The sequence below is a fragment of the Larkinella fluvii genome (genome assembly GCF_051857545.1).
In the GTDB taxonomy this organism is placed as follows: domain Bacteria; phylum Bacteroidota; class Bacteroidia; order Cytophagales; family Spirosomataceae; genus Larkinella.
Map to the genome: position 1 here is coordinate 346,029 of NZ_JBPZHB010000009.1, position 57,671 is coordinate 403,699.

General features: G+C 51.7%; 44 protein-coding genes (2 of these 44 cut by a window edge). 23 read left to right on the forward strand and 21 right to left on the reverse strand.

Going from position 1 to position 57,671, the window contains the following annotated elements; genetic code table 11:
• Positions 1-194, forward strand: the final stretch of a protein-coding gene (locus tag ACS5NO_RS24695; protein WP_439417602.1) for a TonB-dependent receptor plug domain-containing protein. Its footprint begins 2,371 nt before the window's first position; the window shows 194 of its 2,565 coding nt (coding positions 2,372-2,565); the start codon falls outside the window, past its left edge; the stop codon is at positions 192-194.
• 114 nt (positions 195-308) lie between these two features.
• Here ACS5NO_RS24695 and ACS5NO_RS24700 read toward each other — a convergent pair whose 3' ends face one another.
• Entirely contained in the window at positions 309-992 is a 684-nt protein-coding gene (locus tag ACS5NO_RS24700) for a carbonic anhydrase (protein ID WP_439417603.1), read from the reverse strand.
• Entirely contained in the window at positions 958-2,574 is a 1,617-nt protein-coding gene (locus tag ACS5NO_RS24705; protein ID WP_439417604.1) for a SulP family inorganic anion transporter, read from the reverse strand. The genes ACS5NO_RS24700 and ACS5NO_RS24705 overlap by 35 nt, the downstream gene beginning before the upstream one ends.
• 159 nt (positions 2,575-2,733) lie before the next feature.
• Here ACS5NO_RS24705 and ACS5NO_RS24710 point away from each other — a divergent pair, with 159 nt between their 5' ends.
• Both ACS5NO_RS24710 and ACS5NO_RS24715 read left to right on the forward strand, forming a co-directional pair.
• On the forward strand, positions 2,734-3,978 hold the full coding sequence (locus ACS5NO_RS24710) for a THUMP-like domain-containing protein (protein ID WP_439417605.1): 1,245 nt from the start codon (positions 2,734-2,736) through the stop codon (positions 3,976-3,978).
• Positions 3,978-4,688 (forward strand): hypothetical protein, encoded by a 711-nt coding sequence (locus ACS5NO_RS24715; protein WP_439417606.1) that lies wholly within the window; start codon positions 3,978-3,980, stop codon positions 4,686-4,688. The genes ACS5NO_RS24710 and ACS5NO_RS24715 overlap by 1 nt, the downstream gene beginning before the upstream one ends.
• A gap of 205 nt (positions 4,689-4,893) precedes the next feature.
• On the opposite strand, the gene ACS5NO_RS24720 is transcribed toward ACS5NO_RS24715, so the two are convergent.
• The 9 genes from ACS5NO_RS24720 to rbfA all read right to left on the reverse strand — a co-directional run bounded on the left by ACS5NO_RS24720 (position 4,894) and on the right by rbfA (position 18,749).
• Complete coding sequence (locus tag ACS5NO_RS24720) at positions 4,894-7,392, reverse strand: bifunctional UDP-N-acetylmuramoyl-tripeptide:D-alanyl-D-alanine ligase/alanine racemase (protein ID WP_439417607.1); 2,499 nt, start codon at positions 7,390-7,392, stop codon at positions 4,894-4,896.
• Positions 7,393-7,498: 106 nt separating this feature from the next.
• Complete coding sequence (gene corA / locus ACS5NO_RS24725) at positions 7,499-8,578, reverse strand: magnesium/cobalt transporter CorA (RefSeq protein ID WP_439417608.1); 1,080 nt, start codon at positions 8,576-8,578, stop codon at positions 7,499-7,501.
• Positions 8,579-8,632: 54 nt separating this feature from the next.
• Positions 8,633-9,499 (reverse strand): universal stress protein, encoded by an 867-nt coding sequence (locus tag ACS5NO_RS24730; protein ID WP_439417609.1) that lies wholly within the window; start codon positions 9,497-9,499, stop codon positions 8,633-8,635.
• Between the two features lie 187 nt (positions 9,500-9,686).
• On the reverse strand, positions 9,687-12,659 hold the full coding sequence (gene polA, locus ACS5NO_RS24735; protein ID WP_439417610.1) for a DNA polymerase I: 2,973 nt from the start codon (positions 12,657-12,659) through the stop codon (positions 9,687-9,689).
• A gap of 116 nt (positions 12,660-12,775) precedes the next feature.
• Positions 12,776-13,270 (reverse strand): hypothetical protein, encoded by a 495-nt coding sequence (locus tag ACS5NO_RS24740; RefSeq protein WP_439417611.1) that lies wholly within the window; start codon positions 13,268-13,270, stop codon positions 12,776-12,778.
• 121 nt (positions 13,271-13,391) lie between these two features.
• Positions 13,392-14,468, reverse strand: a complete 1,077-nt coding sequence (locus tag ACS5NO_RS24745; protein WP_439417612.1) for a 3-keto-disaccharide hydrolase — start codon at positions 14,466-14,468, stop codon at positions 13,392-13,394.
• A gap of 35 nt (positions 14,469-14,503) precedes the next feature.
• Positions 14,504-17,059 (reverse strand): M1 family metallopeptidase, encoded by a 2,556-nt coding sequence (locus tag ACS5NO_RS24750; protein WP_439417613.1) that lies wholly within the window; start codon positions 17,057-17,059, stop codon positions 14,504-14,506.
• Between the two features lie 67 nt (positions 17,060-17,126).
• Entirely contained in the window at positions 17,127-18,356 is a 1,230-nt protein-coding gene (locus tag ACS5NO_RS24755; RefSeq protein ID WP_114405907.1) for an FtsX-like permease family protein, read from the reverse strand.
• A gap of 15 nt (positions 18,357-18,371) precedes the next feature.
• Positions 18,372-18,749 (reverse strand): 30S ribosome-binding factor RbfA, encoded by a 378-nt coding sequence (gene rbfA / locus ACS5NO_RS24760; RefSeq protein ID WP_114405908.1) that lies wholly within the window; start codon positions 18,747-18,749, stop codon positions 18,372-18,374.
• Between the two features lie 200 nt (positions 18,750-18,949).
• Between rbfA and ACS5NO_RS24765 the strand changes: the two genes are divergently transcribed.
• Entirely contained in the window at positions 18,950-20,377 is a 1,428-nt protein-coding gene (locus ACS5NO_RS24765) for a hypothetical protein (protein WP_439417614.1), read from the forward strand.
• Here the strand turns inward: ACS5NO_RS24765 and rpiB are convergent.
• Positions 20,367-20,801, reverse strand: coding sequence for a ribose 5-phosphate isomerase B (rpiB, locus tag ACS5NO_RS24770; RefSeq protein WP_439417615.1), 435 nt, complete (start codon positions 20,799-20,801; stop codon positions 20,367-20,369). The genes ACS5NO_RS24765 and rpiB overlap by 11 nt on opposite strands.
• A 349-nt stretch (positions 20,802-21,150) precedes the next feature.
• On the opposite strand from rpiB, the gene ACS5NO_RS24775 reads away from it, so the two are divergent.
• The gene (locus tag ACS5NO_RS24775; protein WP_114405912.1) at positions 21,151-21,948 is read left to right on the forward strand and encodes an LOG family protein; all 798 of its coding nucleotides are present in this window, start codon (positions 21,151-21,153) and stop codon (positions 21,946-21,948) included.
• 135 nt (positions 21,949-22,083) lie between these two features.
• Here the strand turns inward: ACS5NO_RS24775 and ACS5NO_RS24780 are convergent, their stop codons facing one another.
• Positions 22,084-23,079, reverse strand: a complete 996-nt coding sequence (locus ACS5NO_RS24780; RefSeq protein ID WP_439417616.1) for a ComEA family DNA-binding protein — start codon at positions 23,077-23,079, stop codon at positions 22,084-22,086.
• A gap of 195 nt (positions 23,080-23,274) precedes the next feature.
• Here ACS5NO_RS24780 and ACS5NO_RS24785 point away from each other — a divergent pair, with 195 nt between their 5' ends.
• Both ACS5NO_RS24785 and ACS5NO_RS24790 read left to right on the forward strand, forming a co-directional pair.
• Positions 23,275-24,156, forward strand: a complete 882-nt coding sequence (locus ACS5NO_RS24785; protein WP_439417617.1) for a DnaJ C-terminal domain-containing protein — start codon at positions 23,275-23,277, stop codon at positions 24,154-24,156.
• 11 nt (positions 24,157-24,167) lie between these two features.
• Entirely contained in the window at positions 24,168-24,467 is a 300-nt protein-coding gene (locus ACS5NO_RS24790; protein ID WP_439417618.1) for a chaperone modulator CbpM, read from the forward strand.
• A gap of 11 nt (positions 24,468-24,478) precedes the next feature.
• Here the strand turns inward: ACS5NO_RS24790 and ACS5NO_RS24795 are convergent, their stop codons facing one another.
• Complete coding sequence (locus ACS5NO_RS24795; protein ID WP_439417619.1) at positions 24,479-24,934, reverse strand: hypothetical protein; 456 nt, start codon at positions 24,932-24,934, stop codon at positions 24,479-24,481.
• Positions 24,931-26,283 carry a DUF3696 domain-containing protein gene (locus tag ACS5NO_RS24800; protein WP_439417620.1) on the reverse strand — a complete coding sequence of 451 codons (1,353 nt, stop codon included), beginning with the start codon at positions 26,281-26,283 and terminating at the stop codon, positions 24,931-24,933. The genes ACS5NO_RS24795 and ACS5NO_RS24800 overlap by 4 nt, the downstream gene beginning before the upstream one ends.
• Before the next feature lie 82 nt (positions 26,284-26,365).
• Between ACS5NO_RS24800 and ACS5NO_RS24805 the strand changes: the two genes are divergently transcribed.
• A complete protein-coding gene (locus ACS5NO_RS24805) occupies positions 26,366-27,865 on the forward strand; it encodes a glycine--tRNA ligase (protein ID WP_150875691.1) in 1,500 nt (499 codons plus the stop codon).
• A 76-nt stretch (positions 27,866-27,941) separates the two neighbouring features.
• A complete protein-coding gene (locus ACS5NO_RS24810) occupies positions 27,942-28,379 on the forward strand; it encodes an SRPBCC family protein (protein ID WP_439417621.1) in 438 nt (145 codons plus the stop codon).
• Positions 28,380-28,558: 179 nt separating this feature from the next.
• Here the strand turns inward: ACS5NO_RS24810 and ACS5NO_RS24815 are convergent, their stop codons facing one another.
• Positions 28,559-32,398, reverse strand: coding sequence for a cellulose binding domain-containing protein (locus ACS5NO_RS24815; RefSeq protein WP_439417622.1), 3,840 nt, complete (start codon positions 32,396-32,398; stop codon positions 28,559-28,561).
• 130 nt (positions 32,399-32,528) lie between these two features.
• Positions 32,529-33,938, reverse strand: a complete 1,410-nt coding sequence (locus ACS5NO_RS24820; protein WP_439417623.1) for a dicarboxylate/amino acid:cation symporter — start codon at positions 33,936-33,938, stop codon at positions 32,529-32,531.
• 199 nt (positions 33,939-34,137) lie between these two features.
• On the opposite strand from ACS5NO_RS24820, the gene ACS5NO_RS24825 reads away from it, so the two are divergent.
• The 3 genes from ACS5NO_RS24825 (at position 34,138) to ACS5NO_RS24835 (ending at position 37,170) form a co-directional block, all read left to right on the forward strand.
• On the forward strand, positions 34,138-34,557 hold the full coding sequence (locus ACS5NO_RS24825; protein WP_439417624.1) for an RDD family protein: 420 nt from the start codon (positions 34,138-34,140) through the stop codon (positions 34,555-34,557).
• Positions 34,558-34,803: 246 nt separating this feature from the next.
• Positions 34,804-35,718, forward strand: a complete 915-nt coding sequence (locus tag ACS5NO_RS24830) for an ABC transporter ATP-binding protein (RefSeq protein WP_439417625.1) — start codon at positions 34,804-34,806, stop codon at positions 35,716-35,718.
• 117 nt (positions 35,719-35,835) lie between these two features.
• A complete protein-coding gene (locus tag ACS5NO_RS24835; protein ID WP_439417626.1) occupies positions 35,836-37,170 on the forward strand; it encodes an ABC transporter permease in 1,335 nt (444 codons plus the stop codon).
• A 112-nt stretch (positions 37,171-37,282) separates the two neighbouring features.
• Here ACS5NO_RS24835 and ACS5NO_RS24840 read toward each other — a convergent pair whose 3' ends face one another.
• The 3 genes from ACS5NO_RS24840 to ACS5NO_RS24850 are packed head-to-tail and all read right to left on the reverse strand — an operon-like array spanning position 37,283 to position 39,898.
• Positions 37,283-38,056 carry a LytR/AlgR family response regulator transcription factor gene (locus tag ACS5NO_RS24840; protein WP_439417627.1) on the reverse strand — a complete coding sequence of 258 codons (774 nt, stop codon included), beginning with the start codon at positions 38,054-38,056 and terminating at the stop codon, positions 37,283-37,285.
• Positions 38,057-38,101: 45 nt separating this feature from the next.
• Positions 38,102-39,103 carry a sensor histidine kinase gene (locus ACS5NO_RS24845; RefSeq protein WP_439417628.1) on the reverse strand — a complete coding sequence of 334 codons (1,002 nt, stop codon included), beginning with the start codon at positions 39,101-39,103 and terminating at the stop codon, positions 38,102-38,104.
• Between the two features lie 27 nt (positions 39,104-39,130).
• Entirely contained in the window at positions 39,131-39,898 is a 768-nt protein-coding gene (locus ACS5NO_RS24850) for a GIN domain-containing protein (RefSeq protein WP_114405925.1), read from the reverse strand.
• Positions 39,899-40,170: 272 nt separating this feature from the next.
• Between ACS5NO_RS24850 and ACS5NO_RS24855 the strand changes: the two genes are divergently transcribed.
• Positions 40,171-40,653, forward strand: coding sequence for a DUF4494 domain-containing protein (locus ACS5NO_RS24855; protein ID WP_114405926.1), 483 nt, complete (start codon positions 40,171-40,173; stop codon positions 40,651-40,653).
• A 147-nt stretch (positions 40,654-40,800) separates the two neighbouring features.
• Here ACS5NO_RS24855 and ACS5NO_RS24860 read toward each other — a convergent pair whose 3' ends face one another.
• Positions 40,801-44,448 carry a CRTAC1 family protein gene (locus ACS5NO_RS24860; protein ID WP_439417629.1) on the reverse strand — a complete coding sequence of 1,216 codons (3,648 nt, stop codon included), beginning with the start codon at positions 44,446-44,448 and terminating at the stop codon, positions 40,801-40,803.
• Between the two features lie 385 nt (positions 44,449-44,833).
• Between ACS5NO_RS24860 and ACS5NO_RS24865 the strand changes: the two genes are divergently transcribed.
• The 10 genes from ACS5NO_RS24865 to ACS5NO_RS24910 all read left to right on the forward strand — a co-directional run.
• Positions 44,834-48,091 (forward strand): SusC/RagA family TonB-linked outer membrane protein, encoded by a 3,258-nt coding sequence (locus ACS5NO_RS24865; RefSeq protein WP_439417630.1) that lies wholly within the window; start codon positions 44,834-44,836, stop codon positions 48,089-48,091.
• 30 nt (positions 48,092-48,121) lie between these two features.
• A complete protein-coding gene (locus ACS5NO_RS24870) occupies positions 48,122-49,861 on the forward strand; it encodes a RagB/SusD family nutrient uptake outer membrane protein (RefSeq protein ID WP_439417631.1) in 1,740 nt (579 codons plus the stop codon).
• Positions 49,862-50,027: 166 nt separating this feature from the next.
• Entirely contained in the window at positions 50,028-50,495 is a 468-nt protein-coding gene (locus ACS5NO_RS24875; RefSeq protein WP_439417632.1) for a hypothetical protein, read from the forward strand.
• Positions 50,496-50,574: 79 nt separating this feature from the next.
• On the forward strand, positions 50,575-52,833 hold the full coding sequence (locus tag ACS5NO_RS24880; RefSeq protein ID WP_439417633.1) for a TonB-dependent receptor: 2,259 nt from the start codon (positions 50,575-50,577) through the stop codon (positions 52,831-52,833).
• Positions 52,834-52,836: 3 nt separating this feature from the next.
• Entirely contained in the window at positions 52,837-53,415 is a 579-nt protein-coding gene (locus tag ACS5NO_RS24885) for a helix-turn-helix domain-containing protein (protein WP_439417634.1), read from the forward strand.
• Between the two features lie 120 nt (positions 53,416-53,535).
• Positions 53,536-53,874, forward strand: a complete 339-nt coding sequence (locus ACS5NO_RS24890; protein ID WP_439417635.1) for a four-helix bundle copper-binding protein — start codon at positions 53,536-53,538, stop codon at positions 53,872-53,874.
• 28 nt (positions 53,875-53,902) lie between these two features.
• Positions 53,903-55,381: a hypothetical protein gene (locus tag ACS5NO_RS24895; protein ID WP_439417636.1), complete on the forward strand. Its 1,479-nt coding sequence runs from the start codon at positions 53,903-53,905 to the stop codon at positions 55,379-55,381.
• 36 nt (positions 55,382-55,417) lie between these two features.
• Positions 55,418-55,768, forward strand: coding sequence for a heavy-metal-associated domain-containing protein (locus ACS5NO_RS24900; RefSeq protein ID WP_439417637.1), 351 nt, complete (start codon positions 55,418-55,420; stop codon positions 55,766-55,768).
• Between the two features lie 123 nt (positions 55,769-55,891).
• Positions 55,892-57,139: a kynureninase gene (gene kynU / locus ACS5NO_RS24905; RefSeq protein ID WP_439417638.1), complete on the forward strand. Its 1,248-nt coding sequence runs from the start codon at positions 55,892-55,894 to the stop codon at positions 57,137-57,139.
• Between the two features lie 44 nt (positions 57,140-57,183).
• On the forward strand, positions 57,184-57,671 hold the start of the coding sequence (locus ACS5NO_RS24910; RefSeq protein WP_439417639.1) for a DoxX family protein. 811 nt of this gene lie beyond the right edge of the window; 488 of the gene's 1,299 nt are visible here — the first part of the coding sequence; its start codon is at positions 57,184-57,186; its stop codon lies off the right edge, out of view.

Genomic DNA, 57,671 nt, shown 5'->3' on the forward strand with positions numbered 1-57,671 from the left:
CACTGGCAACCGGCCGGGTTCCCGCCATCCATACCGTCGACGCCCAGCTTCGTTACGATTTAACAAAACCCGGCTTGTCGTTGAAAATTGGTGGTACCAATCTGCTAAACCGCCCCTATACCACCTTCGCAGCCGGACCCAGCGTTGGCGGATTGTATTATGCGACGGTGGTGGTGAGGGTATTGGAGAAATAAAAAAAGGAATGTAAAATGCCAAATGATGAACGCCAAATGTAAAAGTAAGGAGCACCAGCCCACTTTTGCATTTGGCGTTCATCATTTAACATTTTACATTCCCTACCATTTCCATTACTTCAACAGCCGAATATCCGTCGTCAATGCTTTCGACAAACCGTCTTCGTCGCCCAGATCGCGAACGAACTGAACGTCGGCTTTGTCTTCCGGCGACAAATTGACGATTTCTTTCAATTGCCCGTTGTGAATGTCAAACACCCAGCCATGGAGCCAAAGCGGTTGTTTCTGATTCCAGGCATTCTGGACAATGGCCGTGTGGCCCAAGTTGTACACCTGCTCCCGGGTGCTGAGTTCGACCAGGCGATTGAACCGGCTGGGCTCGTCGGGCATGTTTTTCAGTTCATCGAAGTATTTCTCCTTCACGTTCTGAATATTCTGCAACCAGTTGTCAATCAAGCCATAGCGTCTGTTGTGCAAGGCGGCTTTTACCCCGCCACATTCGTAATGACCACAGACAATCACATGCCGGACTTTCAGCACCTCGACGGCGTATTGCAAAACACTGAGCAAATTCAGATCCGACGAAATGACCTGGTTGGCGATGTTTCGGTGAACGAACATTTCGCCCGGAAGGGTACCGGTGATTTCCTCGGCAGATACCCGGCTATCGGAACAGCCAATCCATAGAAAATCAGGCTTTTGGTCGGCTGCCAGTGCCTCAAAATAGAACTCATCGAGTTCCAGTTTGTCCAGCGCCCAGGCCTTATTCGCTAATAGTAACTTCTCGTGTCTTTGCATGGGTACGTAAGCTACGTTTTTTTAATGAAACATTTTTCAGTTCATACTTGATGTCCAGCGTGTGCGCCGTTTCCTTGAAATCCTGCAGGATGTTGTAAATATCGTGGTCGATAAAGGAAGCGTGGGTACCATCGACCAACACTTCATCACCCGTCTGCAACTCGCGCAGGGTTTCTTTCAACTGGGGCTTCACCAGAAAATACATATCTTTCTGAATCTTGATCAGCACCCGGTTTCCATCGCGCACCACCCGGAAGGCAGCCTGAAAGTTGGTCAGCAGAACAAACACGATGCCGACCACCAGACCAATCCCGATGCCTATGAGCAAATCCGTGAACACGATACCCAATACCGTGACAATGAACGGAATAAACTGATAAATACCTTCCCGGTACGTCTTTTTGAAAACTTCCGGTTTGGCCAATTTATACCCTACGGTGATCAACAAAGCCGCCAGACAGGACAACGGGATCAGGTTCAGGAACGGGGCTCCCAGAAAAACCGCCAGCATCAAAAACAGACCGTGAACAATGCTCGAAACCCGGGTTTTGCCCCCACCGTATACGTTGGCCGATGTTCGCACAATGACGGATGTCAACGGCAACCCACCAACCAGTCCTGAAACCATGTTGCCAATTCCCTGCGCCACCATTTCCTGATCGGGCGACGACACCCGTTTTTCCGGATCGAGTTTATCGGCGGCTTCCAGATTCAGAAGCGTTTCCAAACTCGCTACAATGGCGATTGTAACCGCCGTGACGTAGACCTTTGGATTGGTCAGGGCGCCAAAATCCGGAAAATAGAAAATAGAAAAAACGCTTTTTCCGGCTTCTATTTCCGGAATTTGCACCATGTGCTGGTGTCTGGAGGTCCCCAGATACCACTCGGGCATCATGACCCGGAACAGTTCATTCAAACCGACTCCCAAAACCACCACCGCCAACGCGCCCGGGAAATTCTTGAAAAAACCGATGCCTTTTTGGGCGGCTTTTCCCCAGAAATGAAGCAGGATAAAGGAGGCAAAGCTGATGATGACAGCACCGGTGCTGGCCGTCACCACGGCCCGGTAAATTTCGGAAAGGGTGTTTTCACCGTCGGCCAGTTGCTGAAAAGCAAATTCACCCTCAAAATCATTATCCCGACCCAGGGCGTGGGGAATCTGTTTCAGAATAATCACCAGGCCAATGGCAACCAGCAGGCCCCGAATGACACTATCCGGAAAATAACCGCTAAATTTCCCGGCTTTTAAGACGCCTAATCCCAGTTGAACAATACCGGCCAGAACCACCGCCGTCAGAAAGACTTCGAACGAACCCAATCCGGTGATGCTATCAGCCACAATGACGGCCAAACCTGCCGCCGGACCACTGACGCTGACTTCTGAACCCGACAGAAATCCAATAACGAGACCGCCAATCATGCCGGCCACCAAACCCGAAAACAAGGGCGCACCCGACGCCAGTGCAATCCCCAGACAGAGGGGCAGTGCTACCAAAAAAACCGATAAACCGGCCGGTAAGTCCGAGCGAAACGTAGAGAGGGAATAATGCGATAAGGTCTTTAGAGGTCTAAAGAATTTCATATTATCTTCAATTATGATGAAAAATTAGCGTAGCATAGTTCTGTCTTGCAGGCGAATAAAAAGTATAGGCCTATAAGAACAGTTCTATAACCACAAAACTCGTAATAAAATTTTAATCTGTTTTTAATCTTTTCACGGTTTTCACTATTTCTTTAATAAATGCTACTTTTCAATTCCAGCGAGCGGGCTTTTATACAGGAACATCTGCACGATGACCCCCATACGTTCGTATTGCGGTATTCGATGGATGACGGTATTCGGGTGAAAGCCATTGCGGATCAATTGGTCGCCCGTCAGAAAGCGCGAACCAAACTACCGGGCTGGTATGAAAATCCTGAACTGGTATTTCCTCCGGCGCTATCGGTCGAACAAGCTTCCTCGGAACGGACAGCGGCTTATAAGGCTTCCCTTATCTCCAACAACGGTGCAAAAGCCGGTCTGCTTCTGGATCTAACCGGTGGCATGGGCGTCGATGCCCTTGCTTTTTCAAGGTACACGGAACGTGTCATATACATCGAACAACAGCCCAATCTGGCCGAACTGGCCGCGTATAACCTGCCAAAACTGGGAGGTACCAACATTGAATTCCCGCATCAATCGGAGCCCAATACCAACGCAACCGCTTTTTTGACGGCATTTACCGAAACCGCCGACTGGATGTATCTGGACCCGGCCCGTCGCGATCAGCAGGGCGGCAAGGTCGTCCGGCTGGAGGATTGTGAACCCAATATTCTGGACTGGTACCGCCCCGGTGACCCAACCGGTTTTCGCCACAAAACGAAGGCGGTTTTGTTGAAAACGTCGCCCCTGATCGACATCGAGCTGGTGATCCGGCAACTCCCTGATGTGTCGGCGGTGCATGTGGTTTCGGTCGACAATGACTGCAAGGAAGTGCTGTTTGTGCTGGCGGGCCGTGAAAATCCGGAGATTGAGGTGAGGGCGGTCAACCTCCGTTCGGCGGCACCGGACAGCGTATTTATTTACCGCCGAAACGAAGAACGAACCGCTGATGTTCAATTTAGCGATCCGCTGCGTTACTTATACGAGCCTAACGCGTCTTTATTAAAAGCAGGCGCCTTTCGGATCGTTGCCGAGCGGTTGGGTTTGTTCAAACTGGCACCCAACAGTCACTTGTATACGAGTGACCAACTGGTTCCGGACTTTCCCGGCCGGTCTTTCGAAATGCTGGGGAATTGCAAACCGGATCGGAAAGCGGTTCACGTTTTTTTACCAGACGGGAAAGCCAACCTGAGCGTCCGGAATTTTCCGGAATCCACTGAGACTCTGCGCAAAAAGCTTAGCTTAGCCGCCGGGGGCGATCTATACCTGTTTGCCACTACCCTGTCTGACAGGAAGAAACGAATTTTAATTACACGAAAACCAGTTTATCCATCGTTACACTAATGAAAGCACATTTGTTAAAGTCGTTCTTACCCGTATTGATTTTCTCAGGCCTGATCGGTTTTCCGCTGATTTCACCGTCTGCTCTGGCCCAAACCGTGTCGTCAGCTACTGAAAAAGTAGACCAGATTTCGCTGGTGGGCGTTTCCCTCAATCTACCGATCGAAGGGAAATTTGTTGAAAAAGAATGGGAGACGTTGCTGAAATCGTACGGCAAAGTGACCACAGGACGCAGTGGCGTTTATAAGGTGCCAGCCGCCAACATTCCGGCGCTATCCAACGAGCCTTTGAACGTGGCCAGTAAGGTGACCACCGACAAAGCAAAGGCTACGGTTTTTCTGGCCGTCGACAAAGGCAATGCCGATTATGTGAAACCCGGCAGCACGATGTACGATCAGGTGGAAACCCTGCTCAAAGAGTTTGCGGAACGCACGCGCATCAATTACGACATCAAACTCGCGGATGATACGTTTAACGAAGCCCAGAAAAAGCAGGAGAAACTGGTCAAACAGGGAGAAAAGCTGATTCGGGATCTGGAACGGAACAAAAAAGAGAAAGACAATCTGGTGAAAAAGATGGACGAGAACGTCCGCGAACTGGAACAGTTGACCCGCGATACGGAGACCAACAAAAACGATCAGGTCAATTCGGCCAAAGAACTTGAAGTGAAAAAACAGGCCCTGGAAGCAGCCCGAGCCAAATTACCGAAATAGATTTTTCTGAGAGGAAAGAGGATAGACAAGAGAGTAAAGACCAACACAACTGGAATACTTTTTTCTTTACTCTCTTGTCTATTCTCTTTCCTCTGGAAAAAAAAGTTGGCAGACGCTGATCTACCAACTTGGAAGAACCCTGTGAGAGCGGTTTGTGGGGACAGATGAGGCCCGTCAGTCGGATTCCGGCTGGCGGGCTTTTTTATTATTCCCGGTAGAACACCCGCTTGACCCGCTCGCTTACCCCCGTCAGAATTTCGTAGGGAATGGTCCCGATGCGGTCCGCCAGATCCGCAATCGAAACCGGCTGACCAAACAAAATGACTTCGTCTCCTTCCTCTGCCTGCGTTTCGGATACATCGATCATCGTCATGTCCATGCAGACACTGCCCACCGTGGGGCACAAAACGCCATTGACCCAAACCTGTCCGACGCCGTTGCCCAACCGACGGTCGTAGCCATCGGCGTAGCCGACTGCCAGCGTCGCGATGCGGGCGTCGCGGGTCAAAACACCCCGGCGGCTGTAGCCCACGGTTGCCCCGGCTTTGAGGTCTTTGATCTGGCTGATGATGGTTTTCAACGTGCCCACCGCCTGAACCTGTTGCGGTTCCAGTTTACTCACTTCAACGCCATACAGCCCGATTCCGAGCCGAACCATGTCCAGTTTGTAGTCGGGCAACCGCACGATGCCCGCCGAGTTGAGCAAATGCCGCAGCGGGCGATACCCCAGCATTTGTTCCAGTTGCGTCGCCCCTCCGATCAGTTGCCGGTATTGTTCCTGCGAAAAAGCCGTGTGTTCCGCTTCGTCGGAGCCCGCCAGATGACTGAATACCGAAGCTACCCGAAGATCCGGATTGGCCTTCAATACCGCACCCAAATCGGCGATTTCGCCGGGCAAAAATCCCAGTCGGTGCATACCCGTATCGAGCTTGATGTGAATGGGCGGGTATTTTACAACCGGTTTTTCAGCACCCTGTTGCGGATGTTCTTCTTTCAGAAACTGCCTCCACTCATCCAGAATCCGAAAGCTAAAAATCTCCGGTTCCAGGTTATAATCAAGCAGTTGCCGAAACGACTCCGGTGCGGGATTCATCACCAGAATGGGTAGGGTAATCCCATTCTGACGAAGTCCCACGCCTTCGTCGGCATAGGCCACGGCCAGGTAGTCGACGCGATGGTATTGCAACAGACTGGCCACCTCGGCACTACCGCTGCCGTAGGCAAAGGCCTTCACCATCACCATGATTTTGGTCTGCGAACCGACTTTGCTCCGGTAAAAATTCAGGTTGTGGGTGAGGGCGTCGAGGTTAATCTCTAACACCGTCCGGTGGGATTTCTGCACAAAACGGCTCACCACGCTCTCGAACGAAAACCGCCTTGCGCCTTTCACCAGAATCACGGAATCCGTCAGTTCATTCAGGTACCCCGACTGCAACAGCGCGTTGGTGGTCGCGTAAAACCGGGTTGGCACCGTAAAAACCGTTTGATACCGCCCCATTTCCGGCCCCACCCCAACCAATTGGCTGATGTTTTTTTCAGCCACCATCCGCGCAATGGCCGGGTAAAGTTCATCCGGTTTCATCCCGGTTTCGAGCAGATCTGACAAAACCAGCACTTTTGGGCGGGATGCATCCTGCTGGTTCAAAAAATTAAGCGCAATCGACAAACCGGCGAGGTCGTTGTTGTAGGTATCGTCGATCAGCAGATTGCGGTGAATGCCTTCTTTCAATTCTAGTCGCATCGACACGGGCCGCAACCGGGCAAACCGCTCCCGCAGAAGGTTCGCGTCCGTAACGCCCAAAACCAGTGTTGTCAGCAGGACGTGCGTTGCATTTTCGAGCGATGCGGGATCGGAAAACGGCACATCAACCCGATAGTCCCGTCCCTCCCATCGCACACTGATTTGGGTACCGGTCGTCTGGGGAATATAGGAGACCAGTACGACGGCCGTCGGTTCCGTCGACCAACTGATCAGCTGGATGGTCGGGTTGACGGCTTTGAGCAGCAAATGGATTTCTTCGTCAATTTCCGAATACGATTTCCGGTAAATCAGTGTCTCCGCTTTACGGAACAGGCGGAGTTTTTCGGCTACTTTCTGTTTCTGGCTTCGGAAGCCTTCGTCGTGGGCCGGGCCAACGTTCGTAAAAATGCCAATCGTGGGGTTGATAATGGATTGAAGCGCCTGCATTTCAGCCGGTTTCGAAATCCCGGCTTCAAAAATCCCCAGCGTATGGTTTTCGTTCAGCGGCCAGACCGAGAGCGGAACTCCCAGTTGGGAGTTGTAGCTTTTCGGGCTTTTCTGAATCCGGAAATCGGGCGACAGCACCTGCGCCAGCCATTCTTTCACGATGGTTTTGCCATTGCTCCCCGTGATGCCGACCACCGGAATCGTAAACCGGCTGCGGTGTTCGGCGGCTAACTCCTGCAAGGTTTTCAGGCTGCTGCCCACTTCGTGGATGCGGGCGTCGGGCAATTGCGCCAGTTCGTGCCGCAGGTCGGGCGTCAAAGCAGCCGTTTCGACCACAAACTGCCGGACATTCTTCTTGTATAATTCCGTAATGAACCGATGCCCGTCGTGGTGTTCACCCTGAATGGCAAAGAAAACCGGTTCTGCCGCCCCGTTCTGCGTCGGCGACAACACCTGACGGCTGTCCGTCACCGGATACACCTCAGCCGTATTGATCCCAAAATCCTGAATTGTCATAAAAATCGGTATACGGTTTACGGTATTCGGTTTACGGTGGCTGACGCGAGAAAAAAGCATGCGTCCGCCACCGTAAACCGAATACCGTAAACCGTAAACGTTAAATCTAAAACCACCGCCTTCGGCGGAAATAAATAACCATTAAAACCGTCAGAACGACCATGATGCCCATGACGACAAAGTAGCCGTTTTGGGTGTGGAGTTCCGGCATGTTGTCAAAATTCATTCCATAAACCCCTACAATAAACGTCAGCGGCATAAAAATAGCCGAAAAAATCGTCAGCGTTTTCATGACGGCATTCATTCGGTTGCTGAGCGTCGACAAATACACATCCAGCAAACCGGTGGCCAGTTCGCGGTAGGAATCGATGCTGTCGAGCACTTGAATCACGTGGTCGTACAGATCGCGAAGAAACGGCATGGTGGCCGGGCGAATCAGTTCGCTGTCTTCCAGAATCAACCGGTTGATCATTTCGCGAACGGGCCAGACCACTTTCCGCATCAACGTCAGTTCGCGTTTCAGGGTATATAGCCGCGTCAGGGTTTGCTGCCCGGCCACCTGCTGAATGATGCTGTTTTCCAGGATTTCGAGCTTTTCTCCGATGCTATCCAGCACCACAAAATAGTGATCGACCACCAGATCCATTAGGGCGTAGAGCAAATAATCAGGGCCGTTGCGCCGGGTTTTGCCCGCCGACGCTTCAATGCGGTCGAGAACCGGCTGAAACAAATCAATTTTTCGTTCTTCCTGAAACGAAATGAGGTAGTTTTTGCCCAGCACAAAACTCAGGTGTTCATTTTCCAACTCCTGCGTATCAGTATTGAAATGCAGCATTTTAAGCGTCGAAAACACATAAGCGCCGTCGTATTCCTCCACTTTGGGCTTCTGCTGGGAATTCATGACGTCCTCGAGCAGCAACGGGTGCAAGTGGTATTGTTGACCGATGCGCTCCACCACGGCGGGTTCGTGAATGCCATCAACATTGAGCCAGGAGACGAACGGTGAACCGTCAGTCGGTCGCCCACAGGAATCCAGCCGCTTCACGGTTTCAACGGTATAACTGGCTTCGTTGTAGAGAATCCGCCGAATGGTGGTTTTGTAGTCGATCTCCTGACCAACGTAAATGAGGGAACCCGGCGAGGTTCCCACTTTTTTTTCAGAATGCTTATACCGGTGTCTGCCCATCGTTTTCAGGTACTCATCAACCAGGCGGGGCCTCCCGTCCGGTTGGCGTGCGCACTAGTAGTTTTCTTTTGCGTGATACACCAAAACCGGGATGTCGGAACTCAGCACCATGCGTTTGGTGAGACTGGGGTTCAGCAATTTGCTCAGGAAATCCCGTTCGCGGGTGGCCATAATCAGCAAATCGACCTGGTGGGTTTTGTTGTATTTCGTCAACCCTTCTTTCACGTTATCGGCATCCACCGTGTCTTCCACAAACCGCTCCCGGCCAAATTCGGCTTCGATCTGATCCAGAAACTGGCGGTCGTCATACACATTGGGCTGGTTGAGGGCCTTGATTTTCACGAGTCTTAATTTCGATTCAAACATCCGGGCAAGCTGGACGACGGGCCGCAGGATGTGGTTTTCGTCAAACTCCAGTTGGGTCGCATACACGATGTTCTCCAGCCGAACCGGATGGCTTTCGCCGTGTTCCAGCGTTGGCACCACCAAAACCGGGCAGTGGGCCGTCATGGCTACATCGGCCGCCGAACTCCCCGCCAGCCAGTCAAAAAACGAATCAACATGGCTCCGGCCCATCACAATTAGGTCCGGCTGCAATTCATCGGCCACCTCCACAATTTCGTCGTCGATTGATCCAAAGCGGTTCTCAATCCGGGTCGCAAACCCTTCCCGTTCAAGCTGTTCGGCCAACTCCTGCAGGTTTAATTCGCCAACGTCTTCCATTTCCTGGGCGGCCAGAATGCCTGCTCCTACCTCGCCCGTTGGCAAAGTGGTATCCGGAATAAAGGGCTGCGTGACGTGAGCCAGCACCAGCGTCGTTTCATGACCATCATTGATATAGTGTTTGGCAATGAATTTCGCCCAGGCCAGGGCCAAATTGGAAGTGCCGGTAAAATCAGTGGGAACCAGTATATTTTTCATGCTTCGAGGGATTAGTGATTCAATACTAACAAAAAAACAAGGCTTCCGTCACGGAAACCTTGTTAATTCTTTATTTCGTTTACGGTATACGGTTTTCCGTTTACGGTGGCTGACGTATGACACAAGAACGCGTCAGCATGCAGGCGTCAGCCACCGTAAACGGAAAACCGTATACCGTAAACCTGTTTCAATGCGCCACCAGCCAGTTTTCGCCAATTCCAATACCGGTTTCCATCTTGACCGCCAGCGGAATTGCCGTTCGCATCAGTTCCCCGACGTTTTCCTTCAACAGCTCAAGTTCATCCTTGTGGGCATCGAAAACCAGTTCGTCATGAACCGTCAGAATCATGCGCGACTTCAGCCGGTTTTCCCGGATAAATTTGTCGATGTTGATCATCGCAATCTTGATCATATCGGCCGCCGATCCCTGAATGGGTGCGTTGATGGCGTTGCGCTCGGCAAAACTCCGGTCGGTCATGTTGCGGGAATTGATGTCACGCAAATACCGGCGTCGGCCCAGAATCGTTTCGGCGTATTCGCATTCGCGGGCTTTTTCAATCGCACCGTCCATGTATTCCTTAATGGCCGGAAAACCGGCAAAATATTCCTGAATAATTTCGGCCGCTTCCCGGCGCGGAATCCGCAGCCGCCGGGAAAGTCCGAACGCTGAAATCCCGTAGATGATTCCGAAATTGACCATTTTAGCCTTCCGGCGCATATCCGAATCGACCTCCGCCAGCGATACTTTAAACACCTTGCTGGCGGTTTGGGTGTGTATATCGATGCCGTTGTTGAACGCGTCCAGCATGGTTTGATCCCCGCTGAAAGCCGCCATGATGCGCAGCTCGATTTGCGAATAATCCGCCGACATGATCAGAAAATCATCGCTGTGGGGCACAAAAGCCTTCCGGATTTCACGACCCCGGGGCGTCCGGATCGGAATGTTCTGTAAGTTGGGATTGGTCGAACTCAAACGCCCGGTTGCCGCCACCGCTTGGTTAAACGAGGTGTGAATCCGGCCGTCGTGTTTACTCATCATGAGCGGAAGCGCATCGACGTAGGTGTTTTTCAATTTGACCAACTCGCGGTAATCCAGAATCTTGCGGGCAATTTCGTGGTCGGCTTCCAAATCGGTCAGAATCTCTTCGCCGGTAGCATACTGACCGGTTTTGGTCTTTTTCGCTTTGCTGTCCAGCTTCAGTTTATCAAACAACACCTCGCCCAGTTGTTTGGGCGATCCCACGTTGAAGGGGCCGCCCGCCAGTTCATAAATTTCGCTCTGCACCTGCCGGATGTCGGTTTCGAGCGTCGCCGAAAGCTCGGCCAGGGCGTTCATGTCCACTTTCACGCCCCCGAGTTCCATGTCGCCCAGGACGCGAACCAACGGCATTTCGACTTCGTAGAACAGTTTGGTGAGCTGATTTTTCTCCAGCAACGGCAAAAAAGTGTCTTTCAGTTGCAGGGTTATGTCGGCATCTTCTCCGGCGTATTCGACCACTTTCTGAATTTCGACATCACGCATCGACAACTGCTTCGGCCCTTTCTTGCCAATCAGCGTTTCGATGGAAACCGGTTCGTAATTCAGGTGCGTCATCGCCATCATGTCCATGTTGTGCCGCTGCTCCGGTTCGATCAGGTAATGCGCCACCATCGTATCGAACAGCTTGCCCTGCACTTCGATGCCGTATTTTTTCAGCATTAGCATGTCGTATTTCAGGTTCTGACCCACCTTAATGATCTCGGCATTTTCAAAAACCGACCGAAATTCTTCGACAATGGCCTGGGCTTCTTCCCGATCAGCCGGAACCGGCACGTAAAACGCTTCGCCCTTGCGATACGCAAACGACAAACCCACCAGATCGGCCTCGACGGGATCGGTTGAGGTCGTTTCCGAATCGAAACACAAAGTATCCTGTTGATTCAGGTAATGCACCAGACTTTTCCGCAACGCAGGGGTGTCGACCAGCCGGTAATCGTGAACAACCGAATCAATCGTGCGCCGGGGTTCAGGCTGTCGGTCATCCGGTTCCACTTCCGTCCAGTCAGCCTGCATATCGTCCGTGTTGGCAATTGCCTGCGGCCGGGCTCCTTTTTCAAAGGCCGAAATGGCCGCGCCAACGCCCGGTTTTTTATCAGATGCAAACGGCAATTCCTCCGTCCCGGACGCATTCGCAACCGGGGTTGCTGCGGGGGCCAAAACCGCTTCATCGAACAGTCCCATCTGCCCTTTGGCACTCGGTTTGGCCGGAGCCACCGGAAACGGACTGGGCTCCGGATCTTCCTCGCCCACCAGCCGCCGACGCAATTGCCGGAACTCGAGTTCGTCCAGCAAGGCCGACAGTTTGGGCTTGTCGGGTTCGGTATGGAGCAGGGCTTCTTCGTTAAAATCGAGCGGAACGTCGAGGTGAATGGTCGCCAGTTGCTTCGACAAAAGGCCCTGCTGGGCAAACTGCACCACGTTCTCTTTCAGCTTGCCTTTCAGTTTGTCGGCGTTGGCAATCAGGTTTTCGACGCTGCCAAATTCGGCCACGAGTTTCTGAGCGGTTTTCTCGCCGACGCCCGGAATCCCCGGAATATTATCGACCGAATCGCCCATGAGCCCCAGCATGTCGGTCACCTGACTGATTTCCTGAATCTGCCAGCGATCGAGCACTTCTTTCACGCCCAGTTTTTCGGCTCCTTTTCCCATGAACGCCGGACGGTAAATGTAGACGTGTTCTTCGACGAGCTGGCCGTAATCTTTATCCGGCGTCATCATAAACACCTCAAAGCCAGCCTTCGACGCCCGTTTGGCGAGCGTACCGATGATGTCATCCGCTTCGTAACCATCCAGAATCAGAATCGGAATGTTCATGGCTTCCACCAGCTTTTTCACGTACGGAATGGCGATGCTGATGTCTTCGGGCATGGCCTGACGGTTGGCCTTGTATTCCACAAAAGCCTCGTGCCGGAACGTCTTTTTGCTGCTATCGAACGCGACGCCGATGTGGGTCGGTTTTTCCTTTTGAAGAATCTCCAGCATGGCGTTCGTAAATCCGAATACGCAACTGGTATTCAGGCCCCTGGAGGTGATGCGGGGCGCTTTGCTGAAGGCAAAGTGGGCGCGGTAAATCAACGCCAGTGCATCCAGCAAAAACAGTTTCTTTTCTGGTTTATTCATTGGTAAGTTGCCGGAAAACGGTCTGCGCAACGGGCAGAAAACGACCCTCGCAAATAACGAAATATCGTCTCCGTATCAAAATCATAACGCCGGAGCCGGGGGATTGATTCCGGTCGCTACTGATCCCGAATCGCGTTCAAGTACACTTGTTGCAGGGATTTATAAGAGGCTGTCATGCCCGAAATTATATCCTGAACCGGTCCCGGCTTGTCATTAGAAAAGAAACGTTTCCTTCTATGAAGGTCAATTTCATACGGGCCGTAATTCCACGAAAAAATATCAAAATCGCTGGCGGCTTCATCATCCAGACCCCATCCGGCAGCCATAGCATACTGCCCGATATCCCCTCCGATGGATTTCAACAGGGAATCATCGGTATGAAAAAAGAGATGAAACCCCGCTAAAAAACCGGAATCCGGTAAAACGTACACCCTGATCGTTTCAATTTTCAATCCATAGAGAAAGAGATTGTTTTCTGCCAGTTCTTTATTCGATAGGTATAGCAACCTGTACAAGCCATCAATAGACACAGGACGCACGCTTGAATCAGACTGGAAGTCTATCTTTTCGAGGTATGCAATGCTTTCGCTCAGGTTTTTAAAGGCTGCCATCCTACCACTTGATTAGGTTGAACCTGACTATTGACCACCGGAGGTTACAGGGCGGTTTTTAAAAGAAAAAGAGCGACCAAAGCCGCCCTTTTTCAAGATATTCGTTGTCAGATGCAGCCCTCTACAACTCCCGCACCCAGATATTCCGGAAGCTGATCGGTTCGCTTTTGTCACCGTGAGCCTGCAATTTGATCGGTGCCGATTCGTATTTTTTGTACTGGGGCTGACCAATGTACGTCGTTTCACCTTTCAGTTCGTAGTTGTTCTGTACCACGACGCCATTGTGAATAACCGTCACGTGGGCCGGTGTTTGCACCGAGCCATCGGCGTTGAATTTCGGGGCATTCCAGATCACGTCGTACACCTGCCATTCGCCCGGTTTTTTGCTGGCGTTGGCCAGCGGAATCGCCTGCTTGTAGATGCTTCCTGCCTGGCCGTTCGAGTAGGTTTTGTTTTCGTACGAATCCAGCACCTGGAGTTCATAGCCCGCGTCGCCGGGGCCGGTAGAAGCCAGGAAGATACCGCTGTTGCCCCGACTCTGGCCGGTCAATGAGATTTTCTCGGGAATCTTCCATTCGATGTGAAGCTGGTAGTTCGTGAACGACTGCTTGGTTTCGATGTTACCGGCGGCCTTATTGACGGTCAGTACGCCTTTGGAAACCGTCCAGTTTGCGGGCGATTTGTCTTTCACCGTCACCCACTGATCCAGGTTTTTGCCGTCGAACAGAATTACCGCGTCGGAAGGGGCATCAAGGGGCGTTTTTCCCGCCGTAATCACCTTCGGAACCGGGTCCCATACTTCAGTTTCTTCGGGTTTTGCCCGCGGACGAGTGGCGGTTGCCGTGCTGGAGGAGCCGCCCTGACGCATCAGCGTTCCGGGAACCTCGCTGCCGTTGTAATTGACGGACAGAATCATTTTGTCACCTTCAACGGTCCCTTTGACAGGAATCACATTCCCATCGTATTCCGTTTTGAACGAAAAACTGGTGCCATCCACCTTTCCCTCTTTGATGGGAAGGGAGCCGTTCGCATTGCCGATGGTTCCGGTCAGTTGGTTGCCGTCGGTTTTCAGGTCCAGGGTCAACGCGTAATCGTCGCCTATTTTTCCGGACCATTTTCCGTCAATCGGACCCGCAGCCAGCGCAACGGTAAGGCCGAAAAAAGCACTTAAAATCGAGGTAAAAAAACGTTTCTTCATAGGGGTTTTTCTGGGTTTTGTTGACAGATACGGTTTTAAAAATCTTTAAACTGCTCATACATTTCCTTTAATTTGGGATCTCGCTCACTCAATCGAATGTCTTTCCGCATGGATTTGACGCCTTCGATGTCCTGCAACAAGCCCAGCACCTGATAGGCCCCAAACCGCACAAAATACGCCGGACTCGTACGTGCCATCACTTCCAGCATCGGAATGGCCTGCCGCTGGGTGTCGGACCCGGATCGAATCAGGTATTTGCCGAAGACCTGCAAAAAGTTGTAGAGGTCCTGCGATTTCATGGTGCTCATCTTGTTGATGAACCAGGTATAACGGCTTGTATCGGTCGAATTGGCGTAATAATTGGCCACCGCCGTCACGATGTCGCCATTGGGAACATTCTCAAAACGGGCGGCAATTTCATTGGCGTCTCCCGGTTTTGACAACAAATAGGAATCCAGCGCCGACGACACGACGGCATACGACGTATCGTTGAGCGCTTCCCGGAACAGCGGGTCGTTGACATTGTCGGCGTAGGAAGCCAGCGTGTTGATGCCTTCCTGCCGCACCAGCGAGCGTTCGTCGTTGCGGGCTTTGCTTTGCACAATCCGCTCCACCTCCGCAAACTCCTGGCCGTCATATTCCGCAAAGTTTCCAACGGCCACCTGACGGATTTTCCAGAATTTGTCCTGCATGGCATCCATCATCATGTGCCGAACCGTCGAATCGATCAGGTTGCTTTTGTCTTCCAGCCGGGTGATCGACTCGTATTTGTCGCGGTAATTGTCGGTGTGGTAAAACTGAAACAACAATTCCGCCTTGTTTTTTTCCTGCTCAACGGTTCCAACAATCCGGTGATCCGCGTCGAACACGATCAAATCCGGGCGTTGTTCCACCGTAAAATTGAGCACCTGTCTGGCTTTATCGACCACCACATCGTAGCTTTTCTTCTGCCCTTTTACCCACAGATCCACTTTCACGGGCAGGCGGTAAATCGGGGTTTTGGTCGAATCCTGTTGCTGAATAACCGTCAACTGCACGCCCCCCTGCCGGTATTCTTTCTCGATCTTGATCACCGGATGCCCCGGTTTCAGGAACCACTGGTCAAAAAACCAGTTCAGGTCTTCGCCGGTTACCTCTTCAAAAGCTTCGCGCAAATCGCTAAGTTCGGCGGTTTTGAACCGGTGGCGTTTCAGGTACAGCGTCAGGGATTCAAAAAAAGCATCGTCGCCAATCGTTCGGCGGAGCAGGTGCAGCACCCGGCCCCCTTTGGCATACGAGTGGCTGTCGAACATCTGCTCGCGGTCGGTATAGCGGTACCGGATCAGCGGCTCCTGCTTGGTTTCCGATTCGGCAATGTACTGATTCAGATCATCCAGACCGTGCATATCGGCCGAATACGTGCCTTCGTTGTGCTCCCGCCAGAGGTATTCGGCGTACGTGGCAAAGGCTTCGTTCAGCGGCAGGTTGGCCCACGACTCGGCGGTGGTCAGGTTTCCGAACCAGTGGTGTGAGAGTTCGTGCGAAATCACATCGTCGGAATTGCCATCCACCAGTTGCCGCCCGTCCATCTGAACGGTTTCGCCGTGAACCGTCGCCGTGGTGTTTTCCATCGCGCCGGTAACAAAATCACGCACAGCAATCTGGCTGTATTTCTCCCAAACGTACGGCACCCCGAATTTCTTTTCAAAAAACTCAACCATTGCGGGCGTCCGGCCAAAAATGGCGCGGGCGTCTTTCTCGTAGGCTGGTTCCACATAATAGCTGACTTCCAGCGGCCCCCGCTCGGGTGTTGCCACCAGTGAATCCTTGACGTAGGCAAAATCGCCCACGGCAATCATTGCCAGATAGGGCGAATGGGGCAAGGTTTGCCGCCAGTAGTCGGTGCGCGAACTGTCCTGATTGACCGTTGACGAAATGAGTTTTCCGTTGGATAGCGTCCGGTATTTGTTCTCGACGGTCAGGTAGATTTCCTGCGTCATTTTCTCGTTCGGCGTATCGATGGTCGGAAACCAGCACGAATTGGCTTCGGTTTCGCCCTGCGTCCAGATCTGGCGGGGTTTGTTCGGTTCCGCTCCGTCGTGGTTGATGAAATACAATCCCTTATCCTGCGAAATGGCCGCACTGCCTCCCAATGGCCGTTCGTTCGGTTTTGCGGTATAAACGATCTGAATATCGAAGGTATCGGCGCGGGTGTAGGTCCGGGGCAGCAAAACGTGAATTTTTTGCCGGTCGTTGTAGGTGTAATTGAGCGTATCGAAAACCGTTTCACCAGTCTTCAACGTATCGAGCAGAAAAACGCCTTTGATTTCAAAGCCTTTCGCATCGACGTCCAGCGTATTCTGGGGATAAAAATGCGGTTTAAACCGCAGACGCGCAATGCCGTGAACCCACTGGCGCACCCAGTCGAAGCTCAGATCAAGCTTCGTATGCAGCAGATCGTGGGGCAGCGTCCGGGTCGCATTGTAGGGTCCGCTGACCGTGAGCGGACCGTTTTTTTTGTCGGCATCGCCCGCACGATTCTGCCCCAGTGCCCACGGGCTGCTGATGAAAATAAGAAGGACGAACCCGAAATGTCGGATAATTTTAAGCATACAGATCATTCACTTAGCCTTATCAAAACGGGAAAATTCGTTTTTTAGTAAAATCTTTTCCATTCCTCTACTGCACACTGTCAACGGCTTTGGAAACCGCAGCCGCTTTTTGAGCCGGAAACCAGGATACCACAATGGTCACAACAATCACGATCAAGGTCGTAAGAACCAGATCGTTCGCCTGAAGTTTCACCGGATACGCGTCGATGAGCGAACTCTCAATGCCCATCGATACGAAGCCAAACCGCTGCTGCAACAGACACAACGCAATCCCAATCACCAGGCCCACAACACCGCCAATACAAGCGACAATGGAACCTTCGAACAGAAAAATCCGCCGAACCAGCGAGGGCGAAGCACCCATCGCATACAGAATGGCCACATCATCTTTCTTTTCAATGGCCAGCATCGACAACGAGAAAAAGATATTGATCGATGCAATTAGCACCAGAAAACCCAGCGTTACGGTTACAAACAACTTCTCGACCCGAATGGCCCGAAACAGATCCGGGTTCAAATCATCCCGGTCTTTGATCACCACCGTTGATCCTAACTGCTGTTGTAAAGTCTTTTTCAACGACGCAATATCGGTTTCCGGCTTCACCTGCACTTCCAGCGAAGAGATCTGATTGGGCTGATAGCCAACCAGTTCCCGAACGACACTGAGCGGTGCCAACACGTAATCGTTAAAATTATCTTCAATATAAAATACACCCGAAACCAAAAAATTAGCCTGATTAAAGGCATCGGCCGACAAAACCGTGTAGGTCTTGCGGTTTTGCGGATACCAAAGTTCGAGGGGCGTCAGGATGTCTTCGGGTGAAATCAGCAACGCGTTTCGCACCCCCTCGGCTACCAGCGCGTAATCAACGCCGTTCTCCTGCAACCGCAGTTTTCCTTCCACCAAAGCCGTGTCCAGTTGTCGGCGTTGCAAATACGAATTGTCGATTCCTTTCAGCTTGACCACCGTCTGCCCCTCGCGGTAACGCGCCAGCGCATTGTCTTCAATCACCTGCGTGATGAGCAAGACCTCCCCGTTTTTCCGGATGTTCTGCAACATAGCGGGCGAAACCGTCAGGCGCTTTCCCTGCGCCGGTGCCACCGTCAAGTCCGCTTCGAACGTCTTGAAAATCATCCGGTTTAACTCCTCCATGCCGTTGAAAACTGACAGCACGACCACGAGTGCCATCGTGCCAACCCCCACGCCCAGCATCGATACCAGCGAAATCAAATTGATGAAACTACGCTTGCGTTTCGAGAAAAAATACCGGCGGGCAATCCAGAGGGGAAGGTTCATGGTGTGGTCCAAACGTTACTCTTCGTCTTCTTCCTCCGGTGCGGGCGGGATGTCGAGATTCGCGAAAATCGCGTCCATTTTGGCCGCATATTCGGCGGTATCATCCAGGTAAAAATGCAGTTCCGGCATAATCCGAAGCTGGTGGCGCACCCGGTCGGCAAGTTGCTGGCGAATGGCCTTGCCTTTTTCCTTGATCGATTCCAGCAGCAATTCTTTATTGGGCGTTACCAGAAAGCTCAGATACACCCGGGCAATGCTAAAATCGGGTGACACCCGTACGTTCGTCACGGTGATAAAGGCACCGTTGAACAGGTGTCGGCTATCGCGCTGAAAGATTTCACTCAGGTCTTTCTGCAACAGCCTTGATACTTTCTGTTGTCGTTTCGATTCCATACTCTTTTAAAATTAATGAATAATGAGGGGACCGCTCAATAGGAATCAGAAATCCTATTTCGTTATTCACTATTCATTATTCAGTGTTCATTATTCACTCAACACCCTGCAAATATCCGCCTTTTATTCGACTTCTTTCACCTGAAAGGTTTAATTTCGTCGTTCCATTTCGGGTTCCATACGGTAAACCAACTAGTCGCTTGTTAAGTTTTTTTCGGGTTAACGCCACCCTTCAGATCGTCAGTCTGTTGCTTTTGCTGGTTCTGATTCGTCTGCCGTTTCTGCTGTCGGCTCCTCCGCTGCTCATTCCAGAACTGAACTGGATGCTGGTGGGGGAACAGATGAACAACGGCAATCTGCTGTATCGCGACATCTGGGACAGCCTTAGTCCGCTATCGGCGCTGGTCTATTGGCTTCTGGACCTTACCTTCGGGCGGTCGCTCCTGGCTTATCACGTAGCCGGGACGGCGGTGGCGGCTTTTCAGGTTTTTTACTTCAACTGGATGATGAACGCCCGGGATATCTACCCGGATCGCAACTGGATTCCCGGCCTGATCTACGCCCTGTTCCTGAACATGTCGTTCGATTGCAGTACCCTGTCACCGGTTTTGCTTTCCACCACCTTTCTGTTGCTGGCCTTCGGAACCATTATTAAACAGATGGACCGGCGGGGTGCCACCGATGAAGTGTTTGAAGTCGGTTTTTACATCAGTCTGGCCGCCCTGTTTTACCTGCCTTCTGCCCTGTTCATTCTCTGGGCGCTGATGGCGTTGCTGCTGTTTACCGGGGCAAGTTTCCGGCAACATTCGCTGCTGATTTTCGGTTTTGCTTTCCCGATTTTGCTGACGGTTTTGTACTATTACCTGGCCGACAGCCTCACCGACCTGAACCGCAATCTGTTGTCGTCGGTTTTTCGGGTCCGGCAATATGACCTGACCGACTTCCAGACGTTGCTGGCGTCGATGTTTCTGCCCTTTGCGATGGGGACCCTGGGGTTGCTGAGTCTGTTCCGGCAAACGACCCGGTATGTCAACTTCCAGCAACGGTGTCAGCAAATCATGATGATCTGGGCGGTCACAGCCATAGTCTCGGTGGCGCTGATGCCTTTTCTGGCACCGATGCTGTTCATCAGCTTTGTGCCAGCCCTGGCCTTTTTTGCTTCGTATTATTTTCAGGGCATCCGCCGGGAGTGGATGGCCGAACTGATTTTTCTGGGCGTCTTTGTCTTTACGCTGCTCATCCTCTACCAAGGTGCCCTGGGACTGGTTCCGAGATGGGAGTTAGGACGACTCAGTGCGTTACAGGTCAAAACCTCGCCCATCGACCGGCACATTCAACAGCAGCGGATTCTGGTCATTGGCGAAGACATCAGTGCCTACCGGAATAACCAGGCCGCTACGCCGTATCTCAACTGGGATCTGGCCAAATACGATCTTCGCAATCTGGACAATTACGAAAGCGTGATCAGCGTTTACGACCATTTCCGCAAAGACCCGCCGAGTTATATCATCGACAAAGAAAGCGTCATCAAAAAACTCTTCCAGCGCGCGCCTTCTCTGTCCACGATGTATGAAAAAACCGAATTGGAAGGCGTTTACCGACGAAAAGAGGAAGCCATCAACAACTGATCTTGCCCACGCGCGTCTGGTGACGCCCGCCTTCAAATTCCGTTTTCAGAAACACTTTCACACATTCCAGGGCTTCTTCGGTTGAAATGTAGCGCTCCGGCAGGCACAGAATGTTGGCGTTGTTGTGCTGACGGGCCAGTGCCGCCAGTTCAGGTTTCCAGCACAAAGCCGCCCGAATGCCCTGGTGTTTGTTGGCCGTAATGGCCACCCCGTTGCCGCTACCACAGACCAGAATTCCCCAGTCAAATTGATGGGCTTCAACCGCCGATGCAACCGGATGCGCAAAATCCGGATAATCGGCAGAAGTTTCCGTGTAGGTACCAAAGTCTTTCGTCGGATAGCCTTCTTTTTCCAGCCAGGCTACAATTTCCTGTTTATAGGCAAAGCCGGCATGATCGGCACCAACAGCAATGGAGGGTTTCATGGGATTTTCTTGAACAAATGAAACTAAAAATACGATATTACGTTATTATGTTCCGGTTCTGCGCTGAGAGGCTGCCGAACCGGCGTGACAGCCGGGTTTTAAGCCCCGGTGCTGTCAAAATTTTGGACAAAGTAAGCGATCAAAAACGCATCATCAACGCAATTCACACTGGAAATTTTACAAACGCTGGCAAAAGTAACGCCGGTTATTCCGCCCAGTTTGTTTGTAAACAGACCCACCACCGGAGAAACAGGTGCTTGAACGACTCAGGAATGGAAGACCGGTTTTGCAACCGACCCTCCATCAAATCCTGATCCACAGCCTTCCCTCTCCTAAATCCTGAAAGAACATGGACGCAGAAAAAACAGTACAACGATCAGAAGCTCAGAACGTTTCCCAAATACAGAAAGACCTTAACAAACGCGACGAATTACTGCTCACCCCCGACGAGCAACGGATCAAAGAAGCCTTTCAGGATCGAAACTGGAACGAAATAAAAATTGCCGACTCCTGGGTCATTTTCAAAGTCATGGCCGAGTTCGTCGAAGGCTTCGACAAATTGGCCAAGATTGGGCCGTGTGTGTCCATCTTCGGATCGGCGCGGACCAAACCGGACAATCCGTATTACCAGATCGCTGAGGAAATTGCGGCTAAACTCGTGAAGCACGGCTACGGCGTCATCACCGGCGGTGGACCCGGTATCATGGAAGCGGGGAACAAAGGTGCCTTCGAACAAGGCGGTAAATCGGTCGGTCTGAACATTCAGCTCCCGTTCGAACAGGAAAGCAACATCTATATCGATCCGGACAAAAACATCAATTTCGACTTTTTCTTTGTTCGAAAAGTGATGTTCGTCAAATACGCCCAAGGATTTATTGCCCTGCCGGGCGGTTTTGGTACGCTGGACGAACTGTTCGAATCGCTGACGCTGATTCAGACGAAAAAAATTGCGCGCTTCCCAATCGTTCTGGTTGGCCGGACGTTCTGGCAGGGGCTGGTCGACTGGATCGAAGAAACGATGCTGGAGAAAGAAAATAACATCAGTCCCGGCGATATGAAACTGATTTCGCTGGTCGATACGCCGGAAGAAGCCGTCAAAGCCATCGATGATTTCTACATGAAGTATCTGCTGAAACCGAACTTTTAAGGTTATTTTCACGAACTCCCCAAACCTGTTAGGTCTTCAAGACCTAACAGGTTTTTTTTGAATACGTCATTGGTTTATTGCCCAAACTTCGAGTCCAGCAAACCTGTTAGGTCTTCAAGACCTAACAGGTTTGGGTCAGAACACCAGATACGGCGTTAGTTTTTCAATCGTTTTGGCGTCGAGAATACGGATGTTGCGGAGGGATTCGGGCGAGGTGTACGGCCCGTGTTGCGTGCGGTAATTGACAATGATTTCAGCTTGCCGTTTCGAGAGATAAACGTGTCGATCCAGTTCTTCGGCGGTGGCGGTATTGATCGCCAGCTTTTTAACCGGCGTTTGAACCTGACCGTATTTATTTAATTCTTTGAGGGCCAGCGAGTCCAACCCAAACACCTCCGCATATTGCTCCGGTGAAATAAAACCGCCCAGTGCATCCCGAAATTTTATGATCCTACCCGCCAGTTTGGAGCCAATGCCCCGGAGTTTTTTCAGTTCGGTCGTGTCGGCGGTGTTGATGTCGAAGGGTTGCACCACGGGTTTGCTGTAGCGTTCGGCAGCATACACCGGTTTATGGGGCGTGTACGGTTTCTCTGCATTCAGGTCGTTATTGGCAAACTGTTCCCGGTATTTCTGCGACGGTTTTTCATTCTCTTTTACTGCATTCAGCCGGATATATGGTTCCAGTTCTCCATAGAGTTCCGGCGGGAAATCGTAAATTTTCAGCAAGTCTTCCTTTTTCCGAAACTGACCGCCTTTGGAACGGTAGCGAACGATGCGGTCGGCCAGCCAGCGCGGAGCCCCCAAGCGTTGCCAGCTTTCGACATCGACGGTGTTGGGGTCGAACGCAAACCGTTCGGCTTTTGTGGTTTTTACGTCGGGCTCGTAGCGCCCCGGCCTCGTTTCTCGTCGTTCATCAACTTCACGGTTATCAACTTCCAGCAAAGCCACCAGACTGTCGAGCTGTCGTTTATCAGACGCGGATGTGTCGGGAATCGAATCGGGAACCCACAGGCGGTAGGCAAGCGGCAGCAGCAACAGGAAGCCGGTGAGTGTCAGCAAGGCTAACATACCCCGCGCTTCCTGCTGGGATACTCCAAAATAGTCGCGGAGTATGGCTACTGCCCTCTTCATAAACAGGTTCCGGGATGGGTGGATAACTTGGTGTCACGGAGGATATTCCCGGAACCTGTTTATTAGACGGCGGGAAATTGAAAAGTAACGGAATCCTTCAAAAAAGAAATTGCTTTTCAGGACAGATCCTTCGTACATTCAACGACTAATTCTTTCAAAGAATGGTTCTCAGGGAGTACGTTTGTTTACACCGCTATGGCATTTATTGATTATTACCAAACACTCGGCATCGAGAAGGGCGCATCGGAGGAGGCTATTAAAAAGGCTTACCGGAAACTGGCCCGAAAATACCATCCGGATCTCAACCCCAACGACAAGGAAGCCAACACCAAATTCCAGCAAATCAACGAAGCCAATGAGGTGTTGAGCGATCCGGAGAAACGGAAGAAATACGATCAATACGGGGAAGACTGGAAGCATGCCGAGCAGTTTGAACAGGCCCGGCAGTCACAGCAACGGAGCAATCCGGGTGGGCAGCGGACTTCCGGTGAATCTTTTTCCGGGGGCGATTTCTCCGAGTTTTTCGAATCGTTTTTTGGCGAACAGCCCCGCAGCGGTCGGCAGGCCCAGTTTCGGGGGCAGGACTATACTGCCGAGCTGCACGTCAGTTTGCGGGAAGCCTACCAGACCCACCAGCACACACTCACGGTGAACGGAAAAAACATCCGCATCACCGTTCCGGCCGGTATTGCCAACGGACAGGTTATCAAGCTCAAAGGCCAGGGCGGGCCGGGGGCCAACGGCGGCCCGGCGGGAGATCTGTACATTACGTTCGTCATCGCCGACGATCCGGTTTTCAAACGCCTGAACGACGACCTGTATATGACCGTTGACCTGGACTTGTATACGGCGGTTTTGGGCGGTGAACTCACCATCGAGACACTGAGCGGCAAAGTAAAACTGAAAGTGAGTCCCGAAACGCAGAACGGAACCAAAGTGCGATTGAAAGGAAAAGGCTTCCCGGTTTATAAACAGGACGGCCAGTTTGGCGATTTATACGTTACGTATTCCGTCAAAATTCCGACCGGTTTGACGGACAAACAAAAAGAATTATTCAAGGAAATTTCTCAATTGTAATTGCTTGTGTTATGCAACCGGAAGATGTGATTCTTGTTGAAGACTACTGTCTAAATTATGCGATTGAAGAAACGTTTGTGTTCTCACTGGAAGAATACGGCCTGGTCGAGCTGGTCGTTGCGAACGACCGGAAGTGGATTCCCCTCCATCAATTGCAGGTGATCGAAAAATTCAGCCACTTTTATTACGAACTGGACATCAATGTCGACGGGATCGATGCAATCAGTCATCTGCTCCGAAAAGTAGAAATGATGCAGGAAGAGATTCGGACGCTGAAAAGCCGGTTGAGTATGTATGAGGCTGGGGAATGAACGGCATTCCCTCAAATCAGGTAATTTTCGTAATCTATTTCTTCAGGGCGAGATACAGCCTGCGGTTTAATGCCTTCATGATTGGCATGATTGTTAACATCATTCCGCAAGGCCACATCAATTATAACCGCAATTTTTCGGTGAGATAACAGAATGGTCTTTAAATGCCAGCGGTCTTCGGCATTGCAGGTTAACCTTCTTTCAGTAACTTTCGTAAAGCGAAGGTTTTCCATTTGTTCGTTTGATATGAACACAAGCCGTTCGTCTTTTGTCAAACGGCTGATGATAGTCAGGATACTTTGCCCCCAATTCCCCCGATTGCTGCTGAGGTATTCCTTCAAAAGTTTTTGGGATAGCACCAAATGACCTTTTTCAAATAACCATTCGACCAGTTTTTTGTAGTGAGGATCAAGCGGATTCTTGAAGTTTTTCGCGACATTATTGTCAATAAAAATATCATTTTTCATTTTACCGCATTCAAAGCAATATCCATCACATCCATTTCGTAGGTTTCAAAAAAACCGTCCGGTGCATTTTTGACAGCTCCGCTTGTAGTAAATTCTACATCATGAACGGTACTTTTTATGCCATCATTTTCGAAATAATAAACTTTGACATCTTCCGGCTTTAATTCTCCAGTAACGAGTAGTAATCGAATGCGGTTTAGTAAATATTCGCTATGAGTTTCAATAATATATTGTTTCCCTGATTTTTTGATTTGATTAGAAAGATAATTTCCGAAAATGGCCTGAATCTTTGGGTGAAGATGAATTTCAGGTTGAGAAATAGCAAGGCATGAATTAGAATCCATTTGTAAATCAGCTACTATAATCGGCAAAAATTGACTAATACCAAAGCCTACATCTGTCAATGCTGCAATTTTCCCTTTCGAATGTGGTTTTACCCCTAATTCAAATCTTCCACCAGCAAATTTCGTCGCCCTAATTTCATTTAATAATTGCATCTCATTTATGAATCCCAATAACTCATTAAATTTTTCTGTATTCCCCTCCTCCCATTCAATAATTTGATCAATATAACTTTCACCTGATGTCCCAATTTTTTCACTTTTTGTCTTCTGATAATATGTCCGCTCAGGAGGTTTTCTGAATGATCCTATATAATTAAATTCTTCTTCAACAGTATTAAATAATTCTGTTGTTTCGTTAAATATATCAAAAATAGTCCAATTAGAAGAATCAGATAATATTTCAATAAATTTATCGATATCTATACTTAGTTTTAAATTTTTAAATGTAACATCCAAAATATAGAACGAAAGTGATGCTGCTTCACTTTTATGTATTATCTTAAAATCAACTTTCTCATTATCAATATAACCATTAAATATTTGAGGTTTATCATTAACAATTTCATTAGTGGTTACTCTTCCATTAAAAGTGAAAAAATATTCTTTCTTTATCTTCTTAATCTCAAACAAAATTCTTGGACTATAAATTTTTATTTCACTTAATTTAGGGAGATTATTTTTATTATTAATAACCCATGAAGTAAAAATTTTCAATTCATTATTTTCATCATTATATGACCTTATCGAAAATTTTGTCTCAATTTTAAACCTTTTCCTTTTACTTCCGTTAAATATCATTTCATCAAAGCTGCCCATGTTTATATAGTTCCCATTTGGAGAAATAAAAAATGGAAAAGATTTCGACTGAACAACTGCCAATAAACTATATATCAGCGAACTCTTCCCGCTACTGTTTGCACCCGTCAACAGCGTAATCGGCGCGAACTTCACGTCTAATTTTTCGAAGCACTTAAAGTTTTCCAGTGAAAGGGAATTGATCAGCACGGCCCGGGCGGTTTTGGTGTTCTACTCAAAAGTATAAAATTTTTGTCAGGCGACTGGTCTAAATCCGTATTTTTGCGCCACCATGGAAGACGCAAAACCGAAACAGGCACCCGCCACCTCTCTGCAAGACATTATTTCCCACGCCAAAGAATACGGCTTCGTGTTCCCGTCCAGCGAAATTTACGACGGGTTACAGGCGGTTTACGACTACGGTCAGAACGGCGTTGAACTGAAAAATAACCTCAAATCGGTGTGGTGGAAAGCCATGACGCAACTCAACGACAACGTCGTGGGCATCGATGCGTCCATTTTCATGCACCCGTTGACGTGGAAAGCGTCGGGCCACGTGGACTCCTTCAACGACCCGATGATCGACAACAAGGATTCCAAAAAACGCTACCGCGCCGACCAGTTGCTCGAACTGAAAGCTGAGGAATATGCCGCCAACGGCCAGCCTGAAAAAGGCCACGCCCTGCTGATGGAGATGGGCCGGTTACTGGGCGAAAACGACCTCGACGCCGTCCGCGAGCTGATCATCAGCGAAGGCATCGTCGATCCGATTTCTAAAACCGCCAACTGGACCGAAGTCCGGCAATTTAACCTGATGTTCTCGACGCAGGTGGGCTCCGTAGCCGAAGATTCCAGCCTGATTTACCTCCGTCCTGAAACCGCTCAGGGTATTTTTGTCAATTTCCTGAACGTGCAGAAAACCGGTCGGATGAAGATTCCGTTTGGGATTGCCCAGATCGGCAAAGCGTTTCGGAATGAGATCGTGGCCCGGCAGTTTACGTTCCGGATGCGCGAGTTCGAGCAAATGGAAATGCAGTTTTTCGTGCGGCCCGGCACCGAAATGGAATGGTACGAAAAATGGAAAGCCGCCCGGCTGAACTTCCACAAAGCCGTCGGTTTACCCGCTGAAAAACTCAAATTTCACGTTCACGAAAAGCTGGCCCACTACGCCAACGCTGCAGTCGACATCGAATACCAGTTTCCATTTGGCTTCCGCGAAATGGAAGGCATTCACTCCCGGACTGATTTTGACCTGAAAAGCCACCAAGAACTGAGCCGGAAAAAGCAGCAGTATTTCGACAACGATCTCGACGAAAACGGCAAACCGTTCGGTAATTACATTCCGTATGTAGTTGAAACGTCCGTCGGCGCCGACCGCCTGTTTCTGGCGGTTTTCTGCAATGCGTTTACGGAAGAAGTCGTTGGCGAAGGCGAAACCCAGAAAACCCGGACGTACCTGAAACTGCACCCGGCCCTGGCGCCGGTGAAAGCCGCCATCTTCCCGCTTGTTCGGAAAGACGGTTTGCCCGAAAAAGCGACGCAGATTCTCAAGCTCCTGCGCAGCGATTTCCGGGTCATTTACGAAGAACGCGACGCCATCGGCAAACGCTATACCCGCCAGGATCTGATCGGAACACCGTTCTGCATCGCCGTTGATTACCAGACGCTGGAAGACGATACCGTCACGATTCGACACCGCGACACGACCGAGCAAATCCGGATGCCCATCAGCGAACTGAAGCAGCACATCGGACAGGCGGTTTCGATGGAGCGGATTCTGGAACAACTCTAGTTAAACGTACCCACGGACTTTCGTCCGTGTTTTTACCATTATCTTAAAGAACACGGACGAAAGTCCGTGGGTACGCATGAAAATCTCTATTTCCACCTTCGTTCAGCAGGAATACCGACGCGTGTGGGCGGGCTTCACCCGGCAGTTGTTCTACCAGCTTAGTCCTCCGTTTCCGCCCGTCGATGTCGTTCGGTTTGATGGCTGTCTGAAAGGGGATACCGTGCATTTGCGGCTCAATTTTCTGCTTTTCAAACAGGACTGGATCAGTTTGATCATCGAGCAGCAGGAAACCGATCAGGAGATTTTTTTTATCGACAAAGGCACCAAACTGCCGTTTTTCCTCTCCTACTGGCACCACAAACACCGCATCATTCGGGATGGCAACCACACCCACATTGCCGACGAAATCACCTTCCGAACGCCCACGTTGTTGACGGATTTTCTGCTTTACCCGGTTTTTTACGGTTTGTTTGCCTATCGGGGACCGGTTTATAAACGTATTTTCAAACCCTGAAAGCGCCGGGCCGTCGTAACGGCCAAGTTCCCTGTCAGCGGTTGGAAAAATTTGAGTTTAAAATAGAATTCCAGATCAATGGATTCTTAAAAAGAAAACTCCTGACATCAGCACGGCGCTTTGTCAGGAGTTTTTTGGTGTGACGGTCGTTCAACCGCTGACAGGGCCTAAGGCCGCTGTCAGGGTTTCACTATTTTGATCAAGCGAGACTGTTGCCCGGCCTGGGCGCGTAGCAAGTAGAGACCAGCCGCCTGGTGACGAACGGTCATCGTCTGGCGTTGCCGCTGGCCCGTTGCCGGAATCGCATGTTGCAAAACCGCACGACCTTGTAGATCCGTTAGTTGAAAACGAACCTCCTCGCCTGCCGGTGCTGAAAACTCTACGTCAAAGACGTCCGAAACCGGGTTGGACAACACACGAACGTGCAGCCCTTCGCTCGTTACATAGGTTGATAACCGCGCTCCGGACGCAGCCGCTGGCTCAATTCCATACACCAGATTGCCCTGGTAATAAACCGTTATGCGGTCATTTTCGGAGAAAGGCGCGGCCGCTTTGTACGAGTAATCGTCCGTTTCCACGAAATTTGACCAGTTGGCTTTCGAAATCCGGTACTGAATGTTCCCCGTATTGCTGAGAGGATACAAGGTGCCAGCCGCTGGATTCACCTTCAGTTCCAGGTAGGTTTCGGCACCCGTCCGCACGGGATCGACCGGAACGAATTGGCCCGTCACGTTGGCATTACCGAGTTTGGCGTAGTCGATGAAGTAATTCAGACTGGCGGTTCCTTCGGGCGTAAACCAGTAGCGCACCGTTAGGTCACCATACGCCAGCGGCACATTGCCTTCGTTGTTGACTTTCAGATAGGTGCTGATCGAATTGGAGTTGGGCCGATTGTTTTTGTTCTCCGAAAGCACCTTCAGTTTGATTAAAGCCGGATCGATGGGCGGTTCTTCCCCCCACACCAGCGTGCCGTTGCGATACACCGTTATGCGATCGGTGAGCGCGTAGCTGGTGTTGGTTCGATAGGAATAATCATCGGTTTCGCTCAGATCCGCCCAGTCTTTGTTCGCAATCCGGGTTTGAATCGGGCCGGACGTACCGCCTACGGCCAGACTACCCGCCGAGGGATCAAAACCGTATTCCACGTATCCGTTGGCCCCGTTCCGGGCGGGTGCATCCTGCCGGACATAGGTCATTTTCACTTTGTTATTCCCCAACTGCGCGTAGTCGATGAACGTGTTGATGCCCGCGTAATTTTCCGCCGTAAACCAGTAGCGAACCGTCAATTCAGCGTACGGCACAGCCGTCGTTCCCTCATTGACCAGTTTCAGATACGGTTTGATCTGGTTGTTGGTAGCCTGTCCGTTTCCGTTATCGCCGTTCTGGTATTGAACTTTCACCTGCGTCAACTGCGACAGATCGAAACGCGCCAGCACCGGAACGTGGTCGGAGGTCGTGTTACCATAGTCAGGAATTGTCAGATACGGTGTTCCAACGCCCGCCGAACCGGCGAGGTAAGCCGGTGCTAACTCATTGGAAACCATGATGTGATCGATCACGTTGTCTTCCGTCAGGTACGTCCGAAAACCGTTGTCACTCAGCACCTGGGTCACGCCCGTATATCCAGCAACATCGTCGGTAAACGGTTTGTAGGTCGTTTCGGTCGTGGCTACATCGGCCACGGTCCGGTCGAGGTCGTCGTTGAAGTCTCCCGCCAGAATCAGCAGATCGTTTGGATACTGTGCTTTGAGCGTATCATACAACACCTGGACATCGTATTTCCGACGGTTATACGCCACCAGCGCATTGGCACCGCCTTCGTTGGCTTTGGCGTGAAGACCAATCACGTTGACCTGCTTGCTCACCCCGGCCACCGTCACGTTGAATTTCCACACATACGGATACCGCCCGGATGCCCAAAAATTGTCAACGGCGGTCGGATAACCCGTGAGATTTTCTACTTTTTCCATCAACGGTTTTTGAGAAAGCAGCGTTGCCACATCCGGTTTATACAAAATACAAACCCGTTGCGTGTTGGCGGGTAAGGTGCCCGTCGGTGTCGCCGGATTGGCCGGAATTTCGTGGCCCGGATTGTTGGAAACAAAAGGCGAGCAATTTCCCTGATACCCCGGCATGCCCGCCAGCAAACTGGCAATGGCATTGTCCGACGAGATTTCTTCCAGAACAATGATGTCCGATTGCAGACTGTTCAGGACCGAAATGGCATTGGTCACCTGCTGCGCTTCGTTTGTCGGGCCGTTGCCGGTGCTTCCCAGCCATTCGATGTTCCAGGCTGCTACGTCGAGCGTCTGACTCCGGGCCATAGCGCCCCCCGCCGGTGCATAGAGCGCGGAACCCGGTATGTCCTGTGTCGAGCGCGGCAGCAATTGCGTGAGGGTATTGAATCGACCGACCACGCCGGTGATAGCCGCCGGATTGGGCGGGTTGGTATTGCCAGGAATGTTCGTCCCCCGGTTGATTCGCACTTCCTGCGTGCCACTGCCATCCTGTAACCGGAAATTGGCATCCGGAGTCAGCACAAAAACCGGGTTGGGCGACGCCACGATCGTATTCGGGCGAATGACGGCGGCATTCACCGTCACCAGTTGCCCTTCAAAATCAGGCAGTTGAGTTGTCGTAACTACCCTGGGAGCCAGCGGCCCCTGTGAACCGAAGCTGGTGAACGTAACTGCGCCCGAAACTTGCTTGTTGCTGTTGAAGGCGCCAATCGTTCCGCCCGTAATCTGAACCGAGTCGCCAATCTGAACGCTGCTGCGGAAAGCCGCATTGAAAATCGCAATCCCGCCCGTCGGGTCCTGAATATAAGCCACGTCGTTGAACTGGTTGCTGACCGTCACCCGGCCCGCAATTTTTCCGCCCGGCAATGCGGAGATTGGCGTATTCACCGGCTGGCTGCGCGCCAGGGCGATGCTGGCGATGGTATTGGGATCATACACCGTTCCGCTGACAGTTACATCGAACGACACCGAACCGCTGACGTTGGTAACGGTTCCACCCGGTGTTCCCTGAGCGGCTCCGGTCAGCCGGACGTTGATCGGGGTGGCGGCCACACTGCTGTTCGAGAACGGCAAGGTCAGGGAAGAAGTGTACGAACTGCCCGTACTGATTTCAAAACCGGCGGGTGCCGTGATCAGCACATCAGCGGTCAGGTTTGTCCCGGAAATCGTGTAGGATTTGGGGGTTGAAGCGGTTCCTTCCGAGGTGGTAAAACCGGATAATGCAGGAGGGTTTACCGAAAGAACCGGCGTTGGCGTCCCTCCACCTTCGATGGTCGCCGTAATGCTCAGGTCGTCGATGGCCAACCCATGATCCGAACCGGTGTGGTCGGGGTCATACCACCGCAGCATGATTTCACTACCCGGTGCGATTGATAAACCGGTAATTGTGAAGCTTTTGGCCTGGCGGTTGGCATTGCCGTCGATCGCTCCCGCCGTACCGCCCGAAACGGTATTGGAGAAGTTTAATTCCGGAACGGCGGTGTAATTGGTCGGAACCGCCCCGCCCGCCGGACTGGTGGTTTCAACGGCGGAGGTCGAAATCAAATACGAAAACTGAACGACCTGTGGATCAACGGCGGCACTGTTGCGCCACTGCTCTCCGTTGTAATTTACGGTCAGCGCGGTAATCGTCGTACCGGTTTCGTTTTTCAGGCGGTATCCGTACGTGAAATTTCCGGCGGCCGCATTACCGGAACCAACGGAGCCCAAGGCCCGGTCGGCACCCGTTCCGAAACTGTTCAGCGCCCCGGCATTGGAACTTCCGGTGCCGGCCACGATGGTGGTGCCGGTGCCGGTTCGTTCACCATATACACCGGGAATGGTGCTGTTCTGGGTAAAAACCGGCGAACCGCTGGCGGGCAGGGCATCCAGATTTTCGGTTCGGGTCAGGTTACCAACCGTGAAGGAAACCTGGGCGAAGCTGTTTGCCTGTACGGCAAACAGCAACAAAATGAGGACTAAAAAGCCCTTGATGAAGTGTCGTAAAAGTGGATGAAGCATACGGATAGCGTTGTTTATTACAAAACTATGACGCCATGCCAATATCCAATGTTACCTCTTTATTAATTCTGAAAACTTATTATTAAATCGCCCCATTCAGCACTATAGGAGCTTTTTTTGCCATTTTCCGCTATACTTTCCCTTCGATTTCCAATGCTTCGTCTTCGGCCTCGATGGTCGAACCGTTTTCATCAAACTCCCCTTCCCAGCGGGCAATCACCACCGTGGCCAGGCAGTTTCCGATCACATTGACCGACGTCCGGGCCATGTCCATTAATTCGTCGATACCGAGGATGATAAAAACCGGTTCCACCGGCAGACCAAACGAAGCCAGCGTTCCGAGCAGGATGACGAGCGTGGCCCGCGGCACCCCCGCGACGCCCTTGCTGGTCAGCATCAACGTGAAAACCATCAGCAATTGCTGGCTGAACGACATTTCGATCCCGGCGGCCTGGGCCACAAACACCGACGCCAGCGAGAGGTAAAGCGTGGAGCCATCCAGATTGAAGCTGTAACCCGTCGGCATCACGAAGGCCACAATTTTGCGGGGTACGCCCAGACGCGTCATGGCTTCCATGGCTTTCGGCAAGGCGGCTTCCGAACTGGTGGTGGCAAAGGCAATCGAAACCGGCTCGACCAGCGCCTGAATGAATTTTTTGATGGGCACTTTGGCAATCAGCGCCACCGGAAACAGCACCAGCAGCAGGAACGCCAGCAGGGCCAGATAGAGCGTTGCCAGCAATTGGAAGAGGTTCACCAGAATGCCCAGCCCCATGTGACCGACGGTGTAGGCGATGGCCGCACCCACTCCGATGGGGGCAAAGTACATGATGATGGAGGTGAATTTGAACATCACTTCTGACAGGCTCTCGGCAAATTTCAGGACCGGGCGACGGTAATGTTCTTTCGTAACGGCGAGCGCAATGGCAAACAATACGCTAAAAACAACGATCTGGAGCACTTCGCCGTTGGCGATGGATTTGGCGATGTTTTCGGGGAAAATATGCAGAACAACGTCTGAAATCGATTGTTTGGCCACGTCCGGCAGTTTTTCGCCACCGGCTACTTCCGGCAGGGTAATGCCAACACCGGCTTTGCTGATGTTGATAGCGGCCAGACCGATAAAGAGGGCGATGGTCGTCACCACCTCAAAATAGAGCAGCGATTTCCAGCCCATCCGGCCCACCTGCTTCAGATCGGAATGCCCCGCGATACCGACCACCAGCGTACCGAACAGCAGCGGAGCAATGATCGTCTTGATCAGCCGCAGAAAAATCTGACTCAAAACCCGCAGACTGACAGCCGCTTCGGGAAAGTCGTTGCCGATTTCCGCTCCCACCACCATCGAGATCAAAATCCAGGCCGTCAGCGACTTCTTGCGAATACCGTAATATATCAACCCCACGATCGCCAGCCAACGTACCACCAGCAGCAGCGTTGTCGGAAGCGCAATCCAGTTCAGATCGGTCAGAACGGTCAGCACAGCCGCCAGGGTAAAAGGAATCAAGGTAATCAGGAGTAAAGATCGATTGTTCTGCATAGCCGGTTTTTACGGTAGAATCTATTTTGCTGCAAGTATCTTACATCATTTTTAATTTCAAAACAAACCCGGGCACTTTCTTTGATTAATTCACCAAATAGACTGCTGCACAATATTTTAAGCAGATGTTTGGATTTGTTCCGTGACATTGTGTACGTTAGGTCTGTTTTTCAATCTCTTACTCCTTAACCTCTTTTTTATGCAACCCGTGTACAATACGCCTTCTACCCAGGTCAAAGCCGACCCCGGTCAACGATTCGTTGCCGCCCTGATCGACGGCTTTGTGGCTTACATTCCTTTTCTCATTCTGACAGTCGTCAGTTACCGGCTCGCCATGATCGGCTGGATTTTTATACTGGGCTATCAGCTCACCAAAGATGCGTTGCCGGAAGTAGGCGGTTTTCTGGGCGGACAAAGCATCGGCAAAAAAATAATGAACATCAAAGTCATTAAGGAAGATACGGGCCAGAGTATTCTGGGCGACTACGGCACCGCCATCGTCCGGCAGGTTTCCCTGATGATTCCCCTTTTCGGCATTGTCGATGCCTTCATGGTGCTCGGTGACGACCGGAAGCGGTTTGGCGACAAATGGGCCAAAACCATCGTTGTCAAAGCCTGATCGATTCTAAAAAAAGCCGGGGCAATGTTTGAAAACCGCTGCCCCGGCTTTTTAATGCGCAATGCCGACCTAATAAATGCTTTCGCCTGTTCTATAGGCATTACTACTTTTTGATTAAATTACCCGGAAAACTGGCCGATAAACCCATTCTGCGGCCATTTGTCCCAAAACCGGGTTAAGCCAGCCGGAGGCTTCTATCTTCGTACCCGGAATTCATTTCGCATCCGGGCTTTTTTTAACCTATCTATGAACATTCTTGAAACCCGCCACATTGTCAAACAATACGCACAGCACCGGGCTTTAGACGACGTCAGCATCGATATTCCGCGCGGGCAGATTTTTGGTCTGCTCGGACCCAACGGGGCCGGAAAAACCTCCCTCATCCGGATTATCAACCAGATCACCGGCCCCGACGAAGGGGAAGTTTTTTTCGACGGAAAACCGCTCGGTCCCGAACACATCAGCCGCATCGGGTATCTGCCCGAAGAACGTGGTCTGTACAAGAAGATGAAAGTCGGCGAACAACTGCTGTATCTGGCTCAACTCAAGGGGCTCAGCGAAAGGCAGGCGATGGAAAAACTGAAAGCCTGGTTCATCAAATTCGACATCAAGACCTGGTGGACCAAAAACGTGGAGGACCTGTCGAAAGGGATGCAGCAGAAAATTCAGTTTGTGGCCACGGTGCTGCACGAGCCGGATCTGATCATTCTCGACGAACCCTTTTCGGGCTTCGACCCGATCAATGCCAACCTCATCAAAGACGAAATTCTGGAACTGCGCGAAAAAGGCAGCACCATCATTTTCTCGACGCACCGCATGGAATCCGTCGAGGAACTCTGCGACCACATTGCGCTGATTCACCGCTCGAAAAAAGTCCTCGATGGCCCGAAGAAAGCCATCAAGGAACAATTCAAAACCCATACCTACCACGTTGAATACCAGGGCGTTTTAAATGATCTCAATCCGGCTTACACGGTTTTGGACAAAAAAACGCTGGAAGATGGCTACCTGCGCGCCAACATCCGGATTCCGCGCGACGCAGCCGTCAACGCGCTGGTTCGTGACCTCATCGACCACGTGAGCGTTCGCGCCTTTGGCGAAAACATTCCTTCTATGAACGACATCTTCATCAAAGCCGTCGGCGAAGTTCCAACAACTTAATTTTGAATGAGTGAATGATAGAATGAGTAAATAAGCTCCGCATGAAGTGCTAGTGGCGAAGTTACTCTTTCATCCATTCTATCATTCACTCATTCGCTCATTCACTCATTGACCGTCATGAAAATAATTTTCCTCATTCTGAAGCGCGAATACCTGGTACGGGTCAAGAAAAAGTCATTTCTGATTATGACCCTGGTGACGCCCCTGCTGGTTTCCTGCATCTGGCTCATCCCGATCTTTTTTGCCATGCGCGACATCGACCAGAAAAAAATCGAAGTGATCGACGAAACCGGCAAGTTTGCAAGCACCTTTAAAAACACCAAGGAACTGGTTTTCCAGCCGGTTAAAACGCCGGTTGAACAAGCCAAGAAAGACTTCGGTAAAAGTGGCTACGACGTGTTGGTTCACATTCCGGGTAACATCCTGCAAAATCCTAAAAGCCTGAAGATTTACGCCGAAAAGAACGTCAGCCTGGAGGTAAAAAATGGGATTGAAAAAGCCATCGAGCAGGAAATCGAGAACATCCGGCTGCTCGATGCCGGTATTGACCGCAAAGTGCTCGAAAGCACGAAGGTGGACGTGTCGTCGGACACCTACAGCCTGAGCGACGAAGGCGAAAAGGACAGCAGTTCGGGGGCGGCCACGGGCATTGGCTACCTGTGTGCATTCATCATTTACATCGCCATTTTCATTTATGGGGTGCAGGTGATGCGGGGCGTGATGGAAGAAAAAACCAACCGCATTGTGGAAGTGATCATTTCGTCGGTCAAACCGTTCCAGTTGATGGCGGGAAAAATTACCGGCGTTGCGCTGGTGGGTCTGACGCAGTTTCTGCTCTGGATTTTGCTCACCTTCGGGATTTCGTCCGTCATGTCGAACGTACTGGGCATGGAAAGTCTGGGACCGCAGAAGCGGGTTGAACAAATGGCCCAGCAGCCCGGTGTGGCGCAGGCCCCGGCGATTGACAAACCCAAAACAGAACAAAAAAGCAGCCCGGTGACGGCGATTTTCAAAGCCGTCAGCACCCTGAACATTCCGCTGATTATTGGCTGTTTTCTGATCTATTTCATCGGTGGCTACCTGATTTACAGTGCGTTGTTTGCGGCCGTGGGGTCAGCCGTCGATAGCGACACGGATGTTCAGCAGTTTATGTTTCCGATCACCATCCCTCTGGTTCTGTCGTTTATCATGGCCCAGTTCATCATCCGCGAACCCGATGGCGCCGTGGCCTTCTGGATGTCGATGATTCCGTTTACTTCGCCCATCATCATGATGGTTCGCATTCCGTTCGGCGTTCCGGCCTGGGAAATTGTGCTGTCAGTCACGTTGCTGATCGGCGGTTTTCTGGGAACCGCCTGGCTGGCCGCCCGAATCTACCGCGTCGGCATTCTGATGTACGGCAAAAAACCGTCGTACAAGGAGTTGGTGAAGTGGGTGTTTTACAAAGCCTAGATGCTTTGTTTTGAATTATAAATGTAAAATGATGAATATTAAATGTAAAAGTGATTGGTCCCGTCAACTTTTACATTTAACATTCATCATTTTACATTTATAATTGTCTTCGTTACGTATTCAACCACCCCTTAAACGAATCCGCCCGCTCCCGGCTTACCGAAACTTCCTCTTCCGAGGGCCGGTGTTTCAGCCAGATCCTCAGCCGTCCGTTGAAATAGGGTTCGATGCGTTCGATGGCCGACAGATGGGTGATGTACTTGCGGTTAATCCGGAAGAAATGCCGGGGGTCCAGCTTGGCCTCCAGTTCGTCGAGCGTTTCGTCGACGATGTATTTGCGGTTTTGATTCGTGATCAGAAACACGACTTTGTCGTCGGCATAGAGGTACAGAATATCGGAGGTTTCGACCACATCGAACCGCCCGCCCTGTTTGATCAGGAAGCGGCTTTTGTAGGTAACCGGCTTGATGCCAAACTCTTCCAGCATTTTCACGAGGTTTTCTGAGGCCCCCGGCTGGCTGTCGGCCGATTGCCGCTGGTGCCGGAATTTCTGGATCGCTTTGGCCAGTTCTTCCTGTTCGATGGGTTTCAGCAAATAATCCACGCTGTTTACTTTGAAGGCCCGCAGCGCATATTCGTCGTAGGCGGTTGTAAAGATAACCGGTGTTTTCACCTCCACCTGTTGGAAAATCTCGAAACTCAGCCCATCGGCCAGTTGAATATCCATCAGCAGCAAATCCGGCGCGGGATTGGTTTGCCACCAGCGGACAAACGCCCGCACGGTATCGATTTTTCCCACAATTTCGGCATCGGGGGCTACTTCCCGAATCAACCCTTCCATTCGTTTGACGGCCAGCGGCTCGTCTTCCACAATTAGTATTTTCATTCCGGTAAGCAATTTCCAACCTTACGATTTAATTCGGGCACTCCATTATAACAATGGTAATTTAACAATAAACTCCTGCTCGGTTTGCTGAATCACCACCGGCCGATCGGCGGCTAGCTGGGCGTAGCGGTTTTGCAGATTTTTCAGGCCAATGCCGGTCGAATCGGTTCGCAGGCGGCTTTTTAGCTGAAAGACGTTGGCAACGACAAGGCAATCTTTCTCGGTAAAAATCCGGATGCACAGCGGTTTTTCCAGTGAACATTCGTTGTGTTTTACCACGTTTTCCAGCAACGTCAACAGCCCCTGCGTAACGATCTGTTTGCTCCGGTCGGCGTCCGATAAATCCACCGAATAGCGAAAACTCTCACCAAACCGCATCTGGTTGATGAACAGATAGGATTCCGCAATTTTGAGTTCGGTGGCCAGTTCGATGGTGTTCTGTTCGGAGTGCTGCAAACTGTAGCGGAACACCTTCGAAAGCCGCTCGACAAACTGCACCGATTTGCCGGTATCTTCGGGAATCAGCGCACTCAGGATGTTGAGCGAATTGAAGAGAAAATGCGGGTTCACCTGGTTTTTCAGGGATTCAAACTCCGCCTTCAAAACCGCCTGTTTCAGGCCTTCTTCCATCAGCAACAGCGCTTTCCAGCGTTGAACAAAAGATTTCAGCGAATACACCGCCGTGATTCCGGCCGTGATGATGGCAAAAAGACCGCAGATCGAGCAGTAATCCACCAGTCTGAAGTTGATATGCCAGAAAAAACTAATGCCCCAGGTCGCCATGAAACCCGTCAGAGCGGCCAGAATACCGCTTGAGGTGACGGTCAACGAAACCAGTTTCTGGGGTGACAACTGCTCGGCGGAGCGATTGAGCAGGTACGGAATAAACCACGATAAAGCCATGTAAATGAACAAACCGCTGCCGATGATGATGGTGATGATGGTGAGTTTGATTTCAATTGGAATCGCTTCTTCCGTGACCAGCAGCGTATAAATCAGCAGGACCAGTAAACTCAGTAAGATGCAAAGTCTGATTTTGTTTCTCATGATGATACTTCAACTTGCCCGACGGATTTATACTTTTTTGATGTAACTGGCCCCGGCGCTTTCAAAATCCACGCTGGGTTCGCCCTGGTATTCCACTTTGCTGGCACCCGTCGCTTCGGCTTTCAACACCCGTGTGGCGAAGATCTGGGCCGTGCAGGCTCCCGTCACTTCGACCGTGGCGTCTTCGACCGGGTACTTCAAGGCATGAAGCGCCGATGCGCCGGTGATGTCGGCCGTCAGATTATGCCCGCGACCCACCAACGTCAGGCGGGATGCGCCGGTGATGTCGATGTTCAGCGTTTGCACCTCCCCTTCCAGCGACACGTTCGAAGCGCCGGTGATGTCGATGTCCAACCCGTGTAATTCCTTGAAACCGGTCAGTTGAACCGTACAGGCCCCCGACACATCGAGTTTGCTCAGGGTAGGCGTTGTGATGGTCAGCAGCAAATCGTACTGGCGGTGCCAGAAGAAAAAACTGGAGCCGATTTTAAGCCATTTCCCGCGCAACCGCACTTTGACGTTGGCAATGGCCCGGCGCGACCCGCGGGCCGTCAGCGAATACGTGGGCCCATCGGTGACCAGCACGTTCATCATGCCCCAGATTTCCAGTTTTTCGAAGGCCGTGATGGGCAAATCTTCGGTTACTTCCTCGTACGATTCTTTATCGGTTTGCCACCAGATTGTAGTCACCAGCGCGAGCAGACCCACGGATAATAAAGTGAGCTGTAAATAATTTTTTACGGGCTCCACGGGCAGCGCATCCGCCAGCAACAGAAAGGTAGTTAAGTCACTCATTTCCAATGACGCTTGTTTTTAAGACAAAGATGGATGGCCCGGTGTGGCCCCACAACCGCCCGCCGACGAACCAACCAAAAAGTTGGATGAGCCGTCGAACCTACCGAAAGATAGCCTTTTTCTGTACTTTTGAACGTGAGTTATTACACAGGGTTGATCAGAGGAAATCAGGGCTAATCAGAGAAATTCTTTTATAAAAAACTCTGATTAACTCCCCTTTTCTCTGATGAACCCTGTGTAATAACCTCTTAAAAACTATAATTCAACGAGTTATGCCAAGCTGGTATCAGGGAAAAATTCGCTATCAACTCCAGGACCCGACCGGGAAAACCAAAACCATTAACGAAGCGTACCTCATCGACGCCGTTTCGTATACCGATGCCGAAGCCCGGCTGTATAAGGAAGCAGCCGCCAACACGCCCGACTTTTCGGTCACCGCCATCACACGCATGCGCCTGGCCGACTTATTTCACTTTGAAGAAAGCGGTGAAACCTGGTACAAATGCAAGGTGGTTTACATCACGGAAGATGACAAGGGTCGGGAGAAACGCATTGTGAATCAGATGCTTGTCAACGCTGAAAACGTCAAGCAGGCCTACGAACGAATTGAGATCAGTCTGCATTCAATGCTGATTCCGTTCGAGACCACCGACGTCAACACCACCAAGATCCTGGACATTTACCCCTACATCGAAGAAGAACGCATCCCGTCCAACCTGCGCCCGCTGAGCGAAGTGGTGGGGCAGGAGGAATAAACCGGTATCCGGTTTACGGTATTCGGTTTACGCCGGGCCGTCGCTACGGTAGCTGTCGCATGCTGACTGACGCGCACTTATGTAGGCGTCAGCCACCGTAGCGACGGCCCGGCGTAAACCGAATACTGAAAACCGGATACCGTAAACTTACTTCCCTGCCAGCGTCTGCAACGGTACCAGTCGCTTGTTGCCTCTGGAATCGATGATCTCCAGGGATTTTATGCCCTTGCCGATGGTCAGTTCCCGCGCCGACTGTGAGAGGAAGGATTGGCCGTAATAAAACTCCACCTTCTGTTTTTTTCCGCCTGCATACACCAGGTTAGCGCTTACGTCCGTCGGTTTTAACGGAACGGTTTGCGTGGGTTGTTCGGCGCGGAACACCTTCAGCGGCCCCCGGTTTTGCGTCGCCACAATCAGCGATTTTCCCGCTTCGCCAGTGCGACCGGCACCCGATAAACGAACCAGAGCTTTGGCATTTCCGGGAACGTAAAAACCGCTGGCTCCGGGATTCAGGGCCGTAAAACCGCCTTTTCCGTCGCCCTTCAGCAGCAAGCCGTTCAACGCATCGAGACGCCCGACGAGCAATTCGTTGCTAAAATCATTCCCAACCAGCAACACGTCCGGAAAACCATCTTGATCGAAGTCATCGGCAATCATCCCGAACAGCGGGGCCGTTTGCGCCTGAATCGGTAACGCGTGCAATTCGAAGTTTCCGTCGCCTTTGTTTTCCACATAAGCCGACTTCATGTAGTTGGCTTCCAGCACAATGGCGCCTTTCAGTTCTTCCTCCTTAAACACTTTGTCGATGGAGGCCACGGCAAAATCCTTGTGCAGTGGAAACCGCGCCCGCATCGAAATGATTTGCTTGATCAGATCCTCGCGGCCATTGAACGGAAACTCCCGGCGCTCGCCCTTCTCATCGAAAAAAAATACTGTTGGAATGGCGTCATAAAAACCGTTGTTGTCAAAATCCTTGGCATACACCCGCCACGGTTCTTCCGGGCTGGCCTGCGCCAGCGTGTTCAACCCCAAATTTCCGGCGATGTAGTCCATGTCGCCATCCTGGTCGAAGTCAGCCGCCACGAGGGAATTCCACCAGCCTTTCCATTGAGCGATGGCGTGATTGAGCGGTTGAGTGCCTGACGTGGTGCTCAGTTTTTTCCCCTGCGCGTTTTTCAGGATGGTCAGCGGCATCCATTCGCCCGCCAGCATCAGGTCGGGCCAGCCATCGTTGTCGGTGTCGGTCCACAGGGCATCGCATACCAAACCGATGTTCTGTAGTTCCGGAGCCACGGTTTTCGTTACGTCCGTAAACTTCGGCAAACCGGGTTTGGAGTCGTTTCGAAGAATGAAACTCGAAACCGGTCGGGGGTATTGGTTCGGTACAACACGGCCGCCTACGAACAAATCCAGATCGCCATCGCGGTCAAAATCAGCGGCTTTGACGCACGATTTACTGATCCGGTTCTGCGGCAATGCCTGTGGTGTCAGTGTAAACCGCCCTTTCCCGTCGTTCACATAAAACCGGTCCTGATACGAAGCCGTGTTGGCTTCCTCTTCAAAACCTCCGCTGGCTACATACAAATCCAAATCGCCATCGCCGTCGGCATCGAAAAGCAGCGTTCCCATGTCTTCTTCCGGTTTTCCGGCCCCCGGCGTTCCGGGTAACAAATCCTGCGGAACCAGTTTTCCGGCAGCAGTTTGGAGCAGAAAAGATCCTTTTTGGGTCCGCGAACCACCGATGAACAGGTCGTCCAACCCATCACCGTTGACATCGCCCGCCGAAAGCGCCGGGCCGTATTGGGACAGTTTATGCGGCAACAACTTTTGCTGGTTATAGTCAATGTATTCCGGTTCCTGATGCACGAACTGGATTTTCAGCGAATCAGTGATGTCCCGAAACAGCCTTCCGGCGGGAGCCGTTGGCGGCAAAACGGCGGTTTCCGTCGCATTTTTCACATCTACCGTCAGCACCTGGTTGGCTTTTACGTTCCGTAACGTCTGGGTTTTACCAGGATTTCCGTTTTGTGCAGGCCATGTGATGCGCACCTCATCGATGGTTTTGGCGGCACCCAGCCCAAAATGGGCCGCGTTTTCCATCGTCGACAGATAACCCCGGTAAATCGTATGTTCGTAAATCTGTTGCTGGCCTTTTCCGTAGCGCAATTCCACAAAAGCGCCCAGGCCCATGCGGTTTTGCTCACTGCCTTTGAACTTGACCCGCAGGTAATTCGCCTGCTCCGGTTTTTGCTCCACGAGGTTGTTGCGGTAGACAAAAGCCGGGTCATCGATGTTGTTGATCACCATGTCCAGATCGCCGTCATTGTCCAGATCGCCGTACGCGGCTCCACCCGAAAAAGCCGGGGTAGTCAGCCCCCAGTTGCCGGAAACATCTGAAAAAGCCAGGTCGGCACCGCTGTTTTTGAAAGCATAGTTGTTGATTTTGATGACGGGAATTTGTCCGAGCATGAAATCGCGGGTGGCCACCGACGAATTATCGGCGTAATACTGCATGAAATCCCGGTCGGTCACGTCTTTTGGAAAACCGTTGGTCACAACAATGTCGCGGTAGCCGTCGTGATCGAAGTCGACCACCAGCGGTGTCCAGCTCCAGTCGGTGGCAGCCATGCCGGACAGCAGGCTGATTTCACTGAAAACCGGCTCCCGCGTGCCGGGCCGAAATCCCTGGTTGAGTTGCAGGGTGTTCCGCATATACTGATAGGAAAACTTGAATTCTTCGTTGTTCAGATAGGTCTGGTAGTTGTTCGGCGGAATGAACATTTTCTTGCGGAAGTTGTCATTCGGCAGCATGTCCAGCGCGACAATGTCCATCCAGCCGTCGTTGTTCAGATCGGTCACATCGTTACCCATCGCCGTCTGGCTGGTGTGCTTGAAAAACGTCCCGGCCTGGTCCGTAAACGCCGGTTTTCCAAAACCGCCCTTCTGGTTATTGATAAAAAAATGGTCTTCCGACAGAAAGTCGTTGGTGATGTAAATGTCTTTCCAGCCGTCGCGGTTGATGTCACAGATGTTCAACCCCAGCCCGTAGCCTTCCAGTTGAATACCGGCTTCTTTGGAGACGTCCGTAAAAACCGGATGCCCGAGTTTGGCGTCAAAATCGTTGCGGTAGAGCCGGTCTGTTGTGGGCGACGAGCCATCCACCAGCTTCTGATGATAGGCGTTTGGAAACCGTTCCGCCATGTTGGTCAGCACAAACAGATCCAGATCGCCATCGTTGTCATAATCGAAAAAGGCCGCATTGGTCGTGTAGCTGTCGTCATTGATTCCGTATTCTTGGGCCATTTCCTTAAAAACCGGTATGCCGTCTTTCGCGCCAACTCCCTGGTTTACATACAGCAGATTCTCCCGGTCGCGGGCGGCTTTCCGGATGGTTGCGGTCACGTAGATATCCATCAAACCGTCGTTGTTGATATCGACCAGCGCGACACCCGAGCACCATTTGCCGTTTCCACCCACCCCGGCTGGCCCGGTAACATCCGTAAATTTGAAATCTCCCTGGTTCAGATAGAGTTTATTGGCCACCAGATTTCCGGTAAAAAAGACGTCCTGTAAGCCATCGTTGTTGAAATCGCCAATAGCGGCTCCACCACCATTGTAAAAGTAATCGACATTCAGAATACTCAGGGTGTCACTTTCGGTCATCTGGTTTGAAAACGTAATGCCGGTTTCATCAGCGGGCAGCAAACTGAAGAGCGATTGACTGGAAAACTGACAGGAGCTGATCGACCCGCCCAAAAGAAGTAGTACTAAACAACGAAACGATTGTCGGAACATGACTGAAGAATAATAAACCAAATTACTAAAGTACAAAAAAGTTAAAAATCGGCACCAAATTCATTTGACCGACTCCTCCCTTTTTTTTGGGTCGGATTTGCGGTGATGAGAACCTTCCCATTACCGGACAAAGTACGTAAAATCACCCATACAAAACCGCTAGTGGGCTAATAATCAAATCGTATCAAAAAAAAATCACCCGAATGGAGGGAGGATTATTTCAAGGTTAAATTATTAACAATCAATAGACTACAGCAAAACATTACCAACTTATCATCACAGGTAGCAACGGGAATATTTATAATATTTTTTATAAAATTTTGAAGTATGTTTAAAGTACTCTTAATTTAGTACGAAAATAAAACCAATTATTACAAAACCTATCATGAAAGCACAATTCTACAGATTGTTCCAATCTGCGATTTTGGGTGCATTTCTGCTTTTCGTGAGCAGTAGTGTCATGGCCCAGGATCGCCGGGTTAGCGGAAAAGTAACAGGGAAAGACGGGCCGGTTCCGGGCGCAAACATCGTTCTCAAAGGCACTACGACCGGGACTTCTTCGGATGCCGAGGGGAATTACACCCTGAATATTCGGGGTACCAATCCGGTGCTGGTCATTTCAGCCATCGGCTTCAAATCCCAGGAAGTAGCGGTTGGCAATCGTTCAACCGTCGATGTTTCGGTGGAAGACGACGTTACGGCCTTGACGGAGGTCGTTGTAACCGGGTATACGACGGACAGCAAGCGCGACAATGCCGGGGCTATTTCAACCGTAAAATCCCGCGACTTAAAGGTTACGCCTTCAGCCAACGTCGAAACCCAGTTGCAGGGTCGCGTTGCCGGGGTTACAGTCATTGCCAGTGGTCAGCCGGGTGCCAACAACACCGTTCGGGTGCGGGGCTTCGGGGCCTTTGGCGGGAACCAGCCCTTGTATGTTGTGGATGGGGTACCCATCGGGACAACCAACTTCCTGAACCCGGATGATATTGAAACCACCACGGTTCTGAAAGATGCCGCAGCCGCTTCCATATACGGAGCACGGGCCGCCAACGGGGTTATCGTTTATACGACGAAAAAAGGAAACCGCCGGGCGCAAAAACTGACCGTTACGTATGATGGTCTGTACGGTTTTACCGATCCCGGTAAATCGCAGGCCATTCTGAACCCGCAGGAGCAAGCCAATTGGACCTGGAACGCGGTTCGCAACCGCCAGGCTTCTCTGGGGCTTCCCGATGATTTTACGGGGATTGCAAACGGTCAATACGGCACCGGATCGACGCCGGTTTTGCCGGATTATCTGATGGTAGGAACCCGGTATGGGGTGATCGGGTCGGTTGATCTGGCGGCTGAGCGTCCCAAATACAACATCAATACCGACGCCGGTGCCGTTTATCAGGTTGTTCGGGCCAACAAAGCCGGTACGGACTGGTACGATGCCATCACGCGGACGGCTCCCATTCTGCGCCAGACGCTGGGCTTTTCGGGCGGTACCGAAAGCAGCCGGTATTTCTTCAGCCTGGGTCAGCAAAACCAGAACGGTATTCTGAACCACAACAACTTTGCGCGGTATGACTTGCGGGCCAACACCGAGTTTGACATCGTCAAAAACCTGCGGTTTGGTGAAAATATCCAGTTGACCTACGCCAATACCTCCGGTCAGGTGGGTGGCAATGCCGGACAAAACCTGTCGCAGGAGGAAAGCGAAATCCTGAGTGCTTTCCGGATGGCTCCCATCATCCCGATTTACGACGAGTTTGGTGGCTGGGCCGGTACATCGGCCAAAGGCTTCAACAACCCGGCTAACCCGGTGGCGAGCCGGGATGGTGCCAAGGACAACAATAACTTTGGCGTTGGTTTGTTCGGAAATGTGTATCTGGAATACGATCCAATTCCGGCCCTGACCCTGCGCAGCAGCCTTGGCGGTCAGTTCTTCAATTTCTACAACAAAACGACTTCGCAAAATACCTACTGGAACGCCGAAGGAAACGGTCGCGGCCTTTCCATCAGCGAAGGCGGTGGGTACTTCCTGGCCTGGACGTTTACGAATACCGCACAGTACAAACAAAAATTTGGTCTCCACAGCGTCGATGTCCTGGCCGGTATCGAAGCCCTGAACGACGGACGCGGACGGAACATCAGTGGAACCGGTTCTAACCCGTTCAGTACCGATGTCAACTATGTTACCCTGACCACCACCTCTTCGGTGGGGCGCGTGGTGAACAGCAACATCCAGAACGGGGTCAACTTTTATTCCGTATTCGGCCGGCTGAACTACATTTACAACGACAAGTATATCCTGACGGGGGTGATTCGTCGCGACGGTTCATCGCGGTTTGGAGCAGCCAATCGGTTCGGGGTTTTCCCGGCCTTCTCGGCAGCCTGGCGGATTTCCGGTGAGAACTTCATGAAAGATGCGACGTTCATTACCGACCTGAAAATTCGGGGGGGCTGGGGACAGATGGGGAACTCCAACAACGTGGACCCCAACAACCAGTATAGCCTATTTGCCACCAACGTGGCCAACTCCTACGACATTGGTGCCACCAACAGCACGTTGAGCCCCGGTTTCTTTCGGAGCCGGATCGGTAACCCGAATGCCAAATGGGAAACCAGTACGACGACCAACTTAGGGATCGACGCTACGTTCCTGAACGGCAAATTGGATATCGTTTTCGACATCTGGCGGAAAGATACCAAAGACCTGCTCTATCAAGTGCCGATTGCCGGCGTTGTCGGGGTTCGGGCTACGGCGCCTTCGGTCAACATCGCCGGGATGCGGAACGAAGGGATCGACCTGTTGATCGGCACCCGCGGAAAACTGAGCAGCGATGTTTCGTATGAAATCAACCTGACGGGTAGCGTTCTCAAAAACCGGATTCAGCAACTGGCTCCGGGCGTTCCATACTTCGATGTATCCCCGGCTTCCAACCGCCTGGGCTTGCCCGCTACCCGGAACCAACCTGGCCAGTCCATTGCTTCCTTCTACGGTTTCCAGGTGGTAGGCCTATTCCAGAACCAGGAAGAAGTTAGAGCCGCTCCTACCCAAACGGGTGCCGGTGTGGGTCGTTTCCGTTTTGCCGACATCAACGGGGATGGTAAAATCGACAACACCGACCGGACGTTCATCGGTAGCCCGGTTCCGAAGTTTACGGGTGGTATCAACTTCCAGATCAACTACAAGGGATTCGATGCCGCTACGTATTTGTATTCGTCACTGGGCAACAAAATCTTCAACCTGTCGAAATGGTATACCGATTTCTATCCGTCGTTCCCTGGAGCGGCTGTTAGCGAGCGGGTAAAGAATTCGTGGTCGACGACGAATACGAATACGAACCAGCCAATTTTCGAAGATGTTTCCAACTTCAGCACCAACACCCAGCCGAATTCCTTCTATGTGGAAGATGGTTCATACCTGCGGATGCAGAACATTACCCTCGGGTATACGCTGCCTTCGGCCCTGTTGAGCAAACTCAAGTTAGGCCGCGTACGGATTTCCGCATCAGCCAACAACATCTTCACCATCACGAAGTATGAAGGTCTGGACCCCGGTGTCGGTGGAGCGGCTGACCAGAACTTCGGGATCGACGTCGGAAACTATCCGCTGACCCGAAGCTACAATGCCGGCCTGAGCGTTACCTTCTAATTTGAACCAACCGATTAAGAAATTTACAAAATGAAAGATATAGTCACAAAAGGAACCCTGCTGGCGCTCGCTTTAACGTTTAGCACGCTGGCCTGTAAGGATAGCTTTTTAGTGGTTCAGCCAACCGGTACCCTGACCAGTGCGCAGTTGAGCACCAAAAATGGTCTGGAAGGTTTGCTGATCAGTGCCTACACCGAGTTGAATGGCCGGGGTTTTAGCCAAACCGCCAGTTCGACCAACTGGATGTATGGAAGTATCATGGGGGGAGAAGCCAACAAAGGCTCCAACGCCGGTGACTTCAACGCCATCACGCCATTTCAGCGCTTTGAAATGCTGGCGGCCAGTGGCGAACTCAATGCCCGCTGGAACCTGATGTACGAAGGCATTAGCCGGGCTAACTCCGTTCTGCGGCAATTGAAAACGGCAGATGCAACGGTGAGTGCGGCAGAGCAGGCCCGCATCGGTGCGGAAGCCAAGTTTCTGCGCGCTCACTACTATTTCGAGTTGAAGCGGACGTTCAACATGGTGCCTTATGTTGACGAAAGCGTCGATTATGCCGCCGGAATTACAGAAATTGCGAACAGTACGGATATCTGGCCAAAAATCGAAGCCGACTTCAAAGCAGCCTACGATGTGCTGCCGGAAGTACAGACCGCAGCCGGGCGTGCCAACAAATGGGCTGCCGCCACCTATCTGGCCAAAACCTATCTGTACCAGAAGAAGTATGCCGAAGCAAAAACCCTCTTCGATCTGGTGATCGCGAGTGGCAAAACGTCTTCGGGCAACAAATACAGCCTCTATCCGCAGTATGGCCTGGTGTTCAGCGCCGACAATGAGAAAAACGACGAGATCGTTTTCGCCACCCAAAACGTAGCCAACGCTGGTAGCTCCGATGCCGCTTCGGGTGACCTGAACCTGAACTGGCCTTACAACACCGGCCCGGCGGGTCCGGTAGGTTGCTGCGGTTTCTTTCAGCCCAGCTTCGAGTTAGGGAATTCGTTCCGTACGGATGCTACCGGACTGCCTCTGCTGGACGGTTCGTATAATACTGGCACTAACCAGCTTAAAACGGATCAGGGACTCGCTTCGTCGGCGGCCTTTACGCCCGATGCTGGTAATGTGGACCCCCGTCTCGACCATTCCATCGGTCGTCGTGGCATCCCGTATCTGGACTGGCAGGATTTTCCGGGCCAGGACTGGATTCGTGACCAGGCTTTTGGCGGTCCTTATGCTCCGAAAAAATACATCTATACCAAGGCCCAGGAAGCCCGCATTGCTGACGTTTCGAACTGGACCAAAGGCTGGACCGGTATTAACGTGATCCTGATCCGCTATGCCGATGTGTTGTTGATGGCGGCCGAATGTGAAGTTGAAGTGGGAAGCCTGGAGCGCGCCCGCGCGCTGGTCAACCAGATCCGGACCCGGGCGGCCAATCCGGCGGGTTACGTGATGAAAGGAACCGCACCCGCGGCCAAGTATGTCATTAGCAACTACACGGCACCCTGGACCGACAAAGCTGCCGCCCGCACCGCCGTTCAGTTCGAACGCAAGCTGGAACTGTCGGGTGAAGGCCACCGCTTCTTTGACCTGGTGCGTTGGGGAATTGCGGGTCCGGTGCTGAATGCTTACCTGACCTACGAAGGAGCCAAACTGACCAATGGCCTGGGTGGTGCCAAATTTACGCCCAATAAAAACGAATACATGCCGCTGCCCCAAACGCAGATCGACTTGCAGGGAACGGCCATATTGAAACAAAACCCCGGTTATTAATTTTCTACCGGAACCAATACCGTTTATTTCCTTTTATGATGAGGTGGGGCCAATGGTCCCACCTCATCTGTTTGGTAGGGGTCGAAGCCAAATAACAAAATCCTGTACGCATTCCAAAAATGATGCACTTGCTTTTATAGTGGGCATCCTCTACTTTTGATCCGTCATGAAACGCACGCTCTTCCAACTGTTCAACCTCCTGATGACCTGCATCGTACTGCTGAGCAGTACCGGTTTTGGTCTGATTGAACACACGTGCCGGATGCGCGGGAAGAAAGTGTCGTTAGCGATGAGCCAGTCGGCCAACGCGAACAGAAGCTGCCCGATACACCGCCAGAAAGCGGTTTCTCCGTCGGATCAGTCGTACCAGACTCCGATTCTTCAACGAACGGATTGCTGCCAGGAAGAACAGCGGTATGAAAACGTCGATTTTTCGTCGTCCATCACGCAACTCGTCGCCAAGTTCATCAAGTCGATGACCGACACGGTACTGGCCGGGGTGACCACACTGGTAAGCTGGCTGTTCACCAGTCTGGCTGTAGCCGATACCGCGTCGACGTTGGCGGATTTTGATTCTCCTCCTCTCCAGTACGGGCGCAGTCTGCTCTCGTTTGTTCAGAGCTTTTTGCTATAGGAAGTCGTCTTGTGCTACAATGAAGTCCATGCTGAAAAAGCATCGGTTCCTTTTTATTTCAACCACATTGCGACTCTTTATGTGTCCACATTCCACCTTTAAAACAGGATTGACCACCCTATGGCTGGCTCTCCTCAGCGTTGTTTACGCTCCCGCGCAAATTCTGACCGGCACGGTTTCGGAGCGCGTCAACACCAAAACCGTCCCACTCGTCGGCGTCACCATCTATTGGGCAGGCACCTCGGTTTCCACCACCTCAACCGACTCCGGCTTTTTCACCATCAATAAACCAGACACACTCAACCGGCTTGTTTTCAGTTATGTGGGCTTTAAAACCGATACAATTACGGTTTCCGATCAAACCAGTCTGACCGTCATTCTCACCAGCCAGAACACCCTCCAGGAGGTGACGGTTCAGGGGGCGTCGTCGCAAACGGACCGGTTTTCGCCCATCCAAAACGAAATCCTGACCACGCGAACACTGGCCAAAGCCGCCTGCTGCAACCTGTCCGAATCGTTTGAAACCAACGCATCCGTCAATGTGTCCTACAGCGATGCCGTCACCGGCGCCAAGCAGATTCAGATGCTGGGATTGAGCGGAAATTACGTACAGACCAACGTTGAAAACATCCCCACCATCCGCGGTCTGGCGTCTACTTTCGGCCTGAATTATGTACCCGGCACCTGGATTTCGTCCATCGACATTGGCAAAGGAGCCGGTTCGGTCGTCAACGGCTACGAAGGCATGTCGGGTGCGATGAATGTCGAATTGCAAAAACCGGATGCCCGGGAGCGGATTTTTGCCAACGCCTACGTCAACAGTTTCGGACGGGTCGAAGGCAACCTGAACCTGTCGAAACCGCTGTCGGACAAATGGAGTATTGGTTTTCTGGGACACGCCAGTACGCTGCAAAACCGCATCGATCAGAACGGTGATAACTTTCTGGATTTGCCTTTGTACACCCAATACAATGGGATTGTTCGCGCCAAATACGGAACGGAACGGTTTATGACCCAGTTTGGCATCAAGTCACTCTACGAAGACCGGACCGGCGGACAGGTGGCACCCACCCGCAGCGGCAGCCCGACCTACCAGTTTACGAACACCACCAAACGGTTTGAAGTGTTTTCCAAAACCGCCCGGCTTTATCCCGAAAAACCGTACCGGGGGTTAGGCCTGATCCTGAACGCCGTCAATCACGAACAGAACTCCTTTTTCGGTTTTATTCCCTACAACGGTCAGCAGAAAACGCTCTACGGCAACCTGATCTATCAGTCGATTATCGACAACACCAACCATTCGTTCAAGGCCGGGCTGAGTTATCTGCTCGACGATTACCGCGAAAAATACCGCGACACGCTGTTGACCCGCACCGAATCCGTTCCGGGTGTTTTTGGGGAATACACCTACAAGTACCTGGATAAACTCACGCTGGTGGCGGGTGCGCGGCTGGACTTCCACAATCGGTTCGGCACGCAGTTTACGCCCCGGTTTCACGCCAAGTACGACCTGACCGACAACCTGATCCTGCGGGCCTCGGCGGGGCGGGGCTTCCGGACACCGAATGCGCTGGCCGAAAATTATGGGTACCTGGTCAGTTCGCGGACGGTTTACTTCGATGCCGAACTTCAGCCGGAAATCTCGTGGAATTACGGAACCAGCCTGACGCAGGAGTTCAATCTGTTTGGAAAAAAGGCGTCGCTCGTGCTGGATTACTACCGCACGAACTTTCAGAATCAGTTGATTGCCGATCTGGAGCACCCGCGCGAACTCCATTTCTATTACCTGTCGAGTCGGTCGACACCCGGCTTGAAAGCACGTTCGTTTTCCAACAGTTTTCAGGCCGAACTCAATTACCAGCCCATTCGGCGCATGGAGGTCAAACTGGCCTACCGGTTTTTCGATGTTCGCCAGACGATGGGCATGGCCTTCGGGGAAAGTCTCCTGTTGCCGCGCATGATGGTGAGCCGCGACCGGGTTCTGTTCAATGCAGGATATGCCCTACCGTTCGACAAATGGAAGTTCGATTTTACAGTGCAATGGAACGGCCCGAAACGGATTCCATACCTGCGCGAAGGCTACGAACACACGAGCTACCAGAATATGCCGCGCGAAAATGCCCCTGGTTTTTATAACATCAATGCGCAGGTGACCAAGTCGTTCCGGACGTGGGATGTGTATCTGGGGGGCGAAAACCTCGGCAATTTCCGACAAGCCAATCCGATTGTGGGGGCCAGCGACCCTTATGGCCGGGACTTCGACGCTGCCGCGCGGGTGTGGGGCCCCATCACGGGGCGAATGATTTACGGCGGTTTCCGGTATAAACTTAAAATCTAAGCCATGATCCTTTACATCAAACACATGGTTTGCGGGCGGTGCAAGCGCGTCGTTCGGGATATTCTGGAAAAACTCGGCATCGAGGTGCTGCGGGTGGAGCTGGGCGAGGTGGAAACGGGCGACTTACCGGATGCGGTTTCAGTGGAGCAAATCCGGCAGGCGCTGGCCGATAATGATTTTGAACTGCTTGAAGACCGGAAAGTCGTGGTGGTCGAACAAATCAAAGCACTCATTGTCAACGAGGTACACCATGATCAGCGCGAACGGCCGGAGCACCAGAACCTGTCGGATTTTCTGACCCGGAAAATCGGGTATGATTACTCCTACCTCAGTCATTTATTCTCGGCCATCGAGGGAATGACCATCGAAAAGTACGTCATTGCTCAGAAAATTGAGAAAGTAAAAGAGTTTTTGCTCTACGGGGAGTTAACCCTGAGTGAGATTGCCTGGCGGCTGGGATATAGCAGTACCCAGCACCTGTCGAACCAGTTTAAACAGGTGGTGGGTCTGACGCCGGGCGCGTTCAAACGAACCGACCTCGCCTATCGAACCGAAATCGACAAAGTGGGGCCGCCAAAATGATGCACAAACCTGCCATAGTTCTGTAAGTCCGGGGTCGGACAAAGAATTTACCTTTGCATTATCTACCGTAACGTAAGATCAAGCTTACTTAAATCAATCAATAAACCAGCTAATTACGGTATGGAAACGATGCAACACCACAAGCAGCATGTTCAGATTTGTTTTGATTGCGCTGCCGCCTGCGAACACTGCGCCACCGCCTGTCTACAGGAAGACCATGTTCAGATGATGCGCGACTGCATCCGGCTTTGCCGCGATTGCGCCGATATTTGTAAAATGTGCGCGAGTCTTACCGCCCGCGATTCCGAATTCATGATGCAATTTATGGTACTCTGCGCCGATGTGTGCGACGCCTGTGCCAACGAATGCAGTAAACACGATCATGACCATTGCCGGGCCTGCGCCGAAGCTTGCCGCCGTTGCGCTGACGATTGTCGGCGGATGTCGGCGAGCGCGTAAACCCACTTTAACAGACAAGTTTATCCTTATGATTTCAATACGAAAATGGTTTCTCGTTGTCTTTTTTATCAGCACTTCGGGAATCGCCTGGGCCGATGGTTTTCCGGCTGACACCAGCCGGAAAACCAGAATGCCACCGGCCAAAAAAATGATGAAACAGGACAGTCTGGATCACGCTGCGATGGGTCATGTGATGCACGACATGATGCAGATGCAACAGGGAATGGCCATGATGTCGCACCTGTATTCGCGGAATCTGCCCATGAACCGGAATGCCTCCGGAACGGCCTGGCACCCCGATCAGACGCCAATGTACATGTACATGTTTCATCCGTCGCAGTCGACAGGAAACCAGTGGATGACGATGTTGCATTACAGCGTTTTCCTGCGGCATACCAACCAGAATTTCAACAATCCGGGCAAACGGGGCCGCGCAACGCAGTTCGATGCCCCCAATTATATCATGGGAATGGCACAACGGCAGATCGGACAACGGGGCTTGCTGGCGTTCAAGGCTATGATTTCGCTCGATCCGCTGACGGTGGGCAAAAATGGCTATCCGCTTCTGTTTCAGTCGGGCGAAACCTACCAAGGCCAGCGGCTGATCGACCGCCAGCACCAGCACGATCTGTTTTCGGAACTTTCAGTCGGTTATTCCTACGCGCTGTCGCCCAACGCGGATGTGTTCGGCTACGTCGGGTATCCGGGCGAACCGGCGCTGGGGCCACCGGCGTTTATGCACCGGCTGTCGTCGTTCAACAACCCGGATTCGCCCTTAGGCCACCACTGGACCGACGCGACCCACATTACCTTTGGGGTGGCAACCGCCGGTTTTCGGTATAAAATTGCTAAATTGGAAGTGTCGAATTTTACGGGTCGCGAACCGAATGAAAACCGGTATGGGTTCGATCGCCCGCGTTTCGACAGTTATTCGTACCGGTTTTCAGTGAACCCGTCTCCGACGCTGGCGTTGCAGTTTTCGCAGGGATTTATCAAGAGTCCGGAAGCCCTGGAGGCCGATCATAACATTACCCGAACAACGGCATCGCTTTTGCACAGCAAACCGTTGGGGCAGCCCGGTCGCTACGTTTCATCGGCGCTGGTTTGGGGGCTGAACTCGCACGATGGTGTCAACGAAAACGCGTATCTGGCCGAAAGCAGCCTGCAACTGGGCAAAACTGCGTTGTTTGGTCGGTATGAAAACATAACAAAATCCGTTGACGAACTGGGGCTGAGAGATTATTTTTTCACTGCCCCGAGTGATGACACAAAACTGGTGAACATCAATAGTTTAACACTTGGCTTAAATTACCGTTTGTTGCAACTGGCCCAAACCGATCTGGTCGTCGGTGCCCAGTTGACGGGTTCGTTCCCGGCCCGGGACCTGGAACCGATTTATGGCAAAAATCCGTTATCAGGGCAGCTTTATTTACGAATTACCCCATCGCTAATGCCCATGATGATGCCGGGCAAATCCATGCCGGGCAAATCCATGAATCACCATTAACTTGTTTGACTTAAAAAAACGTAAACTCTTTTCACCATGAAAAAGCACCTGATAGGACTCCTGACCATTTTGTTTCTGGCCATCGGCATCACCGCCCAGGCTGTTGACGACAAAGAAAAAGAAGTCAAAATCAAGACCTCGGCCATTTGCGAAATGTGTAAGGAACGCATCGAACGCAACCTGGCTTTCGAAAAAGGCATCAAGGAATCCAATCTGGACTTGAAGGATAAAGTTGTCACGGTGAAATACAATCCGAAGAAAACCGACGTCAACAAGATTAAGGCCAACATCTCGAAATCCGGCTACGACGCCGATGAGGTGACGGCGGATGAAAAAGGCTACGCTAAATTGCCCTCCTGCTGCAAAAAAGGCGGCATGAAGCACTAGTGAGTTAAGAATTAAAAGTTAAGAGTTAAAAGTATTGATATGTCCACGGGTTATCGCGTCAGCCTACCGCCGGGCGGCCCCGTTTTAATTTTTAACTCTTAACTTTTAACTCATCTATTGAAAATGCTTTTTGAAAATTCTCTGGCCTTTGCCCGGCAACTCGATCAGGCCGACCCGCTCCGCTCCTACCGCGACCGGTTTTACATTCCCGAACGCAACGGAAAACCGTTGATCTATTTCTGCGGCAATTCGCTGGGGTTGCAACCCAAAACTGCCCGACAGGCACTGGATCACGAGTTAGCGATCTGGCAACATCATGGCGTGGAAGGCTGGTTTGAAGGCGAAAATCCCTGGCTGACGATCCATCAGCGTTGCAAGGAACCGCTGGCGCAAATCGTTGGAGCCAATCCGTCGGAAGTGTGTCCGATGAATAACCTGACGGTCAACCTGCACCTGCTGCTGACGTCTTTTTACCAGCCCACTGGAAACCGCACAAAAATTCTGACCATCGGCGGTGATTTCCCGTCTGATCAATACGCACTCGAAACACACATCCGAACGCGGGGTCTGAATCCCGCAGACACTTTGGTTGAAGTTTTTCCCCGTACCAATGAGCACACCTGGCAAACGGCGGACATCCTGGATGCCGTCGAACAGCACCGGGATTCGCTGGCACTCGTGCTGATGAGCGGGTTGCATTATTACACCGGGCAGGTGTTCGACATGGCGGCTATTGCGCAAAAAGCCCGTCAAATCGGCGTACCCATCGGATTCGATCTGGCACATGCCGTTGGGAACATTCCCCTCAAGCTGCACGATTGGGAGGTTGATTTTGCGTTCTGGTGTTCGTATAAATACCTCAATTCCGGGCCGGGCGGGGTTTCCGGTATCTTTGTTCACGAAAAACACCACGCGGCTGCCTTGCCCCGGCTGGCCGGCTGGTGGGGATACGACGAAGCCCGGCGGTTTGAAATGACCAAAGGATTCGTGCCGATGCCGGGGGCCGACGGCTGGCAGCTCAGCACCCCGACGGTTCTGGCAATGGCGGTCCACCACGCGGCTTTGCAGATCACCGCCGAAGCGGGCCTGGACGCGTTGCGCCGAAAAAGCGAATTGCTGACCGGTTTTCTGGAATTTCTTCTCCGTGAAACGGCGGGTTTGCAAATCATTACCCCCGCCAATGCAGCCGAACGCGGTTGCCAATTGTCGTTATTGATTCAGCACGACGGAAAAACCGTCTTCAACCGACTCACCGAACAGGGCATCATCGGCGACTGGCGCGAACCGGATTGCATTCGGCTGGCCCCTACGCCCTTGTACAACTCGTTTGAAGAGGTCTGGCGGGTTGGTCAGGCGTTTGCGTCCTCCTGAGGTTTTTGTATTTTGTGGCTGATTCCTCCCCGTCACAACCTGTCATGTCCCAGTTCATTCCCCATCCTTTGCCGTGGAACCCGGCGCAAAAGCTGGCCTTCCGGTTTTTCTTTGCCTATTTTCTGCTTTATGTCTTTCCATTTCCGCTCTCCAATGTGCCCGGCTCCTACTTCCTGACCAGTTCCTACAACGACGTCTGGCATGCGCTGGTGCCGTGGGTAGGCCGAACGATTTTCCATCTGCCCCATGAAATCACGGTTTTCCCGAACGGAAGCGGGGATACGACGTTCAACTACGTTCAGCTTTTTTGTTTGGTCGTTCTGGCGTTTGCCGCTACCCTGGTGTGGTCGTTGCTCGACCGAAAGCGGGCCAACTACTACACTTTGCTTTACGGGCTGCTGGTGTTGCTGCGGTATTATCTGGCCATCACGATGTTCACCTACGGTTTTGCCAAGGTCTTCAAGACCCAATTCCCGTTTCCGGGCATCACGCGGCTCATGGAACCTTACGGCCAATCGTCGCCCATGGGGCT

What these genes read in the sequence shown, in the direction of transcription:
- ACS5NO_RS24700 (WP_439417603.1), bottom strand. Translation starts at nt 992, where the DNA reads ATGCAAAGACACGAGAAGTTACTATTAGCGAATAAGGCCTGGGCGCTG.
- ACS5NO_RS24705 (WP_439417604.1), bottom strand. Translation starts at nt 2,574, where the DNA reads ATGAAATTCTTTAGACCTCTAAAGACCTTATCGCATTATTCCCTCTCT.
- ACS5NO_RS24710 (WP_439417605.1), top strand. Translation starts at nt 2,734, where the DNA reads ATGCTACTTTTCAATTCCAGCGAGCGGGCTTTTATACAGGAACATCTG.
- ACS5NO_RS24715 (WP_439417606.1), top strand. Translation starts at nt 3,978, where the DNA reads ATGAAAGCACATTTGTTAAAGTCGTTCTTACCCGTATTGATTTTCTCA.
- ACS5NO_RS24720 (WP_439417607.1), bottom strand. Translation starts at nt 7,392, where the DNA reads ATGACAATTCAGGATTTTGGGATCAATACGGCTGAGGTGTATCCGGTG.
- corA (WP_439417608.1), bottom strand. Translation starts at nt 8,578, where the DNA reads ATGGGCAGACACCGGTATAAGCATTCTGAAAAAAAAGTGGGAACCTCG.
- ACS5NO_RS24730 (WP_439417609.1), bottom strand. Translation starts at nt 9,499, where the DNA reads ATGAAAAATATACTGGTTCCCACTGATTTTACCGGCACTTCCAATTTG.
- polA (WP_439417610.1), bottom strand. Translation starts at nt 12,659, where the DNA reads ATGAATAAACCAGAAAAGAAACTGTTTTTGCTGGATGCACTGGCGTTG.
- ACS5NO_RS24740 (WP_439417611.1), bottom strand. Translation starts at nt 13,270, where the DNA reads ATGGCAGCCTTTAAAAACCTGAGCGAAAGCATTGCATACCTCGAAAAG.
- ACS5NO_RS24745 (WP_439417612.1), bottom strand. Translation starts at nt 14,468, where the DNA reads ATGAAGAAACGTTTTTTTACCTCGATTTTAAGTGCTTTTTTCGGCCTT.
- ACS5NO_RS24750 (WP_439417613.1), bottom strand. Translation starts at nt 17,059, where the DNA reads ATGCTTAAAATTATCCGACATTTCGGGTTCGTCCTTCTTATTTTCATC.
- ACS5NO_RS24755 (WP_114405907.1), bottom strand. Translation starts at nt 18,356, where the DNA reads ATGAACCTTCCCCTCTGGATTGCCCGCCGGTATTTTTTCTCGAAACGC.
- rbfA (WP_114405908.1), bottom strand. Translation starts at nt 18,749, where the DNA reads ATGGAATCGAAACGACAACAGAAAGTATCAAGGCTGTTGCAGAAAGAC.
- rpiB (WP_439417615.1), bottom strand. Translation starts at nt 20,801, where the DNA reads ATGAAACCCTCCATTGCTGTTGGTGCCGATCATGCCGGCTTTGCCTAT.
- ACS5NO_RS24775 (WP_114405912.1), top strand. Translation starts at nt 21,151, where the DNA reads ATGGACGCAGAAAAAACAGTACAACGATCAGAAGCTCAGAACGTTTCC.
- ACS5NO_RS24780 (WP_439417616.1), bottom strand. Translation starts at nt 23,079, where the DNA reads ATGAAGAGGGCAGTAGCCATACTCCGCGACTATTTTGGAGTATCCCAG.
- ACS5NO_RS24785 (WP_439417617.1), top strand. Translation starts at nt 23,275, where the DNA reads ATGGCATTTATTGATTATTACCAAACACTCGGCATCGAGAAGGGCGCA.
- ACS5NO_RS24790 (WP_439417618.1), top strand. Translation starts at nt 24,168, where the DNA reads ATGCAACCGGAAGATGTGATTCTTGTTGAAGACTACTGTCTAAATTAT.
- ACS5NO_RS24795 (WP_439417619.1), bottom strand. Translation starts at nt 24,934, where the DNA reads ATGAAAAATGATATTTTTATTGACAATAATGTCGCGAAAAACTTCAAG.
- ACS5NO_RS24805 (WP_150875691.1), top strand. Translation starts at nt 26,366, where the DNA reads ATGGAAGACGCAAAACCGAAACAGGCACCCGCCACCTCTCTGCAAGAC.
- ACS5NO_RS24810 (WP_439417621.1), top strand. Translation starts at nt 27,942, where the DNA reads ATGAAAATCTCTATTTCCACCTTCGTTCAGCAGGAATACCGACGCGTG.
- ACS5NO_RS24815 (WP_439417622.1), bottom strand. Translation starts at nt 32,398, where the DNA reads ATGCTTCATCCACTTTTACGACACTTCATCAAGGGCTTTTTAGTCCTC.
- ACS5NO_RS24820 (WP_439417623.1), bottom strand. Translation starts at nt 33,938, where the DNA reads ATGCAGAACAATCGATCTTTACTCCTGATTACCTTGATTCCTTTTACC.
- ACS5NO_RS24825 (WP_439417624.1), top strand. Translation starts at nt 34,138, where the DNA reads ATGCAACCCGTGTACAATACGCCTTCTACCCAGGTCAAAGCCGACCCC.
- ACS5NO_RS24830 (WP_439417625.1), top strand. Translation starts at nt 34,804, where the DNA reads ATGAACATTCTTGAAACCCGCCACATTGTCAAACAATACGCACAGCAC.
- ACS5NO_RS24835 (WP_439417626.1), top strand. Translation starts at nt 35,836, where the DNA reads ATGAAAATAATTTTCCTCATTCTGAAGCGCGAATACCTGGTACGGGTC.
- ACS5NO_RS24840 (WP_439417627.1), bottom strand. Translation starts at nt 38,056, where the DNA reads ATGAAAATACTAATTGTGGAAGACGAGCCGCTGGCCGTCAAACGAATG.
- ACS5NO_RS24845 (WP_439417628.1), bottom strand. Translation starts at nt 39,103, where the DNA reads ATGAGAAACAAAATCAGACTTTGCATCTTACTGAGTTTACTGGTCCTG.
- ACS5NO_RS24850 (WP_114405925.1), bottom strand. Translation starts at nt 39,898, where the DNA reads ATGAGTGACTTAACTACCTTTCTGTTGCTGGCGGATGCGCTGCCCGTG.
- ACS5NO_RS24855 (WP_114405926.1), top strand. Translation starts at nt 40,171, where the DNA reads ATGCCAAGCTGGTATCAGGGAAAAATTCGCTATCAACTCCAGGACCCG.
- ACS5NO_RS24860 (WP_439417629.1), bottom strand. Translation starts at nt 44,448, where the DNA reads ATGTTCCGACAATCGTTTCGTTGTTTAGTACTACTTCTTTTGGGCGGG.
- ACS5NO_RS24865 (WP_439417630.1), top strand. Translation starts at nt 44,834, where the DNA reads ATGAAAGCACAATTCTACAGATTGTTCCAATCTGCGATTTTGGGTGCA.
- ACS5NO_RS24870 (WP_439417631.1), top strand. Translation starts at nt 48,122, where the DNA reads ATGAAAGATATAGTCACAAAAGGAACCCTGCTGGCGCTCGCTTTAACG.
- ACS5NO_RS24875 (WP_439417632.1), top strand. Translation starts at nt 50,028, where the DNA reads ATGAAACGCACGCTCTTCCAACTGTTCAACCTCCTGATGACCTGCATC.
- ACS5NO_RS24880 (WP_439417633.1), top strand. Translation starts at nt 50,575, where the DNA reads ATGTGTCCACATTCCACCTTTAAAACAGGATTGACCACCCTATGGCTG.
- ACS5NO_RS24885 (WP_439417634.1), top strand. Translation starts at nt 52,837, where the DNA reads ATGATCCTTTACATCAAACACATGGTTTGCGGGCGGTGCAAGCGCGTC.
- ACS5NO_RS24890 (WP_439417635.1), top strand. Translation starts at nt 53,536, where the DNA reads ATGGAAACGATGCAACACCACAAGCAGCATGTTCAGATTTGTTTTGAT.
- ACS5NO_RS24895 (WP_439417636.1), top strand. Translation starts at nt 53,903, where the DNA reads ATGATTTCAATACGAAAATGGTTTCTCGTTGTCTTTTTTATCAGCACT.
- ACS5NO_RS24900 (WP_439417637.1), top strand. Translation starts at nt 55,418, where the DNA reads ATGAAAAAGCACCTGATAGGACTCCTGACCATTTTGTTTCTGGCCATC.
- kynU (WP_439417638.1), top strand. Translation starts at nt 55,892, where the DNA reads ATGCTTTTTGAAAATTCTCTGGCCTTTGCCCGGCAACTCGATCAGGCC.